A 57,671-nucleotide genomic window follows, 5' to 3' on the forward strand; every position below is an offset into this window, starting at 1 on the left:
TTTTATGCATTTTAAACATAACAAGTGCAGTCACAATCTGCCACTGCGTGGCCTGGACCTCAACCGCTGCGCGAGTTTCGGCCTGTGCTGCAAGCGTTAGGCTAAATATTTCGACCATCGCACTCCGAGGATAAACATGACTGAAAAGCAGTTCGAAAAATTAAAATACTACGTGATTGCAATTACCATATTATTCGTAGTTGGACATCTGTTGTGGGAGCATTTGAATGGTGGAATATTGGGCCATCACTTGATGCACCATTCTGATTATCCTTTAATATCAAACTGGTGGGGGTTATTAATCCTCCCATTTTTGGCTTGGCTTTCTACAGTACGGATAGAGAAGCGTGTAACTCTTCAGTCTGGTGACGCGCCAGTAAGGACAAAGATTTTACGAGTCGTACTCATCGGTTTTTTCGGCATGCTGGTCTTGAGTCTTGTACAGTCACTCAGTTTTAGTATTGGCTACGAGAACGTTGCAATTTACTTGTCTTTAGGTTTGGTAGTAGTCGGTTTATTCCTGCCTATATACAGAGCGGAGTGTATTTTTGGTTATGTATTTGGCTCAATAGTTTTTACTGGAGCAGTAATTCCGCTTATAGGTATATTGGTAATTGCGGGGATTTCATGGTTTTCTCACGTATGTATAAAGCCATTAGTTTTTCGAGTTATTAGGGCGCAACCGCAGTAGTCTAGCCTAACAATCCGCGTCATTCGGGGCCTCCGGCCCCTGCGACGCTCACAAGTTCGCGCGCATGCGCGGGGCGTTAGCTAGAAAAGAGGTCTTCTGCCTACATGAGTGACAATGAAATACGACCAATATTCAGATTGTTGACACTAGCCCTTTCTATTGCGGCTTGGTATGCAGTTATTATATTTGTCCATGGTGAGGTTGCGTCGTTTAATTCAACGGTTGTTCCTTTCAAGTGGTATGTATTTTTCGTCACCGTTTTGGTCACGATTTTATTTTTTATTGCAGCGGTGGCGTTCACTTTTACAACGGTATTTGGTTATATGCCTAGAATGCTTTTTAGAGTTTTAACAGGCAAAACTATTAAAAATTAGTATGTTGAAGAGCGTAGCTAACAATCGCCATCAAAAACGCGCCCGTTGGGCGCTCGACTCGCAACAAGTTGCTCGCGTTTGTGGCGGGCGTTATGTGCTTAAAGGAAGCTCCTAGATGATTTCCAAGATAAGTATTCAGAATATCGCTAGCTACAAAACTGCAACCATTTTGGCCACTGACAAAAAAGTGAATGTTGTTTACGGACTAAACGGTTCAGGTAAGAGCACACTTTCTAACTATTTGTACCAACCAGAAGCCCCCGAATATCACGGTTGCTCTGTTGATATGGCTAACGATGCATCGCTCTATGTCTACAATCAGAGGTTCATCGAAGAAAACTTTTACGACGCCGATGATCTAAAAGGGATATTCAGTCTCTCCAAAGAAAATAAAGATATTGAGAAAGCCATCAATGAAGCTCACGCTGAACTCAGCGCACAGGCTCTTGTGGAAGAGAAAGAGCAACAAATTGCTAGTGATGAAAGGGCTGAACTTTCAGCTAAACGATCAAGTGCATGTAGCGTTACTTGGAAAATTAAGCAGGAATTTACAGGTGGAGACCGAGTTCTAGAAGGCTTTCTGGATGGCCTCAAGGGCAACAAAGAGACCTTATATTCTCATTTGTCGTCTTTACCCAAACCTGCTGATAAGCCGGATACGGATATCCCTCAGTTAAAGGCTGGTGTTGAGGCTTTAAGGGGAGATTCCGCTCAACAGTATTCCACTCTGAATCTTTTGGAGCTTGATGAACATGAAATCGAATTCGATCCTATCTTTGAGCAAGTGATAGTTGGTAATACCAACAGCTCTGTATCGGCGCTAATCGAAAAAATGAAAAATTCTGATTGGGTAAAAAAGGGATTAGTTTACCTAGAACCACCTTCTGAAAACGAGGCTAGCGCTTGTCCATTTTGTCAAGAAAGTACAATATCTCAGGAACTCGTCCAGCAAATCGAGAACTATTTCGATGAGTCTTATAGCAGTTCAATTGATCAAATTGAGGGTCTTTTGTCCCGTTACTCCACTGCACTCGAACAACTCACTTCGCTCGACATCTACAAGTCAAACCCATTCTCTATTGAAGAGCTACCTGCACTGACAGAGCAACATGGAAAATTAGCAAAAAAATTGGAGAAGAACGCAAGTCTAATAACAGCCAAGAATAATTCACCAAGCATGAGAGTATCTCTTGAAAGTACTCGAAACGAAGTTGCGAACTTTAACGAGTTGTTAGAAAAAATAAATGCAAAAATCTCAAAGCACAACGAAAAACTTGAGAATATTGATGCTGAATTAAACAAGTTGAAGCGATTGTTTTGGGATTTGATGCGCTGGGATTACGACCAAACTATCTCGGCTTTAGAAGTTCAGGTAACAACGTCCAATCAGAAACTGACTGAATCAAACGAGCGAGAAAAAGTCGCTACAGGCATTGTCGCATCAAAGAAAAGCGAAATTTCAATACTGCAAAAATCTACCGTCAACATTGAAGAAGCTATAGATAACATAAATATAGGTCTGGTTCAGATCGGCATATCCGATTTTTCAATAGCAAAACACAATGACACGCTTTACAAAATCGTGCGTCTAGGAAATTCAACAGCCGATTTTTCGTCTCTCAGCGAAGGTGAGAAGATGATCATAAGCTTTCTATACTTTTGCGAGTTATGTAAAGGCAAGCGGAACGCTTCAGAAGTTCCAGGAAAGAAAGTGGTGGTCATTGATGACCCAATATCGAGTCTATCTCATATATTTGTTTTCAATATTGGACGGCTAATTAAAAGCGAATTTTTTGATTCAGCGAATTTTGAGCAAGTTTTTGTGCTTACGCATAGTTTGTACTTTTTCTACGAATTAGCAGACTCAAACCACAAAAGAAGAAATGAACAGCAGAAACTGTTTCGGTTGTTTAAAAATGATGCAGGTAGCCAGATACTTAAAATGAGCTACGAAGAAGTTCAGAACGATTACCACTCCTACTGGTCTGTAGTCACTGATTCCGCGCAGCCCCCCGCTCTCATAGCTAATTGCATGAGAAATATCGTAGAGTATTTTTTCAATTTTGTTCAAAAACAAGACTTGAGCAACGTAATCCAAATGCCAGAGTTACAGGGGAATAAGCACCAGGCATTTTGCAGATACATTAATCGGGAGTCTCATTCGCTTGGGCAGAATATTTTCGATTACAAAGAGTTTGACTATGAGTCTTTTCGAGAGGGCTTAAAGCTCGTTTTCGAAGTAACGGGCTATATTGAGCATCATAACAAAATGATACAGGTACTGGGGAAATAACTTGTCAGCACATAACAAACGCAGGCACAGCGACGGCTTTTCCGTTGCGGCTTCGCCTTCACTACAAAGCCGCGCGTGCTGCGGGCGTTAGCACTAAAGGGAATTACTCATGAGCCGGCCAATTATTTTCACAATTCTATTTGCTTTCGCATTCGCTGTAAGAGCTGACTGTGACTCATTGTTAATGAATGGATTAAGCAATAATTTGAAACTCACTTATGAAGAGTTTGATCAAACTCCAGGGAATGGTTGGCGAGCTTTGGAAGCGAGGAAGTGCTACAGAGAAGCCGCTCTTCTGATTGATAAATATATTCTTAGCAACAATGCTAACCAAACATCGCTTAAATGGCATTTGTTGCAAATGTACGCTTTTTCTGGTGAAAGTAATAAAGCTCTTGAAATCGTTTCAGCTGTGCTGTTACCTGACGAGCAGCAAAGTAATTCGCCTTTTCTCTGGAACGATTATGTTTTGGCTACAGCTGGGTTTTTGGCAAAGGATCTTGCCAAACTAAAGCTTCATAGAGATAACGTTGCTAAGTACGGTAAAGGCTTTAAACCTAATGAAATGAACTTGGCAACTCTGGATCGATTAATTGAAAACTTTGACCAAACATACCAAATTGCGTACATCGGTGGCTAAGTGCTAACAAGCGCCATCAAAAACGCGCCCTCTGGGCGCTCGACTCGCAACAAGTTGCTCGCGTTTGTGGCGGGCGTTAGCTTGCAAAAGCAAAGTCGGTGCAATTGCGATGTAATCTTTAGATGTGGATATTAAATGACCAAATTCAGTGTGTTTGCTTTACTTTATTTGTTATCTCTTTGTACTGCATGTACTCAACAGTCAACTATCGATAACAGTGATGCAATTGATGCTCAATTGGTTGAAAATGCGCAAAAACACGGAATTCCCGGTCAAGCCGTGCTTGTGCTGCACAACAGCGATATTTTGTACCGAAATGCCATCGGTGTCACAGCGATCGAAGATGGTGTACTTGTAACGCCGAAGACGGTCTTTCCTGTCTACTCCATCACTAAGCTGTTCACCATCACGCTCGCTATGCAGTTACAGGAAGAAGGAAAACTTGATTTTTCTGCTCCAGCTTCACAATATGTCGACAATCTACCCCTTTCCTGGCGTAGTATACGAATCGAGCAGTTTCTTAATCATGCTTCGGGTATTCCTGAGTATTTTGACAGCAATGATTTTTCGCGCCCGTTTCCAGCTAGCTTAGATGCCGTATTTGCAAAGTTACACAAATTACCGCTTGTATCAGCACCGGGTGAGCGTACGAGCTATACCAACACCAATAATCTGGTGATTGCTGCTGTACTTGAGGTCATAACAGACACGCCTTATCGCGAGCTACTGCGCCAGCGAATCATCGAACCGCTTAACCTTCACGAGACGTGGCTCAATCTTGCTGATGTGCCTGAAGCTCGCCTTGTTAAAAGCTATCGGGCGGGGGCAGGTCAGATTGAGCCTGCTCTGTCTATCTCATGGCCGGATTACAGCATCGCACATGTAGGCGCGTATATGACACTGGATGATTTAGGCAAATTCATGTCTGCCTTAGCGCATGGGCGTCTTGTTTCAAAGGTTGAGCTGCTGCGCCTATGGCAGCCCTATAGACTTGCTAACGGTGCTACAGGCTTTTTTGCAAACGGTTGGGACTATGGTGAGTGGGGGCGTTGGCACGAAGTTAGTCATGATGGTGGCACCAAGGTCCGGGCGCGTATACTGTTCGATGACAATCTCGATGATCATTATATTGTAGTCTATTTGACCAATGGCAATAAGGATGGAGTTTGGTCGCACACGCTTGTCCGTTCGGTCCAGACCATTATATTGCCGAATTAGCTGTCGCACAGAAAAGTCGGCGCCCTTATCGCTAAGCACAAGCAAGTTTTAACTGTGTCAGTAAGTAACTTTATTCCGGCATTGTTTGCGTGTGGTTTTCTTAGCTCAAGATAGCCATGATACAAATGATTATGGCGTTAACCCTAAGTCTGGTGTGCCAACATAAAACCTATCCTGTTGTTGGACAAGCTCGGGTATACATATGTCCTACTCGCTGTACATGTCTCTGTAGCTAGACTATACTTGTCTTGTCTAACGTACAGGTGGAGGTTTTATGAGAATTGTGTCTTTTACAGAAGCAAGAAACAGTTTAAAAGCGGTGTTAGATGCAGTGGTGAATGATGCTGATACAACAGTGATTACTCGTCGTGATTCAGAAGATGCCGTTGTTATGTCACTGGACTACTATAACAGCCTGATGGAAACGGTGCATTTACTTCGTTCACCATCAAATGCAGAGCATTTGAGTCGCTCAATTGCACAATTCAAGGCTGGTAACGTCACTCAAAAAGACTTAATTGATGAGTAATCGTTTACTTTCCTGGACTGATGAAGCTTGGAGCGATTACTTATATTGGCAGACTCAAGACAAAAAAACGCTTAAGCGTATAAACAAACTGATAAACGATGTTAAACGTTCGCCTTTCGAAGGTATTGGTAAACCAGAGCCGTTAAAAGAAAACTTAGCTGGTTTTTGGTCTCGGCGCATCGATGATATAAATCGGTTAGTCTATGCAGTTGATGATAATGTAACGACGATAATCTCGTGCCGTTATCACTACTAAACTCAGACAATCAAAAAAATTCAAAGGTAGTTTTGGCTGCAACTTGCGGATTTAGAGCTTTTGAATAAGCGGTTATAAAATACAAGGCGAGCTCACTTGAATATTAATGCTACGTTGGTCGGCGAGATCATTTTCGTATTCGTACTGCTAGTCGTTGCTGGTGCTTAAAAAAGAGGTAAGTTCAGCTGCTGCGACCTATCCTGTTGTTGGACAAGCCCGGGTGTGTTTGGGCCTGTTTCTAGCGCCATATTTGCTCGCTTGCTCAATCCACGGTGATAGCAACTTCTATGGCAATACGCTCGCCGTCCACTGAATTGACCTCTCTGGGTTTTAGCAGGCGCACTCGGTTAGCTGCGATACCTGTATCCTCATCTTGGTTGATTAGGGCGTCCCGTGCTGCTGATGCGCGGGCGTTGGCGATGGCTTCGAGCTCAACGTTGGTAACAGTTTGTGCGGCGATAACCCGTTCGGCCAGGTGGTTGCGATAGGCCAGGGCGTCAAATCCGGTTCCATTGGATGACGCATTTTGTTTTTCAGTGAAACGCGCCTTTGCATCCGCCAGGCCAGCCGCTTGGTAATACGTGGTGAACATTGTCTCTACCATATCTTGATTGGACTCGGTCGTCAGGCTGGGAGCGGCGACGTTGAGGCCCACCTCAGCAAGGCGTTGCCGCAAGGCGTCGATGGCTTTCTGACGTTGCAGGGCAGGACCATCGAACACCCTGCTGAAAGGGCCGGCGAGCTCCAGGACCAGTGCTGGGCGCTGATTGAGGGCCTTGCGGAGCTTGGCAATGCGCTCGCGTTGGGGAGGAAGTAGGTCGGCACGGCCCTGCGGGAACTCAATCTGGCCAAGATCTTCTGGATCAGCGCCGACCAGGCTTGCCAGAAAACTGAAAGGTGCTTGAATGGCAGACATAATAGCGTTTCCCAGTGCCTGTCGAATAACCTTGTCGAAGTTGAATTTTGGATCGCCAACATTTCCGGTTACCGGTAATGTTAGCTCAATGACACCATTGCTGTCTTGGAGTAGGGCTATGGCGAGGTTTAGTGGCAGGTCCATGGCGTCGCTGGACGCCATCTTTTCGCCGAGTATCAGATCACGAAGTACAAGATTGTTTTGGCCGTCGAGTTGCTTGTTATCGATGGTATAGTCAAGATCAAGGTCCATGGTACCCCCCGCAATCTTGCGGCCGGCGAAATTCACGGTATAAGGAGAGTATTCCGGGACCTGAAGGTTGCGAAACCTCAGGTTTACATTGGTCTGGCTTGTCGGATGCCAGGCGTGGACGGCACCGTCAACGTGCGCCAGGCCGAACTCTGCGACCTGGCCTTCCAGCTTAACCCGCGCCGGCTCGGCCGAGGTAGAGCTTAACGTCGATATCGCTCCGTTCAACGTGTGGATGCTTGTCGAGAAGGGCAGCGGCAGGGAGTCATCTGCAAACCGGAGGGCGCCGTCGGTCAGCTCAATACTTTCAATGGTGATACTGAATGGGGCTAGCTCCTCGTCTGTGTCGTTTTTACGCGCACTATTGTTACTGTTTTTGGCGTCGGCTGGCGGCTTTGCCACGAGCTGTCCGAAGTTGGTGCTCTGGTCTTCGTGGATCACAACCCGGCCGAACAGACCTTCAACGGCGATGGAGTGGGTCTCAATCTGTTTTTCTTTGAGGCGCAAATCGAGCTGTTCGGTCTGAAGGCGGCGCAAGCCGATGAGTGGCTCGTCATTGGGCCCTTCACTGATGCTTAGCGCGCCAATGCCGGCGGAGCCCTTAAAAGCAAAGGGTTGCTGTGCATCGGAATGAATTTGGCCGCTCAGGGTTAGTGTTCCGCTGTTAAGTCGCACATCAGCGAACTGCCTTAGGTAGGGTTCAACCTGAAATAGCGCCAGTTCATCAATAGTGGCATTGCCCTCCAGGGCGGTAGTCGGTAGTAGTTGAAGCGTACCGTCGAAAGCGAGCTTACCGCCTTGCGCGAGCTGCCCCGCCAGCTGCACCGGGAAGCGCGTAGATTTCTGCAACGTTAAATCCTTTATGGTTAGTCCAATGTCCTGCAGTGTCAGCGATACCTGTTTCGCTTTACCCGCGCCAGCAGCCGTAGTGTCCTTTAGGTTGTCAGCGAAGTGCAGAACACCGTCCTCCAGCTGCAGTATGGCGATCCGCAGCGCAGGCAGCGGTGCAGGTTTATCTTTTCTTGACGCTTGGTCAGGCGGCAGGGCGGCTAGCCGCGAGAAGCGGGTTTCGCCAGAAGCGAAGCGTTCTTCCTGAATGATCGGCTTGTTGAATCTGATTGTTTTAAAAGTCCAGGCCCTGTTGATGATGCTCGACCAGCCAAGATCAATAAACAACCTGTCCCAGCTAAGCAGCTGTTGGTTGTCGATGTCGTCAAGAGCAACCCCATCAATCCGCAGCGTCAGTGTGAAGGGGTTGGCCTGTACCGACGCTATGCGAAGTTCGCGGCCAAAGTCTTCCTGAACGGTGTTCACTGCGAGGTACCGGACCAACCAGGGCAAAACCAAAAAGCCCAGCAAGGTGTACGCGATGACCAGCGCGAGCAGCCAGAATCGAATTCGGCGCGGGGAGCCCCAGTGGGTTTGCAGATAGCCGCCGAACTGACGGAGTGAACTGCTGTACATAAGTCAGCCTCCATTGGAATAAGTAGCAATGCAAAGTGTAGACGTGTCTGTGCCAAGCGTCACTTTTGAGTTTTTTGTCGCGAAATTCGTTGTGCGAACTTTTCTTGCTTATCTCAGCGGCTAATAAATAAAGGTATTTCGCTAGGCAAAGGTCACTATGCATTGAATGGTCTTAATTTATGGGTGTAGTGTCTTCATAGCATGAAAATCTTACATGCTTTAATAACATTATTACGATGCCTGCCCATTTATTGAGCTTAATAATTCTCGCATTCCCTGATTTTATTGGCCTGCACCGATATTTTTAAACTGGTATCGATATTGCTGCGTTACCAACAGGCTAAACAGCCATATCGCTTAAATTAAGGATAACCACTATGCAGAATGAAAAAATAGTACTGATTACCGGAGCCTCTAGCGGCATAGGTGCTGCCACCGTCGATAAGGTAATAGAAGCCGGACACAAAGCCGTTATTACGGCGAGACGGTCCGATAAGCTGAATGAAATAGTAAAGCGGTGGGGGGAAGATAAAGTGTTGGCAGTAACGGCAGACGTATCAAAACTGGACGAGATTAAACACGTGGTTAAAAAAGCTAAAGAAAAATTTGGCCGAATAGACGTTGTTTTCGCTAATGCGGGCACCGGTGTAAACGCCGCCGGCATTGAAAAGGGTGATGCGGCTGAATGGAAAACCATGCTGGATGTTAATATTAATGCGTTATTGTTTACGGCTAAAGCCAGCTTACCCTCATTAAAAGAAACGCAGGGACATTTCATTATTACCAGTTCAATTGCTGGCAAGATAACCCTGAAAGGGTCAGTGTATGGCGCCTCTAAATGGTTTGCTTACGGTTTTGGACAAAATTTAGCCGCTGAAATGGCTGAATGGAACGGTCGTTGCACCACCATATGTCCTGGCATGGTCAACACGCCATTTTTTGACGAAGCCAAACCAGACAAGTTAGATCCTGGCGATATAGCAGATGCGGTGTTGTATGCTATTTCTGCCAATACAAGATGCGCTATACGTGAAATTACCCTAATGCCAACGCAGTAACAGCGAATATAATTTTAATGTAAAGGAGTGAGAAATGACTAAGACACTAATTATTGGCGCGAGCGGACAAATTGGTAAAATGACTACTAAGCTTTTACTTAACGCTAAACAACACGTGGTTGCACTGGTACGTGATAAAGCTAAATTGAGCGATGTTGACAGCCCGTTTTTGAGCATTACCGAGCAAGATCTGGAAGGTAATTTTAACATGGCATTTCAAGACTGCGAGCAAGTGATTTTTGTCGCTGGTTCAGGCGGCAGTACCGGGGCTGACAAAACGATGCTTATTGACTTATGGGCGGCAGTAAAAGCGGTTAAATACGCCAAAGCGCATAACGTAAAACACTTTATACTGGTTAGCTCAATTGGTGCTGACGACCCGGAAGCTATTAGCGGTGATATGAAACCTTATCTGGTAGCCAAGCACATGGCAGACCAACAGCTTATTAATAGCGGCGTAGCCTATACCATTGTTCGTCCTGGCAGCTTGACTAACCATAGTGCTTCCATTCAGGTAACTACCAACAGGCCTGCTAATAATTCAGATGCTAAAATTAGTCGGGAAAACGTAGCTAACGCACTACTGCATATTGCTACAAATGCCGTCAATAATAGCCGCATTTTTGAATTATTTGATGGCAGTACACCGATTGCAGCTGCGGTTAAATAGCGTTTTTTTACACTAGCGCAATGTTGCTTTTGTGCTGGTGTATTTTTCTCCTTGTTCTCTTTGCTCTCCTTTTTTCTACCCGGTAAACATCAACACGCTTTAAATACCCCCTTACGATAAATATAAATTATTTGATTGCTTGCTTTTATACTGTGTGGCGCCTAGTATTGTAACTGTGCATCACACAGTATGTGTTACACAGTATAAAAGGATGGCTTATGACAACGGCTCAATTAGACAAAATGCGTTTGGAGCTGCGCCGGGGGGTGCTGGTATTAGCGGTATTAGGGTCGTTACGCCAGCGGCACTATGGCTACTCGCTGCGCCGGCACTTACAAGACGCGGGTATAGATATTGATGAAGGTACTTTGTATCCACTGGTGCGGCGCCTGGCGGATCAGGGCTTACTTGAAAGCGAATGGCAGCAGGGTGAAGGGCGTGAGCGGCGTTATTATCAGTTATCTGAATTAGGTGCTGAACTGCTGCAACAACTTACCCAGGAATGGAGCACCTTAAACAATGCTTTGTTGCCGCTGTTGCAACCTGAGCAAGCAAAACCGACAGAGGAGCAAGGTTAATGGACTTAGTTAAACGCTATATCGCGGCGGTGCAGCGCGAATTACCCGAGCAAAAACGCCAGGAAATAGGCCGGGAACTTAATGCTAATATTATGGACGAGCTGGATGCCCTGGCTGAACAGCAAGGTAGTCAGCTTAATGAGCAGCAAGTTGCTGTTGTACTGAAAAAAATGGGGCACCCAACGCTAGTGGCCCGGCAGTTTTACCCTGCTGTACCGTTGATTCCGTTGCAGGTTATGCCGCTGTATAAACATACCCTGTTTATGGTATTAGGGGTGCTATTTGTACTGCAGGTGGTGTTTGTAACCAAAAACTGGTTAGCGGGCGCTGACATGGGGCTGCTACTATTTATCATGGGGGTGGCATCTGGTTTTATTGAGGATGCGGTTTTTGGATTTACCGCCATTACCTTGGGGTTTGCGCTGATGCCGGAAAATACTCAGTCAGGCCCTTGTAAAGGCTATAGCCAATGGCAACCGCTAGAGCTACCTGCTGTTGGCGAAAGCTGGCAGCATATTAGCCTCAGTGATATCTTCAGCGATTTGACCACCTATGCGTTCTTATTACTGCTTATTTGGTTTCCGCTATGGCAACAATATTTTAGCGAGGCGGCAACGGATGGTTCTGTATTTAGTGAACATTCGTTGCAGTTATTTATGTGGTTTAGCCCGTTTATTGTGCTGGGTGTGTTGAGCAGTTTGTGGCAATTACGCCGTCGAATCTGGAGCCGGCAATCATTAACGCTAAATGTGCTGGTTAATCTGGCTTTCTTTACAATGTTTTTACTACTTGCTGCGGCTGGGCCTTTACTGCAGCTGGATACCGAGCGCTGGGCCGTTTATTTCAGCCCGGACACGCTGCAGCAAAGCATTAGGATAGGTTTGGTTTTCTTTGCGCTTATCCCAGGCTATGAGGTAGTGCGGGATGTGCTGCGGTTGCGCCGATTTTTAAAGCAATAATCTTGTTTTGTAATATGACACCTCTGCCATTGTTTACGTAATAGCAGAGGTGTCATTGCCTATTAATACTGACGTTGCTTGCGGTTGTCACGCACTAACCACCACACCAGCCACCCAAACAATAATAATGGTGCCAGGGTAAATACAGCGGTAATGCCAAGGGCCAATACGGCGGCTACCAGGCCAAGCAGAATGCCAAATACTGAGCCGATAATAGCCAGAATGGTTGGCAGGCAGTAAATGCCAAGTAATACGGCGAGAATAATAATGACAGTGTTGTTCATGAGCATAGTTCCTTATGTTGTATTAACAAACATACTTCAAGAGCTATGCCATGATTAAATTGCTATATAAAACAATGGTTTATTTTTATGGCGTTGCGAAAATACCCGTTGCAAGAACTTGTAATAGTGTTTTTGACTAAATAGTGGTTAAATTTTTATGAGTGGGAATTATGAGCTGCCAGTGGGTTTGGCAGCCGTTGATAGTCTAATCGGTGGTTTTTACAGCTTATTAATTTGATCTTTAAGTTGATAAGCTTTGTCGGTGACAATCGTTTCCAGCGTACTCACCCGCTGTTTTAATTTGTCGAGCTGCGCTTTTAATTCGGTGACTTCCTGGCTTTTACCTTTACCTTTATTTTTGTTATATGAATCGAATGCTGAGTAACTTAAGCCGCCAATAATGGCCAGTGCGGCAATTTCAAATGGTCCCATGGTGTTCTTCCTTTTTTTATTCGGTAACAAGCAAAAGCAAGCTTAATGCCATTTTATTAATAATGATATAAAACATAAGCATACTTTATTTAGGTTATGCAGGGTGTAGTATAAACCACAAAAGTGTAGTCAATATCAGCAGATAGTAGTGGTAAACTGCATACAGGTGTTCGAAAAAATTGTAAGAGTGTATGACCGACCAACAATGGATGACCAAAGCGCTGGAACTCGCTGTAAAAGCCGAGCAGGCCGGTGAAGTGCCGGTTGGGGCTGTAATAGTGAAAGACGGCCAGCTTATTGGTGAAGGGTATAATCAGATGATTAGCCTAAATGATCCGTCGGCCCATGCTGAAATGCAGGCAGTGCGACTGGCAGGTGGTCGTTTACAGAACTACCGCTTAACCGACTGTACCTTGTATGTCACGCTTGAGCCTTGCAGCATGTGTGCGGGTATGCTGGTGCACAGCAGGGTGGCGCGGCTGGTATACGGCGCCAGCGATTATAAAACCGGGGCTGCCGGCTCCATTATGAATGTAGTGCAGCACCCTGATCTTAACCATCAACTTGAAGTAACCGGCGGGGTATTACACGAGCAATGTGCGGCCATGTTATCGGCATTTTTCAAAAAACGACGTCAAGAAAAGAAAGCGTTAAAGCAAACTAATTTGCAGCAGGGTCTTGCGGTGGATGATCCTGCAGGCCAGGATGATCCTGCATAATAGTCTGGAAATTACGTCGTCTGCGATGCAGTTTCAATAAGTCGGTATTGCGCTTTACCCGCCGCCGGCTGGAGCTAATGGCGAAGGCACTAAGCTTACGGCGTTTTAATGGTGGTTTTTTTCGTTTTAGCATGCCACACCTGGTTACTTACATCTTATTAAACCTATATGCCACTACTATAGGGCTGCCGCCGCCCGACAACAAGCGCTTGTGCTTAAATGTTGCAACTTTATGGTTCAATCGGTGGTTAAGGTTGGGCGTAGGGTGCTAATGCGGTGGGGTCGGCCAGTAGCTCTTCAGTTAACCGCTGTCGTTGTTGCTCAAGCCGTTGTTCAGCTTGTTGTTTTTCGTCGGTCCAGACTAGTGTGTCATAATAACGGCGAATATTTTCAACATACATGACGGCTTCATCTCCACGGGCATAGCCGTAACGGGTATGTTGATACACTGCTTTTTGCCGCAGTAACGGCAGCCGTTGTTTTACTTCAAGCCATTTGTCTGGGTCTACACCGTCTTTTTGGGTAAGAATTCGGGCATCTTCAACATGACCCCAGCCAACATTATAGGAGGCCAGTGCAAACCATAATCGGTCTGGCATAGCAATCCGCTCTGGGATCCGGCTCACTAGTCGGTGCAAATAACGGCTGCCACCGCGAATACTTTGCTCAGGATCGAGCCTGCTGTTAACGCCCATTTGCTGAGCTGTAGGCAGTGTTAACATCATCAGGCCGCGCACCCCGGTGGGGCTGCGGGCTTTAGGATCCCAATGTGACTCCTGATATGCTAATGCTGCCAATAAACGCCAGTCAAGTTCCCCGGCATATTGCATAAATAAGGGTTTAAAAGCAGGTAAGCTTGCCGTTATGGCTTCAATATACTTTAAGGTATCAACATAATCGAATTGGCTGACATGACCAAAATAACGGTCTTCCAACGTAATAAGCTCACCACTTTGGTAAATAGCGCCAAAAAATTCAATCAGTACTGTCAGCAGTGAATCATCGCTATTATCGGCTAACAGCCAGCCAACCGGCTGATTGTCGCTGACAGTAAAACCAATACTTAAATTAGGATAAAAACGCCGGTTAATCGCCAACTGGTTAGAGTCAGTCAGAGTATAAGGAATTTTGCCATCAACCACTAATTGCAGCACGTCGTCAGCATCAAGATCCTTTTGTTCTGACCAGCGTAAGTTTGGGTAATCATGGCTAAGCAGAGTCAGTGTTTGCGCATGACTGCTGTTTTCTATTACCACGATGGGCTCAGTAATATCAGCCATGGAACGCGGCCAGTCATTACCCTGGCGAAAGACTAACAGTTCGCTGATCCAGCGATAAGCCGGCGCGGCCCGATAACGACTAAGCCGCTGCGGGGTAAGCGTAAGGCCGCCGGCAATAAAATCGACCTGGCCGGTGTCCAGTTTTTGCAGCAGTTCGTCCAGATGGTAACTAGGAAACAACTCTAGTTCGACATCCAGTTTAGTCGCCAACGTTTGCGCCAACTCATATTCAAAACCGGTTGGGCCATCAACCCCAATAAAATAACTGGTGGGGCCATGCAATAGGCCAACCCGCAGGCTGTTGCGCTGATAAATGTTGTCGAGCTGAGAGGTGTTTTCTGCCACTGGCGCACATGCGCTAAGCAGGCAAACAGCCAGCCAGAAAAACGCCTTTAGTTGCATGCAAAACCTGCTATTTACGTCGTTGTGTGCTGTTATATCAAACTTAAGCGGGGTAGTCAGTTTTTTCACATACCACTTAGCGTGAAATGTCTTTATAATAGCGCACTAAAATCAGCTTCCCCCGACGCTCAACCAACGGAAACCTAGCCTATGTTGATCCTGCGTGGTGCACCTGCACTGTCCGAATTTCGAATTGCCAAGTTACTTGACCATTGTACAGAGCGGGCCTTACCAGTAACGACAATTTACGCCGAATATATGCACTTTGCTAACAATCGCGCGGCACTAAGCAGCGATGAGCAAAGTAAGCTGGATAAACTACTAACCTATGGTCCAGCCATTGCCAGCCACGAACCTGCTGGCCAGTTATTCTTAGTGACGCCTAGGCCAGGCACCATTTCGCCGTGGTCGTCAAAGGCCAGTGACATAGCGCACAATTGTGGCCTTAGTAAAATAACTCGCTTAGAGCGTGGTATGGCTTATTACGTGCAAAGCAGCCGGCCGTTAGATGCCACTGAACTGGTAACGCTTTGTAGCGCATTGCACGACAGAATGATGGAAGTGGTGTTTAGTGAATTTAGCCAGGCTAGTGCGTTATTTTGCCAGGCTGAACCTGCTAGCTTAAGCTCAGTAGATATTATGCACAGTGGTCGACAAGCACTGGCCGATGCCAACATGGCGATGGGCCTGGCGCTGGCTGATGATGAAATTGATTATCTGGTGACTAACTTTCAGCAAATGGGCCGTAACCCAAACGACATTGAGCTGTATATGTTTGCTCAGGCGAACTCTGAGCATTGCCGCCATAAAATTTTCAATGCCGACTGGACTATCGACGGTGTAGTGCAGCCAAAATCGTTGTTCAAGATGATTAAAAACACCTATGAACACACTCCGGATTATGTGTTATCAGCGTATAAAGACAATGCAGCGGTAATGACCGGCTCAGTGGCCGGGCGCTTTTTCCCGGTACCGGGCAGCGGTGAATATCATTATCATCACGAAGATATTCATATTTTAATGAAAGTTGAAACCCATAACCACCCAACGGCTATTTCCCCTTACCCTGGTGCAGCTACCGGCTCGGGTGGCGAAATTCGGGATGAGGGCGCTACTGGCGTGGGCTCGAAGCCGAAAGCCGGCCTGGTCGGTTTTTCGGTGTCTAACTTACGTATTCCGGGTTTTGAGCAGCCTTGGGAAACAGATTTTGGTAAGCCGGCGCGTATCGTCAGTGCGCTGGATATTATGTTGGAAGGCCCACTAGGTGGCGCGGCCTTTAATAACGAATTTGGTCGGCCAGCCATTAATGGCTATTTCCGTACTTACGAAGAAAAAGTCACCAGCCATAACGGCGAGGAAGTAAGGGGTTACCATAAACCCATTATGATCGCGGGTGGTTTAGGTAATATTCGGGCAGACCATGTGCAAAAAGGCCTGTTACCCCCTGGCGCCAAGCTCGTGGTGTTAGGTGGCCCGGCCATGAATATCGGCTTGGGTGGTAGTGCTGCGTCATCAATGGCGTCAGGCCAGTCGGCAGAAGACTTAGACTTTGCCTCAGTGCAGCGGGAAAACCCCGAAATTGAACGACGTTGTCAGGAAGTTATTGACCGTTGCTGGCAGCTGGGTAAGGACAACCCCATTTGTTTTATTCATGATGTTGGCGCGGGTGGTTTGTCGAATGCCTTTCCTGAGCTGGTAAATGATGGCGGTGTCGGGGGCAAATTTGAGCTGCGTAATGTGCCAAACGATGAACCCGGTATGTCGCCGTTACAAATTTGGTGTAATGAGTCGCAAGAGCGCTATGTTATGGCCATTCCGCCAGAAAAGCTGGCGTTGTTTGAACAAATTTGTCAGCGAGAACGTGCACCTTATGCGGTAGTAGGCGAAGCCACCAGCGATAAGCACTTAACCTTAACCGATCAGCACTTTGGCACCACGCCCATTGACTTGCCGTTAAGTGTGCTGCTGGGTAAGGCGCCGAAAATGCACCGCGACGTACAAAGTGCTCAGGCTGCTGGCCAGCCATTTAAGCGTGATGGTATTAGCATTGCCGATGCCGTTGAGCGCTTACTGCGCTTACCAACTATTGCTGAAAAAACCTTTTTGGTTACTATTGGCGATCGCACGGTTACTGGTCTGGTAGCTCGGGATCAGATGGTTGGCCCCTGGCAGGTGCCGGTAGCTAACTGCGGTATTACTGCTGCCAGCTATGACACTTATCATGGTGAAGCCATGGCCATGGGTGAGCGCACGCCGGTAGCCTTGCTGGATTTTGCTGCCTCAGCCCGTTTAGCGGTAGCCGAAGCCATTACCAATATTGCCTGTAGTGATATCAGTGATTTAAAGCGTATAAAACTATCGGCCAACTGGATGTCGGCTGCGGGGCACCCGGGTGAAGACGCCGGTTTATATGCGGCAGTAAAAGCCATTGGCGAAGAGTTATGCCCGGCACTACAAGTAACCATCCCGGTGGGTAAAGACTCGATGTCGATGAAAACCACCTGGCAACAACATGGTGCAGAGCACGCGGTTACCTCGCCTATGTCACTGGTGATCACAGCGTTTGGCCGGGTAGAAGATATTCGTAAAACGGTCACGCCACAACTGCGCACCGATAAAGGCGACAGCAGCGTGTTGTTAATCGACTTAGGCCAGGGTGCTAACCGTTTAGGTGCATCATGTTTAACTCAGGTGTATAAGCAGCTGGGTGAAACGCCGGCCGATTTAGACAGCCCACAGTTATTGCTGAATTTGTTTGCTGCAGTGCAGCAATTAGTTCGCGAACAAAAATTACTGGCTTACCACGACCGCTCAGACGGCGGTTTATTTGTAACGCTGGCTGAAATGGCATTTGCCGGTAAAGCTGGTTTTAAAGTGGATATTAGCAACCTTGGCCAGGACGATTTAGCGGTACTATTTAGTGAAGAACCCGGCGTGGTTATTCAGGTAGCGAATAGCGAACTGGCTTATGTGCAGCAGTTGTTGGCCCAGCACCAGCTGGCAAGCTGCAGCCATACTTTGGGTATGGTAAGCCAAAGCGATAAGCTGGAATTTGTCCGCGGCACAAACAATGTATACAGCGACAGTCGCAGCCGCTTGCGCAGTATCTGGGCCGAAACCAGCTATCAGATGCAGGCACTGCGTGATAACCCGGCCAGTGCTGCAGAAGAGTTTGCGGCTAAAGCTGATGCCGCCGATCCTGGTTTAAATGTAAAACTACGCTTTGATGTAAATGAGGACATAGCTGCACCTTTTATTTTAAAAGGAGCGGCCCCGAAAGTGGCCATATTGCGTGAGCAGGGAGTTAACTCGCATCTGGAAATGGCGGCTGCCTTTAACCGCGCAGGTTTTAATGCCATTGACGTGCATATGAGCGACATTTTGGCCGGCCGGGTTAAGTTAAGCGACTTTAACGGTTTAGCTGCCTGTGGGGGGTTCTCGTACGGTGATGTACTGGGTGCCGGTGAAGGCTGGGCTAAGTCGGTGTTGTTTAACGACCTTGCCCGGGCGCAATTTGCTGCCTTTTTTGAACGGCCAACTACTTTCTCGTTAGGGGTGTGTAATGGTTGTCAAATGATGTCGAATTTGAAAAGCTTGATCCCGGGTGCCGATTTATGGCCACATTTTGTGCGCAATAAATCAGAGCGTTTTGAAGCCCGTTTTAGCCTGGTAGAAATTCAGCAAAGTCCGTCACTGTTTTTCAGTGGTATGGTTGGTTCACGCATGCCAATCGCGGTTTCTCATGGTGAAGGCCATGCCGAGTTTGCCAGTAGCGACGCCTTTGCCAAGGCCAACCACAGTGGCACGGTAGCAATGCGCTTTGTTAATAACGTGGGTAAAGTAACCGAACAGTATCCGGCTAACCCTAATGGCTCGCCCGCGGGTATTACGGCACTGACGACTAAAGATGGCCGGGTCAGTATTATGATGCCGCACCCTGAACGGGTATTTCGTACTGTTGCAAATTCCTGGCACCCGGATGACTGGCAGGAAGACAGCCCCTGGATGCGGATGTTCCGTAACGCTCGGGTCTGGCTGGGGTAAACCCGTTTGGTCTTTATGAAAAACCCTGCTGTTGCAGGGTTTTTGTTAGCTATGCGCTTGCCTTACGATAACTATAGTGTCCAGCGCAGGCCTATCATTGCCACATAAGGGTCGATATTAATATCAACACTTTGCACGGTGTTGCCATTTACCTGAACCCGGCCGGTGGTATCAATATCCATTTTACTCAGCATCAAATGCAGGCCCAGATTATCGCTAAATTTAATGTTTACACCGGCTTGCAGCGCTAAACCAATCGAGTTTTTTGCCTTTAACGTTACGCTGTCGTTAGCACTGGTTACGCCCAGTGCCTGCAGCGCTGTTGTTAATTCATTGTCGACCTGTTCATCAAAGAAAAGCGTGTAATTCAGGCCAACACCAACAAACGGATCAAATGTCTGGTTTGCTGGCATAAAGTGATACTGCGCCAGCAGGGTAGGTGGTAAGTGTTTGGTTTTACCCACTTTAAGGCCGTCGATGGCAGAACCTTGCACCGTCATTTCATGGCTAAACGGCGTAGCAGCGATTAACTGTATGGCCCAGTTTGATTGAAACCGATAATCCATTGTCAGGCCTAATTGCGTGTTGCTGTTTACCGCTACCGCAGTTGAGCCGCTGGTTAAGCCGGCAACTTGTTCAATCACATTTAAGCTGGAACTGCTGTCGTTTGGTGCAACACTGATAGCACCAACATTAATAGCAAAATCAGCAACAGCCGGTGCGGCTGCCAACGCGGAAATAAGCGGGATAATAATTAACGATGTTTTCATAAAATGCTCCACAGATAAGTTCTGCGGTCATTGTGAGTGATAGCAAGATTAGAATATTGGCCTAGATCAATAAAAAAACCGGCGGCAGTCTATTCCGCCGGTTACTTTGTTCTAAATCAATGAAACCACAGCAAAGTGGCTGTTTGGTTAGCTGATTTTGTTACATTAGCCCTTTTAAAAAAGCCACGACACTGCGCCCCAGTGCACTTAGCGAGTACCCGCCCTCCAGCATCGCAACTACCCGGCCCTGACAATGTCTGGTTGCTAACTGTTTTAATTCAGTAGCCAGCCAGTGGTAGTCTTCTTCGCGCAGCATAAAATGCGCCATGTCGTCCTCGGCGTGGCCATCGAAGCCAGCAGACACTAAAATAAGCTCGGGTGCAAAAGCATCTAGCGCCGGTAACCAGTGTTGGCTTACTTCTTGGCGCCACTGGCTGGCTTTGCAGCCACCGGCTAGTGGTAAATTAATAATATGATCAGACACCGTATCGGCACCGGTATGCGGGTACAACGGATATTCAAATGATGAGCAAAACAATACTCTGGGCTCATGTTTAAATATATCTTCAGTGCCATTGCCATGATGAACATCAAAATCAACAATAGCCACCCGTTTTAGCTGATAGTGATTAAGCGCATATTCGGCAGCAATAGCAATATTATTGAAAAAGCAAAAGCCCATTGCCTGATCGTGTGTGGCATGGTGGCCTGGCGGGCGAATAGCGCAAAATGCTTGTTTATCGCTGGCTTGCATTACTTCATCAACAGCATTAATGCCACTGCCGGCGGCATAAAGCGCTGCCGGCAGCGTTTTATTCATCATCTGGGTGTCTGGGTCTAGCCAGATATGGCCACTGGCGGGTGCTTTGGCATAAAGCTCGCTAACATAAAGGGTACTGTGCGCCCGGCACAAATCGGCTTTGCTGGCGGGCGTGGCATCTTTTTGTTGTATTACGTAATCGAGCCCGGAGCGAATTAACTGATCGTTTATGGCATCTAACCGCTGTGGGCTTTCCGGGTGATCATCGCCGGCACTATGCTGGCGACAAATTGCATGACTAAAAACAGTAATGGCCATCAGCTGGCTCCTTTGGCTGGTGCAAGGCTTAAATCAAGTTCCAGATAAACTTCAGAAGGGTCGTCATAGCCTTTACGTTTAAAGCCTGCTTTGGTAAAAACGCTTAGCATCGGTTTATTTTCAGCCCGGACATAGGCCATCATTTTGCTAAGCTTACGGCTGGTAGCAATGTCGATCATTTGTTGCAATAACCGTTTTGCCATGCCTTTTCCTTGATGTTTTTCGCGGGTAACAAAGGCTACTTCACAGCTATTGTGTTCTTTAATCAGGTAATAGCGGCCAACGGCCTGAATTTCAACTATCGAGCCTTTTTGTTTAACAATGCACAGTGCTAAATCCTCGGTTTGATCAACACTGACTAACGTACACGACTTTTCCCGACTCATTTGCGTTGGCACGGTGTTATAGCGCATTTGCAGCGTTTCTTTGGTATGGGAGTAAAAAAACTCTTGCAACCGTCGTTCATCCGATGGGTTTAATGGCCGTAAGTCAAAACTTTCACCGTTAATTTGTAGTTCTTTAAAACCAACAGCGCCCAGTTCGGCCACTTCTACCGGTGTTTGTAATTGATAATGCGGTACCCAGAAAAACTTGCGTACCTCGGCTAACAATTGACTGCGAAATTTTGGGTGTGCTACCCGAATTAACTCCAGCGCCCGTTCCCGAACACTTTTTCCGCGCAGTGATGCTACGCCAAATTCGGTCACTACATAGTGCACATGGCCGCGGCTGGTGACCACGCCGGCCCCTTGTTGAATGTGCGGCACAATACGTGAAATAGTGCCATTTTTGGCAGTAGAGGGCAGGGCGATAATGGGTTTACCACCATTACTCATCGACGCGCCGCGGCTAAAGTCGACCTGGCCACCAATACCACTATAAAACTGATGACCAATGGAGTCAGACACCACCTGCCCGGTTAAGTCGACTTCGATGGCGCTATTTATTGCCACCATTTTGTCGTTGCGGGCAATATTGGCCGGCGAATTAACATACTCGCTGGGGTAAAAGCCAATGTGTGGGTTTTTATCAACAAACTGATACAGCGCCTTACTACCAATACAACAACTTACAACGCTTTTACCCGGATGAAAGGTTTTACGGCGGTTATTAATCACGCCTTTTTTTATCAGCTCCAGCACACTATCCGTGATCATTTCACTGTGCAGACCTAAATCTTTATGGTTGCTAAGATACTGCGTTACTGCGGCACAAATGCGGCCTACACCCAATTGCACCGTGGCGCCATCTTCAACTAACAATGAAACGTATTGACCAATTCGTTCGGTGCGCGGATCAAGCTCTGGCATGGCAACTTCAGGCAGTGCCTGATCGGCATAAAAAAACGTATCAATGTCATCACGGTGAATAAATGACTGGCCATAAGTAATGGGCATTTGCAGGTTAACCTGAGCAATAACTATTTTCGCAGCTTTGGCGGCGGCAGAGACCACATCAACCGAGACGCCCAGCGAATGATAGCCATATTCGTCGGCCGGGCTTACCATAATCAGGGCCGCGTCTAGTGGCAACACGCCCTCGGTAAATAAAGCCGGTATGTCGGTCATAAAACAAGGGGTATAGTCAGCCCGGCCTTCAGCTACAGCCTGTCGAATAGTTTCTCCACCAATAAAAAACGTGTTTACTTTAAATACATGCTGATACTGCGGCTCTGCCCATTTGTTATCGGAAAGCGTAACCAGCTGCACTATTTCAATATCGAGCAGGTTGTGGGCATTGTTAATTAGGTTGTCGATAAGCGCTACCGGCACGGCGGCGTGCGAGCCAATAAAAATCCGGTTACCGGACTTCAGCAACTGCTGCCAGTTTAATGGAGAGTCGGCCATAAGGGCGTTGCCTGAATAGTAATGAATACGAATACTGTAAAGCACTGACCAGACAAGTGCCAGCCCCCACTTTAGTCGCAGCCAGCGCGTAAAAGCGTGTCAGTAGGCCAGTAAAGGCTATCAGGCAGTTACTAAAAAACCAGCCCTGCTTGTTTAGCAGGGCAGGTTTGCGCGGGTAGCGGGTAGCGAAATCGCGAGTTACTCTATACGGCGGCTAGCACGTTCACCGCGAACCTCCCGGCTAACGCTTACTTCTTGGCGTTGTACTTGCGGCCGCTGCATTTGTTGCATTTGGCGCTGCGGCTGAGCTTGAGGCATCGGTTGAGCTTGACGCTGTACTTGTGGTACCTGCTGTGCTTGGTGCTGCGGTTGTTTTTGTGACTGCACTTGCGGTTGTTGCCGTGGTACAGGCGTTATTCTTTGCTCCGGTCTCGTTTGCTGTACTCGCTCACCGTTTTGGCGAGTGTAAGTGTCAGCTGGACGAACTACCGTTGTATTTAATTGCTGTTCCCGTTGCTGGATAACTTTAGTGTCACGGTTGTTCTCGCGGCTATCGCGAAGCTCCCGTTCCGGTCTTTGTGCGCGTTGTTGCTCGTTTAGCTGACGGCTGGACGTTACCGCTGGCGCTTGGCGCAAATTTACCTGATCTGCAGTGCGACGCTGATAGTCCGGCTGATTTCGTTCGCGACTATTGCTAACCTGATTATTGCTAACCTGTCTGTCGTTGGCATAATCACGACGATTGGCCGGCTGAGCCCGGTATTCTTTAGTGACCTGGCGGGCATAACCAAAATTATGCTGGCGGTTTAACACCTCGTGCCGGTAATGCACACCTCGTCTGTGATAGCTATCATGCTGCCAACGACTGGCATCGGTGTAGTGTTTATTGCGCCGCGGATAATAACGTGGCGGGTTATGATAGTAATGCTGATTTATCACAATATGGTGTTGGTGCCAGTCGAAAATACTGAAGTAAAATGATGGCCGCACATTGAAGCTTGGTCCCCAATAAAAGTAACTGCTGGTATGAAAACCACGTGGTGCGTGCCAGTAAACCGGCGGGTAAGCAGACCAGCGCCAATTACCATACACCACCCGGGTATCATAGTAGGGCACATATATTACTTCTGGTTGGCGGGGTTCAATAACAATGATCTGACGTTCGCGCTGTACATTCAGATGCTTCATTTTATCTAATGAACCCTGTTGATAGGCACGCTCACGTAATTGTTGAATACTGGCCAGAACGGCTGCTTCATCTGTTAAAAACATTTCACCCAGTTGCTGCGTCCAGGCTAAGTCATCACTGAGTCGCTGCAGCAGATCAGGAAATGCGACTAATGCTTTAACGCTAGGCTCCCAATCTTCTGATTCAACAGCTTGTACTGCGGCATCACCACTTAAACCGGCATGACGTTCCGACCAGCGGGCTGCCTGCACTACTTCCAATGGGTAGGTTGCGGCAATCAGTACATGAGTTAATACCGTGTCAGGGTATAACGCCACGGGGGCCAATATTTGGTCCAGTTCTGCCTGAGACAGCGAATCGTTAGCTTTAAGGCTAAAGCTACATACCAACAGAACACTCAGGAATAGCGCTTTTAAGCTTAAACTGCGGCTATACATGATGGTTACCTCCACGTGATTCGGTTTGTCGCCAACGAGAATGGCGACACTTAACAGACGACACTTAACACAAGTACAGTAGTTATAGTCAGGTCAGACTTAATGCTGACTGAACTTCGCTTATTCTTTATTCTGCCGGACATTTTTTATAGCCGCGTGCCATGTTATCTTTACAGTCTATCTGGCTGTCAGCTAACAGTAGTTATCACTTCGGAATTTCCTATGAGTATAGCCCTGATCATTCCCGACCGAAAACTGGATGATTTATGCCAGCAACTGCAGCATGCTTTGCCCGATACCCGAATTGAAATCTGGCCAGAGCTAAATGAACCTGCTGACGTCGAATTTGCTGTGGTATGGAAGCAACCTTTTGGTTGTTTAAATGGCTTGGTTAATTTAAAAGCCATACAGTGTTTTGGTGCTGGAGTCGATGCCATATTAGCCGATCCGACCTTACCAGATTTACCGGTAAGCCGAATTGTTGACCCGGCATTAACCGAAGCCATGGTGCGTTATTTAGATGGTGTGGTCAGTTACTACCGTTTGCAGTTGGATGTTTTTAGCCGCCAGCAGCAACAGGCATTGTGGCGGCCCAAAAGCCCACGCAAGCTTAGGCAGCTGACTATTTTAGGTTTGGGTGAGCTGGGCAGTGCTGCTGCCCGGCATTTTACACAACGTGGGTATCAAGTATCGGGGTGGGCACGAAGTGCTAAATCGTTACCTGGGGTGCAATGTTTTGCCGGTGACGAGCAATTATCGCCGGCGGTAGCCGCTGCAGACGTTATCATCTGTTTATTGCCATTAACGCCAGCAACGGATAACCGCTTAGGCCAACACTTTTTTCAGCTATTAAAACCCGGCGCCATTTTTATAAATGTGGCCAGAGGCGCTATTGTTGACGAGACTGCATTATTATTGGCCTTGCAGCATGGCCCGCTCGCTGCGGCTTGTCTTGATGTGTTTCGACAGGAACCACTACCAGCGGACAGCCCGTTATGGCAACAACCGGCACTGCTGATTACGCCGCATGTTTCTGCGGTAACTAACGTTAGTAGTGTAGTAAGTCAGATTGCTGAAAACTATCGGCGCAGCCAGCAAGGGCTGAACCTAATTAACCCGGTTAATCGGGTAAAAGGCTATTAACTGGTTAAAAACCCAGTTATTGTAAATTTGTTACAAGTTAACTACACTCTGCAGCGGTTTAGGGTAACTTAAGCCGAAGACCTAATAAAAATAATAAAATGTGTTACTGAGGTATGTTATGAGTAAAGCGTCCAATCGTGGTTTTGGCTTTACTTCAATCGCCGTTGTGGTTTGTTTGATGGCACTGTCGGCGTTGCTGACCAAAGCCGAAGCAGCCTGCTGGTTAATGTGAGCGGGTAATGATTGAGTAAGGTTACAGGAAATAATTCGGTCAAGTGGAATGACCAACTATCAAGGGGTTAGCAGCGTTATCGGATTTAACCGCTTAACATTGCTAGCCCCTTGATGCTTTAGTTTTTAGTATGGCGCTCGCGGTTTTGTCTTTTTTGTTCAGCATTTTTCTGTAGTAACACATAGGTAGCACTGTAACTACCATGCTGACGTTGCGCCGTATGGGCAGCCAGCACCGCAGGAAGTTGCGGTAACCATTTAAAAACGTAACTGCGAAGAATGGCCGGGTGAGGCTTACTGTTACGCCCCATGCCGTGATGAATTAACACCGTACGAATACCCCGTTGATGGCAGTCTTCGATAAAAAGTAATAATTGGCTGCGGGCTGCAACCAAGGTTTTACCTAATAGGTTTAAGGTGGCATCGAGCTGGTATTTACCCAGCCGCAAATTGCGATATACGCCTTGCTGTACACCGTCTTTACAAAAAGCAAACGGGTCATCCGGCTTTACCAAGTCAACATATTCCATGCTGAGGTAATTAGGGTCGTACTCCATTTGCTGTTCAGCCGCTTTACGCCTGGCTTGTTGTGCTAGGGTGGGACAGAATTCAGTTTGCTGTCGCACTTCATCCTGAGATAACGGCTTTACGTCAGCCATTTCCTGAAGAAACAGGTCAAGTTCATTATCTTGCATATGCCGGCTCCAACTGCTGCGGGAAACAAGTATAACGTGTCACCCGACAGGAAAAAAGTCTGAGCAGCTTACTCTGGTAACGCGTTCATTTTTGCAGGAGTTAGCGATGTAACCGCAGGCTCTGCTGTGTTACTGGCCTGTAACGCTTTTTTACGGGCGCGGGCAAACCGTAACAGATAGTAGGCATTAATTAACAATACCAATAAGTTAGATATCACCCCTTGTGGAATAGCAATATGGCTGTAATAGACAAACAGCAAGCTGCAACCTATTAGGGTGGCTAATCTAAGCCAGAAGACATCTTTAATAAAAAATGCGCCTATACAGATGGTTAAACCAATCCAGCTGATAATGTCATATACCATATTTTCCATGATGTGCCGCCGCCAAGCTACCTAAGATGGCGCGCATTATGCTCAGTGACGAAGCCTTCATCAACTGAGGAATTTTGTTGTTAGAGGATTAGATAAACTAATGTATATACTGGTAGAATAGCAGCAGTGAACGCTTAAGTATTTGTTAAATAACAAGTAGTAATTTTAAATGTGACAGTAAAGCTAATCTTACTTTGTTAAACATTGTACTTTGTTGAAAAAGCAAGCAAAACACGCTCGGCCTTCTATACTTAAGATGTTGTTAAGTTTATGCATTTAAGGGTGATGTAATGATACCAGCTAAAATTTATGAGCCTTTGCCTTACAGTTATATGTTGGCAGGTTTAGTTAGTATGGCATTTTTGCCATCGTTGTTTGGAGTGCTATCAGGGGGGCTATTATTTATGGCGGGCGCGTTAGTGTGGATTGTACGCTCTGAACATCGGCGCGAAGATAACGTGTTTGCTGAGCGAAAAAACGGGCCGCTACCTTTTTGGGGCTATGAGTTATTACCCTTTGCCTGTTTACTGCTGGCACTGACTATTTTTATGTTACCTTTTAGTCAGTTTTATTACCCCTCGGCAGTAATTTTATTGGTCGTCGGGTTGCAGTTGTGGCTTACCAGAACGATGCAGCGCCGACATAGATCGGCGCTGCTAGAGTAACAAAAAAGCGGCGGCTACTTACGTAGATCAACGCTACTGTTAGCAATAACTCGGGTCATAATCAGCCAGGCTTGCAAGTTTTGCTGCAGCGCAGCGGGGTCTATTTTATCAAGCGTGTCATTGGGCGTATGGTGATAATCAAAGTAGTCTGTGCCATCTTGTTGCAAAGTGGCAACCGGCACGCCTAAGGCTTTTAACACCGAAACGTCAGGCCCACCAGTTGCGGTGTTGGTGCCGGCTTCAATATCAAGATGTTTCAGTTGTTGCTGAATTTCGGTACCGAAACTTAACGCTTGCTCACCAAAACCGGTATCAAAACGCCATACCCGGCCAGCGCCAAAGTCAGATTCAGATGCGAACACATGATTCTTTAAATTAGCAGCGTGGCGAGCGGCATAGGCTCTGGCCCCAATCAGGCCACCTTCTTCATTACCAAATAATACTACCCGAATTGTCCGCTCTGGCCGCTGTTGTTTCAGCAAGGCTGCAGTAGCCATAACGATGCCAACGCCAGCACCATCATCCAGTGCGCCGGTACCTTCATCCCAGGAATCGATATGAGCGCTGATCAGTACGATTTCATCAGGACGCTTGCTGCCGGTAATTTCAGCGATGACGTTATGGCTGGTTACCTCACCCGGCAAGTTGTTTTGCATTTGTAAGCTGAGGTTGGTTTCTGGATTAATGGCGAGCATTTTGGCGAGTTGCAACGCATCGGGTACCGAAATTGCCGCCGCAGGGATCCTGGTTACATCGTCCTGATAACGCATAATGCCAGTATGGGCAAAACGGTTATTACTGGTGCCTACCGAACGAATAATAACGGCTTTAGCGCCTAGTTTGGCGGCTTCTACTGCACCTTGGGCGCGAGCACCGACCACCTGGCCATAAAAGCCACCGCGAATATCTTTACGCAGTTTTTGATTAATAAAAACAATTTTATCTTTAACAATGGCCGGATCGGCCTGTTGTAGCTGTTGCAGATTATCAAACATTACAACCTGGCTGGTAATGCCATCAAAAGGCGTACCCACTGAGCCACCTAATGCCGTTAATACCAATGACTGATTAAAAGGGGCTTCAACCCGCAAGCTGGCATTGCCGCGCTCCCAGTATTGCATAGTAAAGGGTTCGCTCCAGACTTTATCAAACCCCAATTCTTTAAATTTTTGTTCAGCCCATGCTACCGCGCGGGCATCCGCTTCACTGCCGGCCAGTCGCGGGCCTACTTCCACGGTTAACGACTCTACCAACTTATAAGGCAGATCGTTATTTAGCTGCAGTTGCCCGGCTTGGGCATTACAGGCTACGGCAAACGTTGCTGCCGTTACTATTGTTATTAACCACAATTTCATCTTTTCATTCTGCCTTAGTATTGTTACATTATCGGGACTTTAGCACGCTTTTTAAACTACCTCATAGCAATGGGCGCTGAAATGCAGGGTGCTCAGGTTAAAACTTGCTTAATAAGCATTTATTATAATATTTTCAACATAGAGGCTTCAAGGATGCAAGCTGAACTACCTTACACCTCAGCATTGTTGGTGGATGATACCAGCACGGTGCGCGATTATTTACGGCAGATTTTAGGTAAGCTTGGTGTAACAACAATATACGAAGCAGCTGACGGTGCGAGTGCCGACCAACTATTTACTGCCCATCATCCGCAGTTAGTCTTTCTTGATATTCAGCTACCAGACATTAATGGCAAGGTATTATTACGCCGCTTTAAGCAGCAGGATCAGCAGGCCCATGTTTTTATGGTGTCAGCTCATTCCAGTGTAGAAAACCTGAAGGATGCGATGGCCGGTGGTGCTCACGCTTTTGTGATTAAACCGTTTTCGGCAAAACGAATATGTAATTTAGTGCAGTCACTGCAGCATTAAGGTTAACAGTTTATTCTGCTTATTTAATGTTCGTTTAATGTTTAATCTTGTTAAACAAGAATGATTATCTTGTCGCATTCTGCTTTAATCGGTCATAATCAGCCAAATACAGATAGCCAGAGAAATGAAAATGAACTTGAATGAGATGTTAGAGAACTCAGCACAAGCCGTTAAATTGTTAAAAGCGGTGTCGAATGAGCGACGTTTATTAATTTTATGCCACTTACTCGAAGGTGAAATGTCGGTGGGTGATATTAATGATAAGCTGGATTTAAGCCAATCTGCTTTATCACAGCATTTAGCATTGCTACGCCGGCATAAGTTAGTAAAAACCCGTAAAGTAGCGCAAACCGTTTATTACCGGCTAAACAGTAGTGAGGCAGAGCAACTTATTGCCTTATTGCACAAAATGTATTGTAGCTAACGGCATAAACGGAACCAACAAAAAAGCCAGCTTGCGCTGGCTTTTTTGTTGGTACAAACCATTAAGCTGTTGCTAATGCCTTAACATGCGCATTTAAACGAGCTTTATGACGTGCTGCTTTGTTCTTATGGATCAGGCCTTTAGCCGCCATACGATCAATTACAGGTACCATTTTGTTAAACGCTTCAGTAGAAGCGGTTACGTCAGCAGTTAATACTGCTGCGTAGGTTTTCTTGATGAAGGTACGCATCATAGAACGTTGACTGGCGTTTTGCTGACGACGTTTTTCTGATTGAATTGCGCGCTTCTTAGCAGACTTAATGTTAGCCAAGGTAACACTCCTAAAAACTAAAATTGGACTCTTTAAAGGCCGCATAATATGCCTATTTAATGCCCCGCTGTCAAATGCTTTCATACTAAAGAGTCATAATTAAATTGTGCTAACTACTGGTAATCGGTATCGATAACAAGCCAAAATACCGCTGGCGCGAATTAAGGAGCAGCAGGTGTCGGGAAAATTATTAAAATCTGGCTTAATTGTTAGTGCTATGACGCTGATTTCACGAGTATTAGGCTTAGTCCGTGATGTGGTAGTGGCGAACTTTGTTGGTGCTGGCGCGGCAGCTGATGTGTTTTTTTTCGCGAACCGTATTCCCAATTTTTTACGTCGCTTATTCGCCGAGGGCGCTTTTTCACAAGCCTTTGTGCCGGTATTAAGTGAAGTAAAAGCTCAGCATGGTGATGATGCGGTGCGGGAACTTATTGCTAAAGTGGCCGGTACGCTTGGGGTTATTGTAACGGTAGTCACTTTATTTGGCGTAATAGCGTCACCGCTTATAGCCATGCTGTTTGGTATGGGGTGGTTTATTGAATGGCTGAACGACGGCCCGGATGCTCAGAAATTCGAGCAAGCCAGCCTGATGTTAAAAATTACTTTTCCGTATTTGTGGTTTATTAGTTTGGTAGCGCTAAGCGGAGCCGTACTCAATACCTATAATCGTTTTGCGGTCGCAGCTTTTACCCCGGTGTTCCTAAACATTGCTATTATTGGCTCGACATTGTATTTAGCACCACAACTTAATGAGCCCTCAATGGCACTAGCCTGGGGAGTTTTTATCGGTGGCGTGGTGCAGCTGCTATTCCAAATACCCTTTTTAGCCAAAGCTGGTTTATTAGTTATGCCGAAATGGGGCTGGCGTGACCCCAATGTGACGAAAATCCGCCAGCTAATGCTGCCTGCATTGTTCGGCGTATCGGTAAGCCAGATTAATCTATTACTTGATACCGTCATTGCCTCTTTTTTACTTACTGGCGCGGTAAGCTGGTTGTATTATTCTGATCGGCTAATTGAGTTTCCGCTCGGGCTATTTGGTATCGCAATAGCTACGGTTATTTTACCTAATTTATCACGGCATCATGCTACGGCGAGTGCCGCCAAGTTCCGGCGAACGCTCGACTGGGCCATTCGCTTTGTTGTGATGTTTGGCTTGCCGGCGATGGCCGCGCTGATTGTGCTGGCAAAACCGATTATTATGTTGTTATTTATGCGCGGCGCTTTTAGTCAGAACGACGTGATGATGGTGTCATACAGCCTGATGGCCTATGCCACAGGTTTAGTAAGCTTTATGCTGATCAAAGTGTTGGCTCCGGGTTTTTATGCCCGGCAAGATATTAAAACGCCGGTACGGATTGGCATTATTGCCATGGTTACCAATATGGGGCTTAACCTACTGCTCGCGCCTTGGCTTAGCTATGTAGGCCTGGCATTGGCTACCGCCTTGTCAGCCAGTTTAAATGCTTTTTTATTATACCGGGGGCTGGCACTGGCCGGGGTATTTTGTTTTAGTAAATCCAGTGGGTACTTTTTGGCAAAAATTGCATTAGCCAGTGTGCTGATGGCCTCAGGTTTATACTGGTTCAGTCCGCCATTTGTGGTCTGGTTGGCACTTGATTTCTGGGCTCAGGCCGGGCGTCTTGCGCTATTATGTTTATTGGGTATTGTCAGTTATTTTCTCATGTTATGGTTGTTAGGGGTGCGTTTATCCCATTTTCGAATGCAAACTGTTGCTGAAAGCAATTAAGTTAGTGGTTATAATGCCGCGTTTATATGCAGTAACAGCAACTTTAAGGCAGGCATGGAGTTAATTCGCGGCTTACATAATATTCAACCACAGCATCATGGCTGTGTGTTGACCATAGGTAATTTTGATGGCGTTCACCTGGGGCATCAGGCTGTGCTGCAAAAGGTGCAGGCCATCGCTGCGCAGTTGAGGTTGCCATCCTGTGTTATGGTATTTGAACCTCAACCGCTTGAGTTATTTGCTGGTAGCGCTGCCCCGGCCCGTTTGAGTCGTTTTCGGGAAAAATATATCGACCTGGCGCGGTTAGGCGTTGATCGCTTGCTTTGCGTGGCGTTTAACCCACGTTTTGCCGCGATGCAGCCTCAGGCTTTTATTGAGCAATTGCTGCTAAAACAACTTGGTAGCCAACAGCTTATTGTCGGCGATGACTTTCGGTTTGGCAATAACCGTGCTGGTGATTTTGCTATGCTGGCAGAAGCAGCCGAACGTTATCAGTTTGGTCTTACCAGCACCTCGAGTTTAAAGCTGGGGCAACAGCGCGTTAGCAGCACCTTGATCCGTCAGGCTTTACAACAAGACGATTTAGCGGGGGCCGCCGCTATGCTCGGGCGCCCTTTTAGTTTAACGGGCAGGGTACGGCATGGCCGTAAACTTGGCCGCAGCTTAGGTTTCCCTACTGCAAATGTCTGGTTGTACCGGCGTAAATTGCCTGTGCGTGGCGTTTACGCCATTACTGCTGAAACTAAATATGGCTGTTTTCAGGGCGTAGCCAATATCGGCAATCGCCCTACGGTGCAAGGTCAGCGTGAACAGCTTGAAGCGCACCTTTTTAATTTTAAATCAGATTTATATGGCAGCCAAATAGCGGTTACCCTGCAGCACAAGCTGCGAAGCGAGCAACGTTTTGTCGATTTGTCGGCGTTACAACAACAAATTACGGCAGATATGCATGCTGCCAAAGCCTATTTTAGTCGCCTGGTCGATGCGACCAGTAGCGTAAGCTAACTTTTAAAACGGAATAAAACGGATGAGCGATTATAAGCATACCCTTAACCTGCCTGAAACGGCCTTTGCCATGCGTGGTAATTTGGCTCAGCGCGAGCCACAAATGCTGGCAGAGTGGACGGCAGATGGCCTGTATCAGCAGATCCGTGAGGCCAAAAAAGGCAAAAAGAGCTTTATTTTGCATGATGGCCCGCCCTACGCCAATGGCAATATTCATATTGGCCATGCCGTTAATAAAATTTTAAAAGACATTATTGTTAAAGCGAAAACGCTGGCCGATTTTGATGCGCCTTATGTGCCGGGTTGGGATTGTCATGGCTTACCCATTGAATTAGTGGTGGAAAAAAAACATGGCAAACCGGGTGGCAAGTTAACTGTAGCTGAGTTTCGGCAGCATTGCCGCGATTATGCTCAAACCCAAATTGAAGCGCAGAAAATTGACTTTATTCGATTAGGGGTATTAGGCGACTGGGATAATCCTTATCGCACCATGGATTTCAGCTCTGAAGCCAATATTATCCGGGTGCTGGGGCGGATTATTGACAATGGTCACCTGCAGCAGGGGTTTAAACCGGTACATTGGTGTACCGATTGCGGCTCGGCACTAGCGGAAGCAGAAGTAGAATATCAAGACAAAATATCGCCAGCTATTGATGTTCGTTTTGCAGTGGTTGATGAGCAACTGGTGGATAAGTTTGATCATCCTGAGCAGCATCGCGGGCATGGCCCGGTGTCGGTGGTTATCTGGACTACCACGCCCTGGACTATTCCTGCCAACCGCGCGGTGGCTGTAAATGCCAAGCTTGATTACAGCCTGGTGCAGGTTGAGCAAGGTGCTAATGGTCCGGAGCGGTTAATTATTGCCACCGACTTAGTAAACGAGGTAATGGCCCGTGCAAACATTGAGCATTACCATGCGTTAGGCTTTTGTAAAGGCCAGCAACTGGAGTTGGCGCAATTACGTCATCCGCTGTACGATTTTAGTGTACCGGTGGTGTTGGGCGAGCATGTTACTACTGAATCAGGTACCGGCTGTGTGCATACTGCACCAGGTCATGGTCAGGAAGACTTTATAGTAGGTAAACAGTATGGCCTGGAAGTGGCCAACCCGGTAGGCGCCAATGGTGTCTATTTACCCGATACGCCAATGTTTGCCGGTCAGCATGTTTTCAAAGCCAATGATAGCGTGGTTGACGCCTTAAAAACCGCTGGTGCTTTACTGGTACACAAAGCTTATAAACACAGCTACCCCCATTGTTGGCGCCATAAAACGCCTATTATTTTTCGTGCTACGCCGCAATGGTTTATTAGTATGGATAAACAGGGTTTGCGCCAGAAGTCACTGGAAGAGATTAAAAATACCCGCTGGATCCCGGACTGGGGCCAGCAACGGATCGAAAAAATGGTAGCAGGGCGCCCTGACTGGTGTATTTCACGCCAGCGAACCTGGGGTGTGCCAATAGCCTTGTTTGTTGATAAAGATACCGGCGCTTTGCACCCTGATACTCAGGGCTTGTTAGAGCAGGTCGCACAAAAGGTTGAGCAGTCGGGTATTCAGGCCTGGTTTGACTTAGAGGCCGCCGAGCTGCTGGGTAATGATGCACAGCGCTATGTCAAGGTAACAGACACGCTGGACGTCTGGTTTGATTCTGGTGTAACGCATGCTTTTGTGGTGGATAAACGGCCAGAGTTTAACCATGCTACGCAGGCTGATTTATATCTGGAAGGGTCTGATCAGCACCGTGGTTGGTTTATGTCATCTTTAATGACGGGGGTTGCCAGTAAGCAGCATGCACCGTATCGTCAGGTGCTAACCCATGGTTTTACCGTAGATGGTGAAGGCCGTAAAATGTCTAAGTCATTAGGTAATGTGGTCTCGCCACAAGATGTTATGAATAAACTGGGCGCTGATATTTTGCGTTTATGGGTAGCCACTACCGATTATACGTCTGAGATGACTGTATCCGACGAGATTTTAAATCGGGCTGCCGATAAATACCGGCGAATTCGCAATACAGCGCGTTTTTTACTGGCTAATTTAAACGGCTTTAATCCAGCTACTGATTTAGTACCTTTTGAGCAAATGGTAGAGCTGGATTTATGGATGGTTAGCCGGGCGGCTAAACTGCAACAAGAAATTATTGATGCTTATGACAACTACCAGTTTCATCAGGTAAGTCAGAAGCTGATGAATTTTTGTACGGTTGAGCTTGGCAGTTTTTATCTGGATGTGATTAAAGACCGTCAATATACCGCTCATCAAGCTGGCGTGGCACGTAAATCGTGTCAGACTGCGTTATATCATATTGCTGAGGCAATGGTTCGCTGGATGTCACCAATCATGAGCTTTACTGCGCAGGAAATATGGCAGGCATTGCCTGGAGAGCGCAGTAAATACGTGTTTACAGATATCTGGTACCCGGCGTTAGATGCAATGCCAGCTGGTCAGTTTGACGATAATTACTGGCAGCAAGTGTTGCTGGTGCGCGATGAAGTAAACAAAGTGCTAGAAGCGGCGCGGCGTGAAGAGCGAATTGGCGCGTCATTGCAGGCTGAGGTAACGCTGTATGCCGATGCAACGCTTACTGCTGCACTGAGCAAACTAGGCGACGAGTTACGTTTTGCTTTAATTACTTCAACAGCACAAGTATCAGCAGATACACCTCCAGAGCATGCTGTTGCCACAGATATTGCCGGTTTAAAAGTACTGGTTACTGCCTCTGCTGCCCCTAAATGTGAGCGCTGTTGGCATCATCGGCACGATGTTGGCGCCGATAGTGCTCATCCCGGCATTTGCTTGCGTTGTGTCAGTAATGTTGCTGGTGCCGGTGAACAAAGGAAATTTGCCTGATGCAATTGTTTAAAGAGACTGGCTGGCGCTGGTGGTGGCTTATTCTGGCATTTATTGTGCTGGACCAGCTCACCAAACAATTGGTGCACCAGCAAATGGCGTTATATGATTCTATAGCGTTATTACCATTTTTTAATCTGACGTATGTGCGGAATTACGGTGCAGCTTTTTCATTTTTGAGTGATGCCGGTGGCTGGCAGCGGTGGTTCTTTACTATTATTGCCGTGGTGATTAGCATGGTTATTGCCGTTTGGTTAAGCCGGGTTAGCCGGCACCAGCTAAAGCTAAACCTGGCGTTGGCGTTAGTATTGGCCGGTGCCATTGGTAATTTAATTGATAGGCTGGTTTTTGGTTACGTAATTGATTTTTTTCATTTGTTTTATCAAAACTGGCATTATCCGGCGTTTAATATTGCTGATTCGGTGATCTGTATCGGTGCCGGCCTGCTAATTTGGGACAGTTTTAGCAGTCAACCAGAGGATAAAGCATGACACAGGCGCAAATTGTGGCAAACAGCACGGTTATATTTCATTTTGATATTACCTTAAGCGACGGGAGCGCGGCTGAAAGTACCCGGGTGCATAATAAACCGGCTAAACTTCAAATGGGCGATAACAGCATTTCGCCAGCGTTTGAAGCCAATATTATGGGCATGGAGGCCGGGGCAAAAAAAACCTTTACCCTGGCGCCACTTGACGCTTATGGTATGCCAAACCCCGACAATATTTATTATGTCGACCGCAGTAAATTTTCCGGCGATGCGCCAGCCACAGTAGGTAGCATTATCGGTTTTGCCATGCCCGATGGCTCTGAACTACCAGGCTTGGTGCGTGATGTCGTAGGCGACTCGGTTACTGTTGATTTTAATCATCCGCTGGCCGGCCAGACCCTAACCTTTAACGTTGAAATAGTAAAAGTGAGTTAATTACATGGATATTTTGTTAGCCAATCCGCGTGGTTTTTGTGCCGGGGTCGACCGGGCCATTAGCATAGTAGAACGGGCGTTGGAGATTTACGATCATCCGATATACGTGCGGCACGAGGTAGTGCATAACAAGTATGTAGTCGATGGCTTGCGCCGCAGTGGCGCGGTGTTTGTAGATGAATTAGATGAAGTGCCTGACGGTAATATCGTCATTTTCAGTGCTCATGGCGTGTCGCAGGCAGTGCGCGAGACGGCTAAGCAGCGCGGTTTAAAGGTATTTGATGCCACTTGCCCACTGGTAACAAAAGTGCATATGGAAGTTACCCGGGCCAGCCGCAAAGGCATTGAGTGTATTTTAATTGGCCATGCCGGGCATCCGGAAGTAGAAGGCACCATGGGGCAGTACGATAACCCCGCTGGTGGTATTTATCTGGTTGAGTCAGTGGAAGATGTGGCCAGCTTGCAGGTGAAAAACCCGGCTCAGTTGTGTTACTCCAGCCAAACCACCTTATCAGTGGATGATACTGCCGATGTTATTCAAGCGTTACGCCAGCGCTTTACCGATATCGATGGGCCGCGCAAAGACGATATTTGTTATGCAACCCAAAACCGTCAGGACTCGGTGCGTGATTTAGCGGCTAAAGCTGATTTGTTGCTAGTGGTAGGGGCTAAAAACAGCAGTAATTCAAACCGCTTACGTGAACTGGCAGAGAAAATGGGTTGTACGGCGTATTTAATTGATACCGCCAATGATATTCAGCAAAGCTGGCTTGATAATATTACTGCTGTTGGTGTTACCGCGGGAGCCTCGGCGCCCGAGGTGTTGGTGCAGCAGGTGGTAGCACAGCTAAAAATGTGGGGTGGTAAAACCGTTAATGAAAACCCCGGGCGTCCGGAAAATGTGGTGTTCGCCATTCCGGCTGAATTGCGTTAGCCACTAACTAATACAGGAGGTCGGGTGAATAACGCAGTTACTGCTAAATCTTACCCGTTATTTCCTTTACCTGACGTGTGCCATGGCCGCATGGTTATGCGGGTACTGGTGCTGGCTCAAGCCGTGGCTATTTTGCTGGCTTTTGCACCAGGTACCGCAGAAAGCCCCTGGCAACGTTTAGGTTTAATCAGCTTATTTGTGCACTGGATAGCGCTACTGTGGGGCTATAGCTATTGTAAGCTGCGACCTCTACTGGCAAAGCTGCGGCCTTTACACATTGCGCTGGGTTGTATTACGCTGCTTTTTTTGATGACGGCACTGGTAAGTAGCCTAGCGTGGTTATGGTTGCATGACACCAGTGTTTTACGCTCACATACTTTTCTGCATTTTATTTTGGCAAATCTGATGATTGCGCTGATTGTGGGGTTAATGGCTATTCAACTAGGGCTAATGCATGCCGAACGTAATCAGCAACTTGCGGCCCAAAGCCGGGCTGAACTGGGGGCATTGCAAGCCAGGATCCAGCCGCATTTTTTATTTAATAGTTTAAATACGGCGGCCGAGTTAACCCAACAAGACAGTAAAGCCGCCGAGCAGGCATTGTTAAATCTGGCTGATTTATTTCGGGCGGCTATGCATGCCGGTGAACACATTAGTTTAACCGACGAAATAACCCTGGCGCGGCAGTATTTAACGCTGGAAAAATGGCGCTTAGGAGAGCGGTTAAAGCTTAACTGGCAGCTCCCTGAGGTACTGCCAAAAATGCAAGTGCCGGCGCTAACCATTCAACCCTTGCTGGAAAATGCGGTACGCCATGGTATAGAAAGCTGGCAGCAGGGCGGCGTTATTGACATTGAATTGATTAATAGCAGCCAGTCGGTGACTATTCTTATTACGAATCCGTTTGCGCCAGCCATAGATAACAGCCGCAGCAATGGTGTGGCATTAGTAAATATCAGGCAACGTTTACAGCTTTATTTCGGAGAAAGTGCCAGTTTACACCGTAGTGTGGTGAACGGTAAGTTTCGGGTAAAGCTGGTGCTGCCAAAAAACCGGCCCGGCAGTTACGGATGAAAGTATTAATTGTTGACGATGAGCCACTAGCCCGCGCCCGCCTAATGCGATTACTCAGTGCTATTAACGGTTTTAGCTGCGTAGGTGAGGCACAAAACAGCCAGCAGGCGCTGGCATTGTGTCAGCAGTTGCAACCCGATGTTTTATTATTAGATATTGCCATGCCCGGCGGAGATGGCCTGCAGCTGGCCGCTAAGTTAGCCAGCCAGCCGGTGCCGCCGGCGATTATTTTTGTTACTGCTCATCCACAACATGCGCTTGATGCTTATCAGGTTTGCCCGGCAGATTATATTTTAAAGCCAGTATCGGCAGAGCGGTTAAGTGCGGCTCTGGCCCGGCTGGGTAATCGTACTCGTGCGCATTTGGAGCGCCAGCAAAACTCAGCTGACATTATTAGTTATCAGCTAGGGGCCACCACCCGCCAAATTTCCCTTAATAAGGTGCAGTATTTTAGTGCCGACAGTAAATATGTGCGAATGGTGTTTACCGGCGGTGAGGCGTTGTTAGAGCTTTCGCTTAGTCAGTTACAGCAGCGTTATCCTCTGCAGTTATTGCGCATTCACCGCGGCACCTTAATCAATAAGCACTATTTTAGTGCCCTACGTGCTGCCGCCGACGGCAAGCACTATATTGAGCTAACCGGCCTTGATAGCCGGCTGGAAGTTAGTCGCCGCGCGCTAAGCCAGGTAAAGCATGCATTACAACTTGCGACGGGTTAGCCGCGCTCTGGCTACACACTTACCGTTTATCGGCTAATTACACCTTTAATCCTGCTTAACATGGGAATAGCCAGCGGCATTTGTTAGGTTAACGCTGTCAAAAACCTTTTTAATTATTAAAAAAATGGGAAACACTATGGCATTAGTGGATGCAAATAGCAGGTTAAACCGGCTGCGGGGTTTTACCTTAATCGAGCTGATGGTAACAGTAGCTGTATTAGCGATAGTGCTAACCGTGGCAGTGCCAAGTTTTGCTAATTTGGTAAATGGTAACCGGCTAACTGCACAGGCTAACGATATATTGGCTGCGGTTGAATACGCCAAAACAGAAGCAGTAAAAAATAATGCGACCGTCACTTTTTGTCACTCCAGCGATGGCACTAGTTGCAGTGAAGCGCCTGCCGGTGGTTGGCGAGGTTGGTTAATTGGTATGTCTGCTGCGCCTACTGGGATAACCGCGGGTAGTGTTATGCGGGCTGGTATTGTTGAGTCAGCTCAATTAGTTATTCGGGCAAGTGCTCCACTTACTGGTTCAGACGACGAGATCAGAATTACCCCTCAGGGATTGTTACGAACGAATAATCGCTTACCCATGGTGGCAACACTTAGGGTTTGTCATCCAACAACGTCGTCTAATCCGAATAGTCGTAATCTGCGGATCCGCTCAGGCGGCCAGCTATCTGTTATAAGTGAACAGCATGCGGGCTGTCCAGCGCCTTAGGAGTTGTAAAATGAAATTAATCAACGGTTTTACCAAACAACAGGGCACTAGTTTGTTAGAGGTGTTAATAGCGGTATTGGTTCTGGCAATTGGCATATTGGGTGTTGTTGGTTTGCAGTCGGTTAGTTTAAGAAGTACCAATACTGCACATGAGCGGGCCATGGCGGTGATTTTGTCAGAAACGTTATTTGAAGTGATGCGTGCTAACGGACCAATCGCAAGAACAGGTGCTTTTCAAATGGACTCTTGTGCTGGTGTGGTCGGTATTCCTGTTACAGCGGATTGGCAGCAAGATGTTAAGCAAGCAACATCAGAGTGTGCTGATGTTGCATGGAATGACGGAGTTTACACAATAACCATGGATTGGTCTGATCAAAGGCTTAATGCCAGTTCCGTTGTTGTGATGGAGGTAAGGCCATGAGGAAATTCAAAGCGAGCAAGGGTTTCACATTAGTGGAGTTAATGATTGCTTTGGTATTGGGTTTGGTTTTGTTAGGCGGCGTTATCGGTGTATTTTTGTCTAATCAAACCACCAACAGAGTTAACAATGAATTGGCTTCACTCCAAAGTAGTGCTCGCTTGGCATTTCAATTGATGTCTCAAGATATTCGAAGCGCAGGTTTTGCCGGTTGCAATAATTCTGGCCGGGTAGTCAGTATTATTGCCGGTGCGCCAGCATGGTCACAATGGAGTGGTGGTTTAGAGGGTTTTGCTATCGCAGCAAACGGGGTAAGCGAATCTATTCGTTTAATGTATGGTGCTGATGCTTCTGTTTCAGTAAGTAGCCATGTGCCGCCACTCATTAATCTTAATGCTGACTCTACTCTTGAAGTTGGCGATATTGCTATGTTGTGTGATGACTCATTGGCCAGTGTTTTTCAAGTGTCAGCCACAGGCGTCAATACCATTAATCATGCTGTCGCTGCCCCTTTAAATTGTGCTACAGATTTAGGATTTCAATTTCCATTTGTTTGTACCGATGCCCGGCCCCGCATATATCCTGGCGGAGCTATGCTAATGCGCTTCGAGTCTGCACTGTGGTTAGTTGCGCCAAGTACTGATAATCCAGCAATAAATTCGTTATTCAGAGAAATAATTATTGGTGGCAATGTAATACGAGAAGAAGTGTTGTTTGGTGTAAGTAGTCTTACTTTTTCTTATCAAGACGGTGGTTTACCCTTTAATCCGGTGGCGTTTTCGCCAGCCGTTGCCATGGGCAACGTTACAGGTGTAGCAGTATCATTGTTAATGGACGCTGATGCTTTTACCAATGCGGATTTGCCATTAGAAATGCGTACCATTGAATTTTTTGCCTCCGTGCGAAACAGGTTGAGGTAGTAATATGCAAAATTATAATCGTCAAACAGGTGCGGTGTTGGTGGTGTCATTGCTACTACTGCTGGTTATTACTCTGGTGTCTGTTGCCAGTATGCAACGTTCAGTATTACAAGAAAGAATGACCGCAAACTTGTATGAGCGGCAATTAGCGGTACAGCAGGTTGAAGCCGCATTACGTTCTGCTGAAGTGTGGGTCGCAGCTCAGCTGCCAGATCCTAGAAACAGCATTCCTGCCAATAACTGGTTTTATGATGTGCCGGTAACAGCATTAACCGACCGTTGGCGCGACCCCTTAACCGATTGGCGAGCTGCACCAGCAATAAATACTGATATGGCTAATGCCGCACAATATTTTATTGAATATCTGGGGGAATGGCCGTCACCAATTAATCCTGATTGCGCCAGCGCCACAACAATTGAAGCCGATTGTTTGTCGCCCACTTTTCGTATTACCGCTCGAAACATTGTAACGCCGGGTACGCCGGAAGTGCAGATGCAAACCATTTGGCGTTTGTAAGGTTATGAGGAATTTAAAATGAGCACTATGAACATAAAATCGAATAAGGTTTTACTAATGCTAAGCTTCGGTATGCTGTTTGGCGCATCAATCGCCCATGCCGCCACAACGCTTGCCATACCTCAGGTACCACTGCAAACAGGCAGTGATGTACCCCCGAACATTCTATTTATGCTGGACGATTCAGGCTCTATGGCCTGGTCTTACATGCCAGATGATATCAGCGGCATCTGTAATGACGGCACTAACGCTGCTAACAGGGCTCGTGGTAGATCGCCCAATGTTAATAAAGCTTACTTTGACCCAGCAATTACTTATCAGCCGCCATTAGCAGCAGATGGAACACCTTATACACCCTCTGATTTCACATCAGCCAAAACGAATGGTTACGACAGTAGTTCTGGTACGGTGAATTTAAGGACAAATTATAGAGCTACTTGGCATTATCAGTCTGGCAGTGTCAACCGTTATTGTGGTGAGTCGGGTGCGGCAGATTATTATTTATTTGACACGACGTTGTGTACCAATGCTAGTAATAACAGCTGTTACAAACGCTACATTGTTGATGAACAAACTGCCGTAGTAAAAACCAATTTTGCTAATTGGTACTCATTCTACCGTACCCGATTAATGTCTTCAAAAGCGGGTATAGGTAGAGCATTCCAAACCTTGCCAGAGACAATGCGGGTAGGCTATGGCCGGCTTAATCGAAGCCCAGAAGTAGAGCGTGGGGTAAGGGCATTTGAGGGTGTGGGTAAAAATCAATTTTATAATTGGCTTTATGGCCGCCCAGATACCACTTCCGGTACGCCTTTAAAAGCAACGTTGCAAGCAGCTGGAGAATACTTTAAAACTGCAGAACCATACCGGGCTGAGCCGGAAAACAGCAGTAGTGGTTTAGTTTCTTGTCGGCAAAATTTTACTGTGTTAATGACCGATGGTTTTTATACTAACCAAAATCGTGGTTTTAGTGATTCTGATGGCGATGGCAGAAGTGACACCCTGGCTGACATTGCCCATTTTTATTGGAAAACTGATTTACGTACAGATTTAGATAATAATGTGCCTAGCGGCTCACTTGACCCCGCTGATTGGCAACATATGGTGACTTATGGCGTTGGTTTGGGTGTTGACGGCTCACTTGATCCAGTTGTTGCCAAAAATTGGCCAATTAATGATAGCCGTTGGCCTACACCTAATACTAACCCACGGAAAATTGATGACTTATTGCATGCTGGGGTGAATAGTCGTGGTGGCTTTTTTAGCGCCAAAGATCCCGATACCTTTAATAGTGAATTAACTAATACGCTGCGCAATATCGTTAATCGCGTGGCGTCAGCTTCCAACCTTGCTGCAACGACAACGTCATTACAAGAAGACAACAGTGTTTTTCAGGCATCGTTTAATACCTCCTCTTGGAGTGGTGATCTAGTCAGCCGCGATGTTGCAACATTAGGTGTGCAGTGGACCGCTAACTTCCCCGTTTGGAGCACACGTAAAATTCAAACTACCCGTGGCGCTGGTGCCAACCCCAGTACATTTGATTTTACCTGGAGTAATTTAAATAGCAGCGAAAGGGCGTTACTAAATAATGAGGATACTGTTGATTATCTGCGAGGATTGAGAACTAAAGAGCAAACAGCCACGAATCCAACGGGTACTTTTCGGGAAAGAACCTCTGTATTAGGTGATATTGCCCACTCTGCGCCGGTATATATTGGCGAGTCTCAAAATAGAAATTACCAACGCTATAACTGGGACGGCGCTGACAGTTATCAGGCATTTGTTACCGCAACTAAAACCCGAAGCCCTAGGTTATATGTTGGCGCCAACGATGGCATGTTGCATTCGTTTAATGCAGATGCATCAGCACCGACGGCAGGTATAGAAACTTTTGCATATGTACCGCAAGCAATGATGGCAACGGGTTCTCGTTTAGCTGATTTTGCTAACCTTGACTATGAACATCGTTTTTATGTTGATGGCTCACCGACAGTAGCTGATGTTTATATTAATGGTAGTTGGAAATCAGTGTTGGTTAGTACCTTAGGTCGCGGTGGCGAATGGATGTTTGCTTTAGATGTCACTAACCCTAACGATATAAAAATATTGTGGGATATAAAAGTTCCTGAAGTAGGTATTATGCCACATAAGCCTTTAATTACCCGCTTAAATAATGGTCGTTGGTCTGTGGTGACTGGCTATGGTTATAACAATACTGCAAGCAAATCAGGTTTAATGGTCATCGATTTGGAAAGAGGAGCGGATTTACCTATTATTAAGATGGAAACTTCTGGAACTGAAGCAATTGGTCTTGCTCAGATAGAAGGTTGGGATCAGAATAAGAACGGTAATACAGATTGGATATTTGCTGGTGATATTAATGGCAACGTTTGGAAATTTGATCTAAGTGCAACGTCTACTAGTGCTTGGGCCTTAGCTTATTCTGCTTCTCCACTATTCGTTGCTAAAGATACTGACGGTAATCGGCAACCCATTACCGGTGGCGTAACACTGCAAAGTCACCCGGATACCGCAGAGTTATGGGTATTCTTTGGTACGGGTAAATTTATAGAAACTGGTGACAGTGTTAATGCTGATAGCCAAAGCTGGTATGGTATTAAAGACGGCTCTCCTATTACTGATAGAAGTTTGCTGGCGTCTCGTACCTTGAGTAACGTAACCTATGTAAACCCAGACACGGGTGAAAATCGACCCGCGCGCAGTGTACCCATTGCTGCAGCAAATGATATGGATGGTAAGCGGGGTTGGGTAATGGATTTACCAGATATTCGTGAGCGCATTAATTCAAAACCAAGATTTGTTGGCGGAAATTTGATAATGAATACTATTATTCCGGATACCGACCTTTGTAATCCTCAAGGTGATGGCTGGATCATGGCGGTGGACCCGTTTAAAGGGAGCCGATTATCAGGACCTCCATTCTTCGATGTTGATAGGGACGATGCGTTTGACGAGGGTGACGAGCTGCCTGATGGTTCATCCCCGAGTGGGCTTAGATTTTCTGGTATGCCAGGCGAGCCAGTCTTTGTTGGTGATGAAATGTTGGTAGGTGACTCCAGAGTCGCTATAGATTCTAGTCGAGTTAACCTACAAGTTCGTCGGGGACGTTTATCATGGCGTGAGGTGATTAACTAATGGTTGCATATTCGACTAAACAACAAGGTATGACCTTAATTGAAATTATGATCGTGGTAGCAATCGTTGGCATACTGGCCTCGATTGCTTACCCTTCTTATCAGAACTATGTTTTACGCAGTCATCGGGCGGCAGCTACCGGTTGTTTACTGGAGTTATCACAATTTATGGAGCGTAATTACACGCAGAATATGCGCTATGATTCTGTTGGGTTTGCTTTGCCTAATTTGCAGTGCAGTACAGAAGCAGCAAATAGATATACTTTTGGCAGTGTACAGGCGCAGCGAACCTATACAGTAACGGCAACGGCTATCGGGCCACAAGTAAATGATACTGACTGTGCAACGCTGGGTATCAACCAGGCCGGTACTAAGCTGGTCAACAATGACAGTGTTGCAGCAGCAGTTGCCGCATGCTGGTAATTTATTGCATTTAAGTTTGATCTTTTGAAATAATGTTGTAACTTTATAGTTAAGTAAAATAACTATGGCATAGGGACATGCAGTTACAACGCGGCTTTAGCCTGTTAGAAGTGTTAATTACCTTACTGATCTTAAAACTGGGGTTGCTTGGCGTACTGGCCGGGCAAACCCTGGCGCTGCAATATGTTATTGATGCTACGCAACGCACCACTGCGGTTGCGCTAACAGCAACCCTGCTACACGAACTTGGCGCGAGTATTACTAACCACCCCGATTTTAGCCTGGAGCTCACTGTTGATAGTGCGGCAGAATTGCCTGTTTGTAATGCTACCACGCGCTGTACTAATGCTGAGCTGCGGCATTATCAATTAGCCCGTTGGCAGCAATTATGGCAACACCACCCGGAAATGGGCAGAGCTGCACCGTTGTTTACGCCACAGTTTTGCTTACAATTTGCGGATAATAGCCTGCAGTTACAAGCCAGTTGGCAGCAGCGCGCTCATGCTGAAGCTAGCCACACCGCAAGTTGCGCTGCTGGGCCGGGGCGTTCGGCTATAAGCTTGACTGCACGGATACCCTGATGATAATTAATCGCGGCTTTTCATTAGTTGAGCTGTTAATTGCCATGTTACTTGGTGCGGTATTATTGGGTTTTACCGTACAAATTTTTGCCAGCTTAACTGCATCGAGCAGGCAAAGTCAGCAATTGGCGCAGCTGCAGCAAAATGGTCAGCTGGCCCTAAACTTATTGCATAACGAATTACAAAATACCGGCTTTTGGGGCGGTATTAGCCATAACGATATTAGTGAAGCATTGGTTGATATGCCGCCGCCACTGCCCGATTGCAAAGAGGGTGATATTGACAGCGGTAGCTTTCCGATAGCCGGTCAGGCTTTTACCAGTATTTATGCTATAACCGCCGCGCCGGGTCGCCAGCTTAATTGCCTGACATCGTTAGTAAGCAATAGCGAAGTGCTGCAATTAAAACGAGCAATTGGCTTAGCGGTTTTGCGCGCAGAGCTGCGGCCTAATCGTTTTTATATTGCACCGCACTGGCAACAAAGCCGCTTTATTAGCCATGACAGCGCAGATCTTGCCGACGATAGTGTGTTTTATCCTTATCAGCATTTATTGTTTTACATACAACATCAGCGTGTTGATGAGCAAATTGTACCGGTTTTAATGCGTAAAAGACTGGTGCGTAGTAGTAGTGGTGTGGCCCGTATTGCAACCGATTCAATAATAGATGGTGTAGAACGCCTGCATTTTGAATTTGGCATAGATGCCAATCTCGATGGCAGTTTAAATTATACGTTACCCACTGCTTTAATGACTAACCTGCATTGGCAGCAGCAACACGGCCGTATCGTCAGTATCCGTTTTTATGTTTTGTTACGCAGCATCTTGCCAGACCGTCGTTATGTAAATCAGCAGACTTATCAAATGGGTGCCAGTCGCTTTGTCGCGCCGGATGATCATTATCGACGTTTATTATTGGTGGGCAGTGTCTATTTTAACAATGCCACTTATGAGTAACAGGTATTCATATAACCTATTTACAACAACCTAAAACAGGGAGGTTTTATGCGACAGAGCGGTATGGCGCTGATAAGCGCTTTAATCTTTCTGCTGGTAATGCTGTTAATTGTCAGTGCCAATTTATTTATTAGTCAAATGAGCATTAAATCAGCTCAGGCGGCACAACAGCAGTTGCTGTTTGAGCAGCAAGCACTGGCTGCGCATCTTAGCTCAGTTAGTGCTGCTACCAGTGACAGTAGCGAAGTAGAATTAGCTGAAGTTAGCCGTTGCCCTGCCAGTTATGCAATTTGGTCAGACAGCATCATACAGTGCGACGTACTTACACTGGCTACCCGTTTGCTGTCTGACGATAGTCGGTTTGCCACCAGTTACAGTAGCATGTTGTTACGCCAGCGGCTGGTGCCCGGGGAGGTGCTAGATGTCGAGTAATAAGCTAATGCCTGGTGTCAGGCAAAATGGCAGGACACGGATGCCCGCCAGTCAGCTGGCAAAGTTTGGCCCCTTGCTGGCGATTATAGTGCTTACCCTGTTAGCGGCTGTTGTGCTGAGTTTTAGCGCGCTAGCCACAGTAGCTGCTTGTTGGCGGCAAGCGGCAGTGCCGCAATTGCTGGAATTAGAAGATAGCAGCAGTGCAGGCCCAAGGCAGCGCTTTTTACAGCATAACGACACAGCAGAAAGCGGCCAGTTGGCGCTTTATGCCTTAGACAGTACCCTGCCGTTTTCTTCACTAACAGCATGGCCATTATCAGAAGGTGTTGGGCCGGCCGCGCCTTTTTATGCCAGCCCACAGCCGTTCGACAGTAATTATGATGGGGTAGTGGATCATCTATTTAGTATCGACTTTACCGGCCGGGTTTGGTTAACCGGAATTACTGCAGCGGGGTTTGGTAGCACCTTGCTACTGGCCGACTTAGCCAGCCGTGAGTGGCGTTTTATTGGCAGTCTGGGTGTTTTTGAGGTGAGTTTGCCGTTATTACTGCGCCCATCAGGCTTGCAAGGGCGACATAAGCTGTTGTTATTAATTGCCCGTAATATTAGTAACGGTGAAGATGCCATAGTATCACTGCGTTTACCCGCGGATATTACTGCAGCCAGTTTGCTGCGTTTTGACACCTTAGTTGACCGCTCAGTGCTATCTGCAACCGAGCGGGAATATGGGCTAAGTAACGAGCAGTGGTTTAGTTTACTTAATGGTGCAGGCTGGTGGGCACGGTTATCAGGTCAACTTACCCAGCCGCCACAGGTAGTTGCTGGAGTGATCTACAGTGCTGTCGCCACGAGTGATTTCAGTGCGCTGGAGTGTGCCACTGAACATGCTGAACATAGTCTAGTGGCAATGCATTTGCACAGTGCTGGTTTGGTTTATAACCAACGGCGGTTTCTCCTGGCAAGCGGCGTAGGGAAGTTAACCTTGCAGCTGCAACCTGATGGTACGGCGGCGTTGATTTTAAACAGTGTTACTGAGCAGCACACCGCGTTAACAGAATTAGTTAGCCTATCGCCAGATTGTCTGGAGTGTACTGCACCATTACGGCTAGATCAGTTTCCACGGTGGTTAAAGTTAGCCACCTATCGCCAGGAAACCGGAGCTCACTAATGAAAAACCAAGGTTTTAGTTTAATTGAATTAATGGTAACCGTGGCGATAGTCGGCATTCTTAGTGCTATCGCTTACCCTTCATATCAGCACTATGTGCTGAAAACTCATCGGGCAGAAGCCAGCAGGCTGCTGTTAACTACAGCCAATTTACAGGAGCGGCAATTAGCTGATTATGGTCGATATACCGATGATCTGGCCTTACTCGGTCTGGCCGCTGATGGTATTAGCGCCAGTGGCCGTTATCAGTTGCAGGTAAATTTAGCTGATGCCAGTAGCTATGTGCTGGAAGCACGGGCTCAGGGCGCGCAAGCCGCTGATCTGGATTGTCTGGTATTTACCCTAGACCATACCGGACAGCGAAACCATAGCATACCTGAAGCACGTTATTGTTGGGATTAACAGAAATTAACTGGGGCAGGGTGCATCCTGAAAGGTTAAGCGGTTTCGTCCTGCCTGGTTTAGTACTAACGTATAATGCCAACGAAACGAAGCTTGCGGGCAATAGTAAAAGGTACCATTTTCTAACGCATTTAAACTGCCATCGCGGCGAAACTGTAGTTGGCTGCGGTTGTATTTTAACCGATGCTGGCTAAAAACAGGGGAGAGTTGTCGCAATACATATTCGGTGTCGTTATGTGGATTAAGCAAACTCATCACCAGTGGATAGCTATGCCAGCTGCTTTGGCATTCGGTGCCTGACAGCGGACATAACCGTACGGGCTGCTGGCTGCTTGCCGCCTGAATGCGGGCATACCCCAGGTGGCGGCTTAACTGCTGCATATAACTGCCGGCCCGTTGTTTGTTAATTAGTTCTGACAGCGCAGGTAGGGCAATTTGCAATAAAATAGCCATTATCGCTAATGCCAGCATCAGCTCGAGTAAGGTTAGGCCTCGTTGTTTCATCTTTGCTCCTTGCTAAAATTAGCAATAAAGGTAAGCAAAGTGTAGCAAATATATTTAATAATAGTTTTTATGTTTAACGCCAGCCATGCCTGGCGTTAAACATTACTAATCGTAAATAGTGGCAATAGGCTGTCGTTTATGTTGTGTTTTTAGGTAAATACTGATTAAGCGTGCAACTACCTTTGGCGCTACGGCTTTGCCTTCCAAAAAGTCATCAATTTGCTCGTAGCTTAAACCCAGTGCTGCTTCATCGGCTTTTTGCGGGCTTAAGCACTCTAAATCAGCGGTGGGGGTTTTAACCACGAGTTGCTCGGGTGCACCCAGCTTAGCGGCTACAGCTCTTACCTGGCGCTTACTTAAACCAAATAGCGGTGCTAAATCGCAGGCACCATCACCCCACTTGGTGTAAAAACCGGTAATGTTTTCTGCCGAATGGTCGGTGCCTAACACCAGGCCATTATTTAGTGCAGCAATATGATATTGCGCTATCATCCGGCTGCGGGCTTTAATATTGCCTTTGGCAAAATCGGCTTTAGCCTCAGTAATATCTGCCTTACCATCGCCAGCAAGCGCCTGCAGCGTAGCACCATGTAAGGCATCGGTTGCCGCTTTAATATTGACACTAATGGCGGTAGTGGGCGCAATAAAGCTAAGCGCTAACTGTGCTTCCTCTTCATCGCGCTGGCTACCATAGGGTAGTCTAACCGCAATAAACTGGTAGCCACCACCCTGTTCCTCATTTAATTCATTAACGGCTAGTTGAGCCAGTCGACCACAAGTGGTGGAATCAACGCCGCCACTGATCCCCAAAACCAGGCATGTCATGCCTGAGCTTCGTAATTGCTGTTTAATGAAATTAACCCGGCGGCTAATTTCAACATTGGTATCTATTTCTGGTAATACCCGCATCTGGGCAATAATGTGTGCTGCTTGCATGCTAGTTAGCCCTTAGTTAAAAAATGCAAATTATTTTAACGTATCTGAGCGAAATAGGATCAACTAATTGCCGCTAAATAGCTGAAGCGGGCGGCGGCTTGTATTATACTCATGCCATCTTCTGGCCCAACACTCTGGAAATCCTGATGAAAAAAATTGAAGCCATTATTAAGCCTTTTAAATTAGATGATGTGCGAGAGGCATTGGCCGAAATCAACATAACCGGTATGACAGTAACCGAAGTTAAAGGCTTTGGCCGGCAAAAAGGCCATACCGAGTTGTACCGAGGGGCAGAATACATGGTTGATTTTCTGCCTAAAGTTAAATTAGAAATTGTGGTGGGCGATGAGCTAGTGGAACGTTGTATCGACGCCATTATGAAAACAGCGCAAACCGGCCGCATTGGCGATGGTAAGATTTTTGTATTTGAAGTAGAACGGGTTATTCGAATTCGGACTGGCGAAGAAGATGAAGATGCGATATAACAATGTTAATGTTTAATTAACGTTAAGACGTTATGCCAAATTATAAATTGAAATTACTCACTACCGCCTTATTAAGCTTAACCCTGTTTATTGGCTGTAATACTGCACGCTTACCGGCTAATGTCTTAGCCCCGCTGCCCTATTCAGCTGCATTAGCCACTGCAGAGGCTAAAGTACCTACTCTTGAAGATATATTCACACTCTCTGTCGAGCAGCAGGCTGAATTTTTAGCTTACTTTACCGCTCCCGAGCGACAAACCATTGCTGCTCATGAGCGGTTATATCAGTTTTTAGAAAGAAAAATATCGGGGTTTGATTATCAGGGAAAAAATCATACGGCATCACAAGCTTATGCACTAAATAGTGGCAACTGCATGTCGTTAGCGGTATTGACGAAAGCGTTGGCAGACATAGCAGGGATTGAAGTAAAGTTTCAAAGTATTGTCTCTGCCCCAGTGTACAGCATAGAGAACGATCTAATGCTGACATCAGATCATGTACGTACTTTTTTATACGATCCCGCTGCGTTGTCACCAGAAGGGAAGCATTATCAGGCGCAATCGATAATTATTGTCGATTATATGCCTACTGCCGGTTATCGCATGACTGGTCCCCGAATTTCAAATGATACGTTTTTTGCCATGTTTTATCGTAATCTTGCTGCAGATGCGCTGTTAGCAGAGCAATATGAGCAAGCTCTGGCCTTAATGCGCACGGCGTTAGCACTAGCGCCGACTTATGGTGCAGCTATTAACCTGACCGCTGTAGTGCATCGGCGCTTAGATTACCCGGCTTTAGCGCAGCAGTTTTATCAGTATGGCTTGGATGTGTCTGAAAGTAAGGCCGCATTAATAAGCAATTTTGCAGTATTAAAGCAGAGTATCGGTGATAAAGTGGGCGCCGACGCATTATTTGAGTATTTAGCAACTTTGGATGAACATGATCCTTATCAATGGTATGTATTAGGTAAAACGGCATCGCAACAGCAAAATTATTCTGAGGCGTTAACGTATTTTAAAAAGGCCACTCAACAAGCCCCTTATATCCACCAGTTACAATTAGAACTAGCGTTAGCCTATTTCCAAAATAACCAGCTTAAGTTAGCGTATCAGACGATGATTAAAGCTACTGAGCTGGCTGCTGGAAACGGTATGCAACTTCGCTATTATGCCAAACTTGAAGCGATAAAATTGCAGCAATAAGCTAACCAACTATGCCAGCCATTATTTTGTTGTGTTTAATGTTATGCGCTGGTAGCGCTCAAGCTCAATGGCTAGTAGATATACAAACGCTTAGCTCTGCTGCTATGCAAGGCCGTCAAACCGGTACGGCAGGCGCTGAGCTGGCTCGGCAGTTTATTCAGGAACGTTACGTAAATCTATCCCTGGCAGGGTTTACCCCAAACTACCAACACAGATTTAACTATGGTTTTGGGCAAAATAAAGTTGCTATTAATATGGTGGGTTATAGGCAAGGTTGCACTTATCCCGAACACTTCATTGTAGTTACTGCACACTACGATCATCTGGGCACACAAGGGCGCAAAGTATTTTATGGTGCAGACGATAATGCCTCTGGCGTAGCCACCATGCTAGAGCTAGCCGCCAGGCTTAGTGTAGTTTGCCCAGCGTATTCCTATTTGTTTGTTGCTACTGACGCTGAAGAAGACGGCTTATATGGCAGTAAGGCGTTTGTTGCTGCACCGCCAGTACCGTTAAATCGCATAGTATTAAATTTGAATCTGGATATGCTTAGCCACCCTGATCAGCGCGGCAAACTTTATCTTACCGGTGCCAGACATTTTCCTGAGCTAATAGCTGAGTTGGAGGCTGACTTTAGCAATATTCGGTTTTTGCATCATCGTGGCCCGCCGGGCAAGCTGCGCGATATACGGCGCCTCGATTGGCCAAATGCCAGTGATCATGGTCCCTTTCATCAGGCGGGTATAGCTTATTTGTTTTTCGGTGGTCAGGAACACGCTTACTATCATACAACGGCAGATACCTGGCAGCGCATTAAGCCAGAGTTTCCTCAAAAGGCAATGCAGGCAATTTGGCAAACGGTGCAGTGGTTGGAACATCAACCGCCAACGGTGTTACAACGTATTGTTGAATAAACGCCTATTGATGCTTAACTACCAGTCAAAACTTAACTGATCTTTCGATGGCAACTTTTTGCGTGTTACTGGCCGCTTGCGGCTGGCATGGCGGCCAATAACCGCTTTTTTCTGCTGTTGCCATGCTCCTCGCTGCTGACTATGCAGCCAATGGCTAAGTTTTGCTCTGGCCTGTTGCTGCGCTTGCTGTAAATCTACTATCGGCGCCGGATAATTACTGCCTATGATACAACCATATTGCTGTTGCAACGTTAGCGGCATTAACCACGGGCTATGCAGCCAACCATTAGGTACTTGCCTCAGTTCAGGCAACCACTGGCGAATAAACTGGCCATCAGGATCCTTTAACTGACTTTGTTTTAACGGGTTATACATGCGGTTGGGGTTAATACCCGTGGTGCCGGCTTGCATTTGAATTTGCGGGTAATGAATGCCCGGTTCATAGTCAACAAAACATTGGGCTAAATGCAGTGCTACCGGCCGCCAGTGTAACCACAAATGGTAACTGGCAAAAGCGACTAACATAGCGCGGCCACGAAAGTGCAGCCAGCCAGTAGCCAGCAAACAACGCATTGCCGCGTCAATAAGCGGATAGCCGGTATGACCGCTTTGCCAAGCGGCAAATAGCGCGGGGTTAAAATCGGCTTCGCGCATGCCATCAAAGCCACGATGCATATTGCAAAACTCAATGGCCGGTTCGTCTTCCAGTTTTTGGATAAAATGACAATGCCAGCGTAAGCGGCTAAAAAACGCCTGTAAACCTTGTTTATGTATAGTATTAGTTTGTTGTTTTGTTGCTAGCAGGCTGTGCTGTTGCAACTGGCGCAAACTAAGCTGGCCATAACTAATGTGCGGGCTTAACCTGGAGCAGCTGTTAGTTGCTTTGGCTGGTAGTGAAATATGCTGCCGGTAATAGCGGCTGCGCTGCATAATAAAACCGCTGAAAGTCGCTGCTGCCTCAATAGGCTGCTGCAGTCGGGAAATTGGCGGTAAGTCCCGCTTACGCTGCGGTACTATCGACGTCAAATTGACGGTGGCCAAGTTGATTGACGTGACATTGGTTGGTGCCGCAATGAGCCAGGGCAACGATGTTGGTGTCGGGCAAAGTGGTGACTTTAACCAGCTATCGGCTAACTCAAACCAGTTATCCCGATTGGCTAACTGTCGAAACACGGCAAATTGGCGATACTGCTGCCAGGGAATTTGTAGGTTTTGCAGTAGTTTAGCTACCGCAAGGTCACGCTGGTACGTCCATAAATTACCCGTTTCTTCATGGCTATATACCGCCGTAATCGAAAACTGCTGACAAAGTTGGCGCAGCACCGAGGTAGCTGCTCCTTTTATCACTATCAACGGTTGACCCAGTTTATTAAGCTGCTGCTCAAGTTGCTGCAGGGCTGGCGCAATATACTGCCAATGGCGCAACGAGGCATCGGGTTGCTGCCAATAATCGGGTTCAATAATATAAATGGGCAGCACGGCACCTTGTTGTGCGGCATGCCATAATGGCTGATGATCGTCTACGCGCAGGTCACGCTTAAACCATACCAGGCTGGTCATTAATGCTTATTGTCCCGGGCCGGTTAGTTTTGCCAGCCAGTTATGCCAATGTCCGGGTACAGTAACGTGTGCTGCCGGTCGATGAATTAAACTGCCACTGGCGCTTAATTCTGGCAGCATAGCACGCACAAAATCACCATTACTATCATAAGAAATGGCTTGTTTTATAACATTAAACTGGCGCTCACCGCTGTTGCCACTGCCGGCAATATAGGACCAGTTCCCCCAGTTACTGGCCACATCATAATCCAGTAGCCGCTGCTCAAAATAAGCCGCGCCCAGCCGCCAGTCTATGCCAAGATCGTGAATAAGATAACTTGCCACATTCTGGCGGCCGCGGTTACTCATTAAACCGCTGGCATTTAGCAACCGCATATTGGCATCAATAAAAGGCACGCCACTCTGCCCGGCACACCAATTGTTAAACTTAAGTTGCTGCTTGTTATTCAGGCTGGGTTTACTGAAATCCAGCGGACCTTTAATAGCATTTTTACTAAACCAGGATTTACCGTATTTACGAAATTGCCAGCGGAAGAACTCGCGCCACAGCAACTCGAATTTCAACCAGTAGGTAGATTCATTAGTAAGCTGTTGTTGTTCAAACTGCACAATTTGTTGCCAACAAAAACGTACTGAAAGACTGCCGGTAGCCAGCGCGGCTGAAAACTTACTGGCGTAGTAGTCACCTAGCAAGCCGTTACGACTGGTTTTGTAATGACTAATGGCCGCATGCTGCCAGATATAATCGTTAAGTCGCTGTAGCGCCTGCTGCTCTGAGCTACCTGCTGACAAAGACGTTTGGCGAAAAGGCGCCAGCTGCATAAAACTTTCGCTAAAGGGTGCTGTTTCAACCGGCGTAAGCCACTGCTGACCAGGCTGAGGCTGGAATGGCGGCAGTGCAGCAGTAACAAGCAGTAGTGGTTCACGTTGTTTACGAAATGCACTAAAACTGTCTGGCAAACGGGGTAATTCTGGCGCCAATTCAGCACTGCCCAGCAGGCTGTTGATATCAAGAGTTGTTACTGCAAAGCGTTCGCTTAGCAAAGCAATTGTTTGCTGTTCGCGATAACCATGCGGTGTGGCAGCTAAAATGTCAGTTACCTGCAGCGACCTAGCCAGGGTACTTATTTCAGTGGCAGGCTCGCCAAACAAGGTTATAAGGCCTATATCGAATTGTTCAAGCGCCTGGGCAGTGTGGTCAATTAACTGTAATTGTTGCTGCAACCGCTGTAAATTAGCGCGCTGCAGGCCATATTGGCGACTAAAGTACGCGGCTTTGTCCAGACACACCACCGCAACTAACTGCTGAGGATTTTGCCCTGTCGCATCACCATTATTATTATCAGCAGTGCCACTGAACAGTAGTGGGTTATCATGTAAACGAAGTGCCTGATCTAGCAACACTAAACGGGTCATAGTTGCTCCAGCTTAATCAGATACTCAGCGGCTTTATCACGCAGTGCCTGTTGTTGTTGCTTGTCTTTGTTGAACCAGTTTTTGTAAGATAGCTGCATTCTGGCATTACCACCTAGTTTATCTTCGTTGCGAGCCAAAAAATCCCAATACAACACATTAAAAGGACAGGCTTTATCGCCAGTACTTTCTTTAACCTTATAATGGCAATGTTGGCAATAGTTGCTCATGCGATTTATATAAGCACCACTAGCGGCGTAAGGTTTAGACGCTAGCACGCCATCGTCAGCAAATAAGGCCATGCCCAAAGTGTTAGGTAATTCTACCCATTCGTAGGCATCGGCATAAACGGCCAGATACCAGTCGGTAACTGCACTAACATCTAAGCCGCTGAGTAAAGCAAAATTACCGGTTATCATTAGTCGTTGAATATGGTGTGAGTAAGCGTGGGTCATGGTATGGCTTATAGCTTGTTGCATGCAGCGCATGTTGGTGTCGCCATGCCAGTAATAGCCGGGTAAGGGCCGGGTGGCATTTAAAAAATTACGCTCTTTATATTCGGGCATCAGTAACCAGTACAAGCCACGCACATATTCACGCCAGCCAATCAATTGTCTGATAAACCCTTCGGCCGCATTAATAGCCACCTTGTCTTGCTGGTAGGCAGCTTCCACTTTCTGGCACATCCAGCGCACGTCGAGTAGCCCACAATTAAGGTAAATAGAACAAATGCTATGAAATAAGAATGGCTCATTCATTACCATGGCATCCTGGTAGTCACCAAACTTGACCAGTTGCTCGGCCACAAAATGATTAAATGCCTCTCTTGCCTGCTTGCCTGTTACCGCATAACAAAAATTGTCTGTTGCGCCAGGGTGCTCAGCAAAATGTTCACTGACCAGGGCCATAACCTCAAGGGTAATTGCATCCGGCGTAAAGTGCAGTGGCGCTATAGCTTTCAAGTTTGCCGGTGCGCTTTTGCGGTTGGCCTTGTCAAAATTCCATTGGCCACCAACGGGTTGCTGTTTACTGTCAAGTAATAAACCGGTGTAGCGGCGCATTTCGCGGTAAAAATATTCCATGCGCAGTTGTTTTCGACCATCAGCCCACTGAGCAAACATGGCCTTGCTACATAAAAACCTGTCGTCATCAAGAATATGCACTGGCAGTTCAAATGTTTGCTGCCAGCAAGTTATTTCTTGTTGTAGGCGATATTCGCCACATTCGGTTAGCATAATAGCGTTTAGGTGCGGCTGTTGCTTAAGGGTATGTTCAACTGCTGCGGTGATAGAGGCCATTGCGGGTTGCTGGTCGTAATGGTAATAACAAACCGTATAGCCTTGTTGGCGCAATACCTCTGCAAAGTGGCGCATAGCACTAAACAATAAAATAATTTTATGTTTATGGTGTTTAACGTAGCTGGCTTCTTGCTTAACTTCGGCGATTAAAATGACATCATCAGTTTTTGCTTCACGCAACGCGGAAAGGGCTGGGCTGAGCTGATCCCCTAAAATAACGATAAGCTTGGCCATAAAACCTTTCTCCTCATACTGGTATTGTGCTGTACGCGAAGTTTTT

The 57,671-nt window shown here is 46.8% G+C and carries 56 protein-coding genes; 39 read left to right on the plus strand and 17 right to left on the minus strand.

What is annotated here, in order from left to right:
* Positions 1-136 precede the first annotated feature (136 nt).
* The 7 genes from VT06_RS11685 to VT06_RS11715 all read left to right on the plus strand — a co-directional run bounded on the left by VT06_RS11685 (position 137) and on the right by VT06_RS11715 (position 6,001).
* Positions 137-691 (plus strand): hypothetical protein, encoded by a 555-nt coding sequence (locus tag VT06_RS11685; RefSeq protein WP_052750240.1) that lies wholly within the window; start codon positions 137-139, stop codon positions 689-691.
* Positions 692-795: 104 nt separating this feature from the next.
* On the plus strand, positions 796-1,065 hold the full coding sequence (locus VT06_RS11690) for a hypothetical protein (RefSeq protein ID WP_046554497.1): 270 nt from the start codon (positions 796-798) through the stop codon (positions 1,063-1,065).
* A 115-nt stretch (positions 1,066-1,180) separates the two neighbouring features.
* Positions 1,181-3,358, plus strand: coding sequence for an AAA family ATPase (locus VT06_RS11695; RefSeq protein ID WP_046554498.1), 2,178 nt, complete (start codon positions 1,181-1,183; stop codon positions 3,356-3,358).
* Positions 3,359-3,467: 109 nt separating this feature from the next.
* Positions 3,468-3,998, plus strand: coding sequence for a hypothetical protein (locus VT06_RS11700; protein ID WP_046554499.1), 531 nt, complete (start codon positions 3,468-3,470; stop codon positions 3,996-3,998).
* Positions 3,999-4,133: 135 nt separating this feature from the next.
* On the plus strand, positions 4,134-5,216 hold the full coding sequence (locus VT06_RS11705) for a serine hydrolase (RefSeq protein WP_046554500.1): 1,083 nt from the start codon (positions 4,134-4,136) through the stop codon (positions 5,214-5,216).
* A 274-nt stretch (positions 5,217-5,490) separates the two neighbouring features.
* Complete coding sequence (locus tag VT06_RS11710; RefSeq protein WP_046554501.1) at positions 5,491-5,745, plus strand: type II toxin-antitoxin system Phd/YefM family antitoxin; 255 nt, start codon at positions 5,491-5,493, stop codon at positions 5,743-5,745.
* Entirely contained in the window at positions 5,738-6,001 is a 264-nt protein-coding gene (locus VT06_RS11715) for a Txe/YoeB family addiction module toxin (RefSeq protein WP_046554502.1), read from the plus strand. Before VT06_RS11710 ends, VT06_RS11715 begins: the two co-directional genes overlap by 8 nt.
* 262 nt (positions 6,002-6,263) lie before the next feature.
* Here the strand turns inward: VT06_RS11715 and VT06_RS11720 are convergent, their stop codons facing one another.
* On the minus strand, positions 6,264-8,630 hold the full coding sequence (locus tag VT06_RS11720) for a DUF748 domain-containing protein (protein ID WP_046554503.1): 2,367 nt from the start codon (positions 8,628-8,630) through the stop codon (positions 6,264-6,266).
* Positions 8,631-9,007: 377 nt separating this feature from the next.
* On the opposite strand from VT06_RS11720, the gene VT06_RS11725 reads away from it, so the two are divergent.
* The 4 genes from VT06_RS11725 to VT06_RS11740 all read left to right on the plus strand — a co-directional run bounded on the left by VT06_RS11725 (position 9,008) and on the right by VT06_RS11740 (position 11,895).
* Positions 9,008-9,688, plus strand: coding sequence for an SDR family oxidoreductase (locus tag VT06_RS11725; RefSeq protein ID WP_046554504.1), 681 nt, complete (start codon positions 9,008-9,010; stop codon positions 9,686-9,688).
* 34 nt (positions 9,689-9,722) lie between these two features.
* Entirely contained in the window at positions 9,723-10,358 is a 636-nt protein-coding gene (locus VT06_RS11730) for an SDR family oxidoreductase (RefSeq protein ID WP_046554505.1), read from the plus strand.
* 218 nt (positions 10,359-10,576) lie between these two features.
* Positions 10,577-10,936 (plus strand): PadR family transcriptional regulator, encoded by a 360-nt coding sequence (locus VT06_RS11735; RefSeq protein ID WP_046554506.1) that lies wholly within the window; start codon positions 10,577-10,579, stop codon positions 10,934-10,936.
* Positions 10,936-11,895, plus strand: a complete 960-nt coding sequence (locus tag VT06_RS11740; RefSeq protein WP_046554507.1) for a hypothetical protein — start codon at positions 10,936-10,938, stop codon at positions 11,893-11,895. The genes VT06_RS11735 and VT06_RS11740 overlap by 1 nt, the downstream gene beginning before the upstream one ends.
* 62 nt (positions 11,896-11,957) lie before the next feature.
* Here VT06_RS11740 and VT06_RS11745 read toward each other — a convergent pair whose 3' ends face one another.
* Both VT06_RS11745 and VT06_RS11750 read right to left on the minus strand, forming a co-directional pair.
* Positions 11,958-12,179 carry a hypothetical protein gene (locus tag VT06_RS11745; RefSeq protein WP_046554508.1) on the minus strand — a complete coding sequence of 74 codons (222 nt, stop codon included), beginning with the start codon at positions 12,177-12,179 and terminating at the stop codon, positions 11,958-11,960.
* Between the two features lie 219 nt (positions 12,180-12,398).
* On the minus strand, positions 12,399-12,611 hold the full coding sequence (locus VT06_RS11750; protein WP_046554509.1) for a hypothetical protein: 213 nt from the start codon (positions 12,609-12,611) through the stop codon (positions 12,399-12,401).
* A 191-nt stretch (positions 12,612-12,802) separates the two neighbouring features.
* Here VT06_RS11750 and tadA point away from each other — a divergent pair, with 191 nt between their 5' ends.
* Positions 12,803-13,330, plus strand: coding sequence for a tRNA adenosine(34) deaminase TadA (gene tadA, locus VT06_RS11755; protein WP_046554510.1), 528 nt, complete (start codon positions 12,803-12,805; stop codon positions 13,328-13,330).
* Between the two features lie 248 nt (positions 13,331-13,578).
* On the opposite strand, the gene mltF is transcribed toward tadA, so the two are convergent.
* Positions 13,579-15,012, minus strand: a complete 1,434-nt coding sequence (gene mltF / locus VT06_RS11760) for a membrane-bound lytic murein transglycosylase MltF (RefSeq protein WP_046554511.1) — start codon at positions 15,010-15,012, stop codon at positions 13,579-13,581.
* A gap of 150 nt (positions 15,013-15,162) precedes the next feature.
* Between mltF and purL the strand changes: the two genes are divergently transcribed.
* A complete protein-coding gene (gene purL, locus VT06_RS11765) occupies positions 15,163-19,056 on the plus strand; it encodes a phosphoribosylformylglycinamidine synthase (protein ID WP_046554512.1) in 3,894 nt (1,297 codons plus the stop codon).
* 71 nt (positions 19,057-19,127) lie between these two features.
* Here the strand turns inward: purL and VT06_RS11770 are convergent, their stop codons facing one another.
* From VT06_RS11770 to VT06_RS11785, 4 genes are all read right to left on the minus strand, one after another.
* On the minus strand, positions 19,128-19,826 hold the full coding sequence (locus VT06_RS11770) for an OmpW family protein (RefSeq protein WP_046554513.1): 699 nt from the start codon (positions 19,824-19,826) through the stop codon (positions 19,128-19,130).
* A 160-nt stretch (positions 19,827-19,986) separates the two neighbouring features.
* The gene (locus tag VT06_RS11775; RefSeq protein WP_046554514.1) at positions 19,987-20,904 is read right to left on the minus strand and encodes a histone deacetylase family protein; all 918 of its coding nucleotides are present in this window, start codon (positions 20,902-20,904) and stop codon (positions 19,987-19,989) included.
* Entirely contained in the window at positions 20,904-22,751 is a 1,848-nt protein-coding gene (locus VT06_RS11780) for a bifunctional acetyl-CoA hydrolase/transferase family protein/GNAT family N-acetyltransferase (protein WP_046554515.1), read from the minus strand. Before VT06_RS11780 ends, VT06_RS11775 begins: the two co-directional genes overlap by 1 nt.
* Positions 22,752-22,949: 198 nt before the next feature.
* A complete protein-coding gene (locus tag VT06_RS11785; protein WP_046554516.1) occupies positions 22,950-24,377 on the minus strand; it encodes a DUF3300 domain-containing protein in 1,428 nt (475 codons plus the stop codon).
* A gap of 222 nt (positions 24,378-24,599) precedes the next feature.
* On the opposite strand from VT06_RS11785, the gene VT06_RS11790 reads away from it, so the two are divergent.
* Positions 24,600-25,520, plus strand: a complete 921-nt coding sequence (locus VT06_RS11790; protein WP_046554517.1) for a glyoxylate/hydroxypyruvate reductase A — start codon at positions 24,600-24,602, stop codon at positions 25,518-25,520.
* Positions 25,521-25,870: 350 nt separating this feature from the next.
* Here VT06_RS11790 and smrA read toward each other — a convergent pair whose 3' ends face one another.
* Complete coding sequence (gene smrA, locus VT06_RS11795) at positions 25,871-26,446, minus strand: DNA endonuclease SmrA (protein ID WP_046554518.1); 576 nt, start codon at positions 26,444-26,446, stop codon at positions 25,871-25,873.
* Between the two features lie 68 nt (positions 26,447-26,514).
* On the minus strand, positions 26,515-26,820 hold the full coding sequence (locus tag VT06_RS11800) for a hypothetical protein (RefSeq protein ID WP_046554519.1): 306 nt from the start codon (positions 26,818-26,820) through the stop codon (positions 26,515-26,517).
* Positions 26,821-27,110: 290 nt separating this feature from the next.
* Between VT06_RS11800 and VT06_RS11805 the strand changes: the two genes are divergently transcribed.
* Positions 27,111-27,485, plus strand: coding sequence for a hypothetical protein (locus tag VT06_RS11805; protein WP_046554520.1), 375 nt, complete (start codon positions 27,111-27,113; stop codon positions 27,483-27,485).
* A 14-nt stretch (positions 27,486-27,499) separates the two neighbouring features.
* On the opposite strand, the gene VT06_RS11810 is transcribed toward VT06_RS11805, so the two are convergent.
* Positions 27,500-28,840: a M20/M25/M40 family metallo-hydrolase gene (locus tag VT06_RS11810; protein ID WP_046554521.1), complete on the minus strand. Its 1,341-nt coding sequence runs from the start codon at positions 28,838-28,840 to the stop codon at positions 27,500-27,502.
* A gap of 153 nt (positions 28,841-28,993) precedes the next feature.
* On the opposite strand from VT06_RS11810, the gene VT06_RS11815 reads away from it, so the two are divergent.
* Entirely contained in the window at positions 28,994-29,371 is a 378-nt protein-coding gene (locus VT06_RS11815; RefSeq protein ID WP_046554579.1) for a response regulator transcription factor, read from the plus strand.
* A 130-nt stretch (positions 29,372-29,501) separates the two neighbouring features.
* Positions 29,502-29,795, plus strand: a complete 294-nt coding sequence (locus tag VT06_RS11820; protein WP_046554580.1) for a helix-turn-helix transcriptional regulator — start codon at positions 29,502-29,504, stop codon at positions 29,793-29,795.
* A gap of 61 nt (positions 29,796-29,856) precedes the next feature.
* Here VT06_RS11820 and rpsT read toward each other — a convergent pair whose 3' ends face one another.
* Positions 29,857-30,126 (minus strand): 30S ribosomal protein S20, encoded by a 270-nt coding sequence (gene rpsT, locus VT06_RS11825; protein WP_046554581.1) that lies wholly within the window; start codon positions 30,124-30,126, stop codon positions 29,857-29,859.
* A gap of 175 nt (positions 30,127-30,301) precedes the next feature.
* Here rpsT and murJ point away from each other — a divergent pair, with 175 nt between their 5' ends.
* The 19 genes from murJ to VT06_RS11920 all read left to right on the plus strand — a co-directional run bounded on the left by murJ (position 30,302) and on the right by VT06_RS11920 (position 49,079).
* On the plus strand, positions 30,302-31,876 hold the full coding sequence (gene murJ / locus VT06_RS11830; protein ID WP_046554522.1) for a murein biosynthesis integral membrane protein MurJ: 1,575 nt from the start codon (positions 30,302-30,304) through the stop codon (positions 31,874-31,876).
* A 54-nt stretch (positions 31,877-31,930) separates the two neighbouring features.
* On the plus strand, positions 31,931-32,881 hold the full coding sequence (gene ribF, locus VT06_RS11835; protein WP_046554523.1) for a bifunctional riboflavin kinase/FAD synthetase: 951 nt from the start codon (positions 31,931-31,933) through the stop codon (positions 32,879-32,881).
* Positions 32,882-32,903: 22 nt separating this feature from the next.
* Positions 32,904-35,732 carry an isoleucine--tRNA ligase gene (gene ileS, locus VT06_RS11840; RefSeq protein ID WP_046554524.1) on the plus strand — a complete coding sequence of 943 codons (2,829 nt, stop codon included), beginning with the start codon at positions 32,904-32,906 and terminating at the stop codon, positions 35,730-35,732.
* Entirely contained in the window at positions 35,732-36,223 is a 492-nt protein-coding gene (lspA, locus tag VT06_RS11845) for a signal peptidase II (protein ID WP_046554525.1), read from the plus strand. Before ileS ends, lspA begins: the two co-directional genes overlap by 1 nt.
* On the plus strand, positions 36,220-36,657 hold the full coding sequence (gene fkpB / locus VT06_RS11850; RefSeq protein WP_046554526.1) for an FKBP-type peptidyl-prolyl cis-trans isomerase: 438 nt from the start codon (positions 36,220-36,222) through the stop codon (positions 36,655-36,657). Before lspA ends, fkpB begins: the two co-directional genes overlap by 4 nt.
* A 4-nt stretch (positions 36,658-36,661) precedes the next feature.
* Positions 36,662-37,591 carry a 4-hydroxy-3-methylbut-2-enyl diphosphate reductase gene (gene ispH, locus VT06_RS11855; RefSeq protein ID WP_046554527.1) on the plus strand — a complete coding sequence of 310 codons (930 nt, stop codon included), beginning with the start codon at positions 36,662-36,664 and terminating at the stop codon, positions 37,589-37,591.
* Positions 37,592-37,615: 24 nt separating this feature from the next.
* The gene (locus VT06_RS11860) at positions 37,616-38,665 is read left to right on the plus strand and encodes a sensor histidine kinase (RefSeq protein ID WP_052750241.1); all 1,050 of its coding nucleotides are present in this window, start codon (positions 37,616-37,618) and stop codon (positions 38,663-38,665) included.
* Positions 38,662-39,384 (plus strand): LytTR family DNA-binding domain-containing protein, encoded by a 723-nt coding sequence (locus tag VT06_RS11865; protein WP_046554528.1) that lies wholly within the window; start codon positions 38,662-38,664, stop codon positions 39,382-39,384. Before VT06_RS11860 ends, VT06_RS11865 begins: the two co-directional genes overlap by 4 nt.
* A gap of 136 nt (positions 39,385-39,520) precedes the next feature.
* Positions 39,521-40,105 (plus strand): GspH/FimT family pseudopilin, encoded by a 585-nt coding sequence (locus VT06_RS11870; RefSeq protein WP_046554529.1) that lies wholly within the window; start codon positions 39,521-39,523, stop codon positions 40,103-40,105.
* Between the two features lie 10 nt (positions 40,106-40,115).
* Positions 40,116-40,526 (plus strand): type IV pilus modification protein PilV, encoded by a 411-nt coding sequence (gene pilV, locus VT06_RS17565; protein ID WP_052750242.1) that lies wholly within the window; start codon positions 40,116-40,118, stop codon positions 40,524-40,526.
* Positions 40,523-41,443 carry a PilW family protein gene (locus VT06_RS11880; RefSeq protein ID WP_082122514.1) on the plus strand — a complete coding sequence of 307 codons (921 nt, stop codon included), beginning with the start codon at positions 40,523-40,525 and terminating at the stop codon, positions 41,441-41,443. Before pilV ends, VT06_RS11880 begins: the two co-directional genes overlap by 4 nt.
* A gap of 4 nt (positions 41,444-41,447) precedes the next feature.
* On the plus strand, positions 41,448-41,960 hold the full coding sequence (locus VT06_RS11885) for a PilX N-terminal domain-containing pilus assembly protein (protein ID WP_046554531.1): 513 nt from the start codon (positions 41,448-41,450) through the stop codon (positions 41,958-41,960).
* Positions 41,961-41,978: 18 nt separating this feature from the next.
* Positions 41,979-45,119, plus strand: a complete 3,141-nt coding sequence (locus VT06_RS11890) for a pilus assembly protein (protein ID WP_052750243.1) — start codon at positions 41,979-41,981, stop codon at positions 45,117-45,119.
* A complete protein-coding gene (locus VT06_RS11895; protein ID WP_046554532.1) occupies positions 45,119-45,541 on the plus strand; it encodes a type IV pilin protein in 423 nt (140 codons plus the stop codon). The genes VT06_RS11890 and VT06_RS11895 overlap by 1 nt, the downstream gene beginning before the upstream one ends.
* A 77-nt stretch (positions 45,542-45,618) precedes the next feature.
* A complete protein-coding gene (locus VT06_RS11900) occupies positions 45,619-46,122 on the plus strand; it encodes a prepilin-type N-terminal cleavage/methylation domain-containing protein (RefSeq protein WP_046554533.1) in 504 nt (167 codons plus the stop codon).
* Positions 46,122-47,078 (plus strand): PilW family protein, encoded by a 957-nt coding sequence (locus tag VT06_RS11905; protein ID WP_046554534.1) that lies wholly within the window; start codon positions 46,122-46,124, stop codon positions 47,076-47,078. Before VT06_RS11900 ends, VT06_RS11905 begins: the two co-directional genes overlap by 1 nt.
* Positions 47,079-47,126: 48 nt before the next feature.
* On the plus strand, positions 47,127-47,510 hold the full coding sequence (locus tag VT06_RS11910) for a hypothetical protein (RefSeq protein WP_052750244.1): 384 nt from the start codon (positions 47,127-47,129) through the stop codon (positions 47,508-47,510).
* Positions 47,500-48,678 carry a hypothetical protein gene (locus VT06_RS11915; RefSeq protein ID WP_152659018.1) on the plus strand — a complete coding sequence of 393 codons (1,179 nt, stop codon included), beginning with the start codon at positions 47,500-47,502 and terminating at the stop codon, positions 48,676-48,678. The genes VT06_RS11910 and VT06_RS11915 overlap by 11 nt, the downstream gene beginning before the upstream one ends.
* A complete protein-coding gene (locus tag VT06_RS11920) occupies positions 48,678-49,079 on the plus strand; it encodes a type IV pilin protein (protein ID WP_046554536.1) in 402 nt (133 codons plus the stop codon). Before VT06_RS11915 ends, VT06_RS11920 begins: the two co-directional genes overlap by 1 nt.
* A gap of 6 nt (positions 49,080-49,085) precedes the next feature.
* On the opposite strand, the gene VT06_RS11925 is transcribed toward VT06_RS11920, so the two are convergent.
* Positions 49,086-49,583, minus strand: coding sequence for a GspH/FimT family pseudopilin (locus tag VT06_RS11925; RefSeq protein WP_046554537.1), 498 nt, complete (start codon positions 49,581-49,583; stop codon positions 49,086-49,088).
* 105 nt (positions 49,584-49,688) lie between these two features.
* Positions 49,689-50,519 carry an ammonia-dependent NAD(+) synthetase gene (nadE, locus tag VT06_RS11930; RefSeq protein ID WP_046554538.1) on the minus strand — a complete coding sequence of 277 codons (831 nt, stop codon included), beginning with the start codon at positions 50,517-50,519 and terminating at the stop codon, positions 49,689-49,691.
* Between the two features lie 146 nt (positions 50,520-50,665).
* Here nadE and glnB point away from each other — a divergent pair, with 146 nt between their 5' ends.
* Genes glnB through VT06_RS11945 form a run of 3 tightly spaced genes read left to right on the plus strand, consistent with a single transcriptional unit; the run spans position 50,666 to position 53,120 of the window.
* Complete coding sequence (glnB, locus tag VT06_RS11935) at positions 50,666-51,004, plus strand: nitrogen regulatory protein P-II (protein ID WP_046554539.1); 339 nt, start codon at positions 50,666-50,668, stop codon at positions 51,002-51,004.
* Between the two features lie 32 nt (positions 51,005-51,036).
* Positions 51,037-52,206: a lipopolysaccharide assembly protein LapB gene (locus VT06_RS11940; protein ID WP_052750245.1), complete on the plus strand. Its 1,170-nt coding sequence runs from the start codon at positions 51,037-51,039 to the stop codon at positions 52,204-52,206.
* A gap of 11 nt (positions 52,207-52,217) precedes the next feature.
* Positions 52,218-53,120, plus strand: a complete 903-nt coding sequence (locus VT06_RS11945; RefSeq protein ID WP_046554540.1) for a M28 family peptidase — start codon at positions 52,218-52,220, stop codon at positions 53,118-53,120.
* Positions 53,121-53,138: 18 nt separating this feature from the next.
* Here the strand turns inward: VT06_RS11945 and VT06_RS11950 are convergent, their stop codons facing one another.
* The 3 genes from VT06_RS11950 to VT06_RS11960 are packed head-to-tail and all read right to left on the minus strand — an operon-like array spanning position 53,139 to position 57,625.
* Positions 53,139-54,680: a deoxyribodipyrimidine photo-lyase gene (locus VT06_RS11950; protein ID WP_046554541.1), complete on the minus strand. Its 1,542-nt coding sequence runs from the start codon at positions 54,678-54,680 to the stop codon at positions 53,139-53,141.
* Between the two features lie 6 nt (positions 54,681-54,686).
* On the minus strand, positions 54,687-56,096 hold the full coding sequence (locus tag VT06_RS11955) for a DASH family cryptochrome (RefSeq protein WP_046554542.1): 1,410 nt from the start codon (positions 56,094-56,096) through the stop codon (positions 54,687-54,689).
* Positions 56,093-57,625, minus strand: a complete 1,533-nt coding sequence (locus VT06_RS11960) for a cryptochrome/photolyase family protein (protein WP_046554543.1) — start codon at positions 57,623-57,625, stop codon at positions 56,093-56,095. The genes VT06_RS11955 and VT06_RS11960 overlap by 4 nt, the downstream gene beginning before the upstream one ends.
* Positions 57,626-57,671: the final 46 nt, after the last annotated feature.

It is taken from the genome of Arsukibacterium sp. MJ3, from assembly GCF_000987765.1.
Taxonomy (GTDB): Bacteria; Pseudomonadota; Gammaproteobacteria; order Enterobacterales; family Alteromonadaceae; genus Alishewanella.

Excerpts from the sequence above, each read along its gene's own strand:
- VT06_RS11685 (WP_052750240.1), top strand. The coding sequence starts at position 137 with ATGACTGAAAAGCAGTTCGAAAAATTAAAATACTACGTGATTGCAATT.
- VT06_RS11690 (WP_046554497.1), top strand. The coding sequence starts at position 796 with ATGAGTGACAATGAAATACGACCAATATTCAGATTGTTGACACTAGCC.
- VT06_RS11695 (WP_046554498.1), top strand. The coding sequence starts at position 1,181 with ATGATTTCCAAGATAAGTATTCAGAATATCGCTAGCTACAAAACTGCA.
- VT06_RS11700 (WP_046554499.1), top strand. The coding sequence starts at position 3,468 with ATGAGCCGGCCAATTATTTTCACAATTCTATTTGCTTTCGCATTCGCT.
- VT06_RS11705 (WP_046554500.1), top strand. The coding sequence starts at position 4,134 with ATGACCAAATTCAGTGTGTTTGCTTTACTTTATTTGTTATCTCTTTGT.
- VT06_RS11710 (WP_046554501.1), top strand. The coding sequence starts at position 5,491 with ATGAGAATTGTGTCTTTTACAGAAGCAAGAAACAGTTTAAAAGCGGTG.
- VT06_RS11715 (WP_046554502.1), top strand. The coding sequence starts at position 5,738 with ATGAGTAATCGTTTACTTTCCTGGACTGATGAAGCTTGGAGCGATTAC.
- VT06_RS11720 (WP_046554503.1), bottom strand. The coding sequence starts at position 8,630 with ATGTACAGCAGTTCACTCCGTCAGTTCGGCGGCTATCTGCAAACCCAC.
- VT06_RS11725 (WP_046554504.1), top strand. The coding sequence starts at position 9,008 with ATGCAGAATGAAAAAATAGTACTGATTACCGGAGCCTCTAGCGGCATA.
- VT06_RS11730 (WP_046554505.1), top strand. The coding sequence starts at position 9,723 with ATGACTAAGACACTAATTATTGGCGCGAGCGGACAAATTGGTAAAATG.
- VT06_RS11735 (WP_046554506.1), top strand. The coding sequence starts at position 10,577 with ATGACAACGGCTCAATTAGACAAAATGCGTTTGGAGCTGCGCCGGGGG.
- VT06_RS11740 (WP_046554507.1), top strand. The coding sequence starts at position 10,936 with ATGGACTTAGTTAAACGCTATATCGCGGCGGTGCAGCGCGAATTACCC.
- VT06_RS11745 (WP_046554508.1), bottom strand. The coding sequence starts at position 12,179 with ATGAACAACACTGTCATTATTATTCTCGCCGTATTACTTGGCATTTAC.
- VT06_RS11750 (WP_046554509.1), bottom strand. The coding sequence starts at position 12,611 with ATGGGACCATTTGAAATTGCCGCACTGGCCATTATTGGCGGCTTAAGT.
- tadA (WP_046554510.1), top strand. The coding sequence starts at position 12,803 with ATGACCGACCAACAATGGATGACCAAAGCGCTGGAACTCGCTGTAAAA.
- mltF (WP_046554511.1), bottom strand. The coding sequence starts at position 15,012 with ATGCAACTAAAGGCGTTTTTCTGGCTGGCTGTTTGCCTGCTTAGCGCA.
- purL (WP_046554512.1), top strand. The coding sequence starts at position 15,163 with ATGTTGATCCTGCGTGGTGCACCTGCACTGTCCGAATTTCGAATTGCC.
- VT06_RS11770 (WP_046554513.1), bottom strand. The coding sequence starts at position 19,826 with ATGAAAACATCGTTAATTATTATCCCGCTTATTTCCGCGTTGGCAGCC.
- VT06_RS11775 (WP_046554514.1), bottom strand. The coding sequence starts at position 20,904 with ATGGCCATTACTGTTTTTAGTCATGCAATTTGTCGCCAGCATAGTGCC.
- VT06_RS11780 (WP_046554515.1), bottom strand. The coding sequence starts at position 22,751 with ATGGCCGACTCTCCATTAAACTGGCAGCAGTTGCTGAAGTCCGGTAAC.
- VT06_RS11785 (WP_046554516.1), bottom strand. The coding sequence starts at position 24,377 with ATGTATAGCCGCAGTTTAAGCTTAAAAGCGCTATTCCTGAGTGTTCTG.
- VT06_RS11790 (WP_046554517.1), top strand. The coding sequence starts at position 24,600 with ATGAGTATAGCCCTGATCATTCCCGACCGAAAACTGGATGATTTATGC.
- smrA (WP_046554518.1), bottom strand. The coding sequence starts at position 26,446 with ATGCAAGATAATGAACTTGACCTGTTTCTTCAGGAAATGGCTGACGTA.
- VT06_RS11800 (WP_046554519.1), bottom strand. The coding sequence starts at position 26,820 with ATGGAAAATATGGTATATGACATTATCAGCTGGATTGGTTTAACCATC.
- VT06_RS11805 (WP_046554520.1), top strand. The coding sequence starts at position 27,111 with ATGATACCAGCTAAAATTTATGAGCCTTTGCCTTACAGTTATATGTTG.
- VT06_RS11810 (WP_046554521.1), bottom strand. The coding sequence starts at position 28,840 with ATGAAATTGTGGTTAATAACAATAGTAACGGCAGCAACGTTTGCCGTA.
- VT06_RS11815 (WP_046554579.1), top strand. The coding sequence starts at position 28,994 with ATGCAAGCTGAACTACCTTACACCTCAGCATTGTTGGTGGATGATACC.
- VT06_RS11820 (WP_046554580.1), top strand. The coding sequence starts at position 29,502 with ATGAACTTGAATGAGATGTTAGAGAACTCAGCACAAGCCGTTAAATTG.
- ribF (WP_046554523.1), top strand. The coding sequence starts at position 31,931 with ATGGAGTTAATTCGCGGCTTACATAATATTCAACCACAGCATCATGGC.
- ileS (WP_046554524.1), top strand. The coding sequence starts at position 32,904 with ATGAGCGATTATAAGCATACCCTTAACCTGCCTGAAACGGCCTTTGCC.
- lspA (WP_046554525.1), top strand. The coding sequence starts at position 35,732 with ATGCAATTGTTTAAAGAGACTGGCTGGCGCTGGTGGTGGCTTATTCTG.
- fkpB (WP_046554526.1), top strand. The coding sequence starts at position 36,220 with ATGACACAGGCGCAAATTGTGGCAAACAGCACGGTTATATTTCATTTT.
- ispH (WP_046554527.1), top strand. The coding sequence starts at position 36,662 with ATGGATATTTTGTTAGCCAATCCGCGTGGTTTTTGTGCCGGGGTCGAC.
- VT06_RS11865 (WP_046554528.1), top strand. The coding sequence starts at position 38,662 with ATGAAAGTATTAATTGTTGACGATGAGCCACTAGCCCGCGCCCGCCTA.
- VT06_RS11870 (WP_046554529.1), top strand. The coding sequence starts at position 39,521 with ATGGCATTAGTGGATGCAAATAGCAGGTTAAACCGGCTGCGGGGTTTT.
- pilV (WP_052750242.1), top strand. The coding sequence starts at position 40,116 with ATGAAATTAATCAACGGTTTTACCAAACAACAGGGCACTAGTTTGTTA.
- VT06_RS11880 (WP_082122514.1), top strand. The coding sequence starts at position 40,523 with ATGAGGAAATTCAAAGCGAGCAAGGGTTTCACATTAGTGGAGTTAATG.
- VT06_RS11885 (WP_046554531.1), top strand. The coding sequence starts at position 41,448 with ATGCAAAATTATAATCGTCAAACAGGTGCGGTGTTGGTGGTGTCATTG.
- VT06_RS11890 (WP_052750243.1), top strand. The coding sequence starts at position 41,979 with ATGAGCACTATGAACATAAAATCGAATAAGGTTTTACTAATGCTAAGC.
- VT06_RS11895 (WP_046554532.1), top strand. The coding sequence starts at position 45,119 with ATGGTTGCATATTCGACTAAACAACAAGGTATGACCTTAATTGAAATT.
- VT06_RS11900 (WP_046554533.1), top strand. The coding sequence starts at position 45,619 with ATGCAGTTACAACGCGGCTTTAGCCTGTTAGAAGTGTTAATTACCTTA.
- VT06_RS11905 (WP_046554534.1), top strand. The coding sequence starts at position 46,122 with ATGATAATTAATCGCGGCTTTTCATTAGTTGAGCTGTTAATTGCCATG.
- VT06_RS11910 (WP_052750244.1), top strand. The coding sequence starts at position 47,127 with ATGCGACAGAGCGGTATGGCGCTGATAAGCGCTTTAATCTTTCTGCTG.
- VT06_RS11915 (WP_152659018.1), top strand. The coding sequence starts at position 47,500 with ATGTCGAGTAATAAGCTAATGCCTGGTGTCAGGCAAAATGGCAGGACA.
- VT06_RS11920 (WP_046554536.1), top strand. The coding sequence starts at position 48,678 with ATGAAAAACCAAGGTTTTAGTTTAATTGAATTAATGGTAACCGTGGCG.
- VT06_RS11925 (WP_046554537.1), bottom strand. The coding sequence starts at position 49,583 with ATGAAACAACGAGGCCTAACCTTACTCGAGCTGATGCTGGCATTAGCG.
- nadE (WP_046554538.1), bottom strand. The coding sequence starts at position 50,519 with ATGCAAGCAGCACACATTATTGCCCAGATGCGGGTATTACCAGAAATA.
- glnB (WP_046554539.1), top strand. The coding sequence starts at position 50,666 with ATGAAAAAAATTGAAGCCATTATTAAGCCTTTTAAATTAGATGATGTG.
- VT06_RS11940 (WP_052750245.1), top strand. The coding sequence starts at position 51,037 with ATGCCAAATTATAAATTGAAATTACTCACTACCGCCTTATTAAGCTTA.
- VT06_RS11945 (WP_046554540.1), top strand. The coding sequence starts at position 52,218 with ATGCCAGCCATTATTTTGTTGTGTTTAATGTTATGCGCTGGTAGCGCT.
- VT06_RS11950 (WP_046554541.1), bottom strand. The coding sequence starts at position 54,680 with ATGACCAGCCTGGTATGGTTTAAGCGTGACCTGCGCGTAGACGATCAT.
- VT06_RS11955 (WP_046554542.1), bottom strand. The coding sequence starts at position 56,096 with ATGACCCGTTTAGTGTTGCTAGATCAGGCACTTCGTTTACATGATAAC.
- VT06_RS11960 (WP_046554543.1), bottom strand. The coding sequence starts at position 57,625 with ATGGCCAAGCTTATCGTTATTTTAGGGGATCAGCTCAGCCCAGCCCTT.